Below are 56,866 nucleotides of genomic sequence, written 5' to 3'. Positions count from 1 at the left end.
TGCGCCAATCTCGTAGGGCTCCACCAGGGTAAACGTAGGACTCTTTACCGCACCCGTATGGCCCAACCCGCGAATGATGCCCCGGGACAAGGTGGTTTTCCCGGCGCCGAGATCGCCTTCCAGGAAGACCAGGCCCGAGCCTTTTGTGACTTGGGCAATACGGCTGCCGAACGCGACCATGGCATCTTCATCGGCCAGGAAAAGGATTACTTCAGACACGGCGATTGCTCCTCCAGCAACTGACGAATGGCGGGAATCAAGTCACTGGCGGCCAGCCCGCGACCATAGGTGCCTTGGCGATCACCGGCCGTGGCATGCAACCAGACGGCCAGGCAGGCGGCGTCGAATGTCGGCATGCCTTGGGCCAGTAAAGCACCCACAAGACCGGCCAATACGTCGCCCAGGCCAGCGGTTGCCATGGCCGGATGGCCCTGATCACAGCGGGCAACGCGACCGTCCGGGCTGGCGATCAAACTGCCCGCGCCCTTCAGGATCGTTACCGCGTTGAATTTCTGACTCAGCGCGCGCGCAACGTTAAGGCGATCGGCCTGAACCTCGGCTGTCGAAATCCCCATCAAACGGGCCGCTTCGCCGGGATGCGGCGTGATCACGCAATTGGCCGGCAGGCTGACGCTGCCCGTCGACAGCAAGTTCAAGGCATCGGCGTCCCAGACTTGCGGCTGTTTGGCGTTGGCCGCCACCGACAGCAGGCTTTTACCCCAAGAAGCCTCGCCCAGGCCCGGACCAATGACGATCACGGAAATCTTTTCCAACAGGCCCATCAACTGATTGGCCGAGTGCACGCCCACCGTCATCACTTCCGGCAACCGCGCCAGCGCCGCGCCAACGTGCTCGCTGCGGGTCGCCAGGGAAACCAGCCCGGCACCGCTGCGCAAGGCGCTTTCGGTGCTGAGCAGGGCGGCGCCGCCGAAACCCCGGTCGCCGCCGATCAGCAATACATGGCCGAACTGGCCTTTATGGGCGTCCGGGGAACGCGCAGCGAGTTGCGGCAATTGGCCGGGCAACAGGTGCTGAACGTCGGGTATTTCGTGTTTTGTCTGCGGCATGCGTCTTCAAGCTCCGATGTCTGGCAGAATTATACGCATCTAACCTGCGGTTTCTCTTGTTCATGCCTGCTATTACCTACGACCTGCCCGCCCTCGCCCAATCGATCAAAGACTGGGGCCGTGAGCTGGGTTTTCAACAAGTGGGCATCAGCGGCCTGGACCTCGCCGAGCATGAGCAGCACCTGCAACGCTGGCTCGAGGCCGGCTACCACGGCGAAATGGACTACATGGGCGCCCACGGCAGCAAGCGCTCACACCCTGAAGAACTGGTGCCGGGCACCTTGCGCGTGGTGTCCCTGCGCATGGACTACCTGCCCGGCGACACCCAAATGGCCCAACTGCTGGCCAAGCCCGAAAAAGCCTACATCTCCCGCTACGCCCTGGGCCGCGACTACCACAAGCTGATCCGCAAGCGCGTGCAGCAACTGGCCGACCGCATCCAGGCACAGATCGGCCCGTTCGGCTTTCGCGCCTTTGTCGACAGCGCCCCGGTGCTGGAAAAAGCCATCGCCGAACAGGCCGGGCTCGGCTGGATCGGCAAGAACACCCTGGTGCTCAATCGCAAGGCAGGCAGCTACTTCTTCCTGAGCGAGCTGTTTGTCGACCTGCCGTTGCCGGTCGATCCACCTCACACCACCGAACACTGTGGCCGTTGCACCGCCTGCCTGGACATCTGCCCTACCAACGCCTTCGTCGGGCCTTACGTACTGGACGCCCGACGCTGCATTTCCTACCTGACCATCGAGCTGAAAAGCGCGATCCCGGAGGAGCTGCGCCCCCTGATCGGCAATCGGGTATTCGGCTGCGATGACTGTCAGATCGTTTGCCCGTGGAATCGTTTCGCCCGGCCTACCGGCGAAGGCGATTTCAAGCCACGGCACAACCTGGATAACGCAGGACTGGCCGAGCTGTTCATGTGGGACGAGGAAAAATTCCTCAGCAACACCGAAGGTTCGCCCCTGCGCCGCGCCGGCTATGAGCGCTGGCTGCGCAACCTGGCGGTGGGCCTGGGCAACGCGCCGTCAAGCATTCCGGTGCTGGAAGCATTGAAGGCGCGACGGGAATACCCGTCGGAACTGGTGCGCGAACATGTGGAGTGGGCACTGAACCAGCACGCCGAGCGTCAGTGCACGTCGTCGTTGTAGACGAACTTGGGCATTTCCCAGTGAAAGCGGATCGCCAACAGGCGCAATAGAAAGCCGCTGAACAGCGTCAACAGGATGGATTGCTCGCTGGGCAGCTCAAGGTAGAGGCACAGCATGTAGAACCAGGCGGCGAGGAACGACACGCTGGCGTACAGCTCGCGGCGGAAGATCAGCGGAATGTCGTTGCAGAAGATGTCCCGCAGAATGCCGCCGAACACTCCGGTGATCACACCGCTGACCGATGCCACCAGCATGCCATGGCCCATTTCCAGGGCTGTCATGCAGCCGATCAGGGTGAAGGCCACCAGGCCCACGGCGTCCAGCGCCAGGAACAGCGAGCGCAGATGGCGCATCAGCGGCGCGATAAAGATCGTCACCAAGGCCGCGATGGAGGTCAGCACCAGGTATTCCGGGTGTTTGACCCAGGTCAGCGGGTAGTGGCCGAGCAACACGTCACGCACCGAACCACCGCCCAGCGCCGTCACACAGGCGATCAACACCACACCGAACCAGTCCATGCCGCGCCGCCCGGCGGACAAGGCGCCGGTCATGGCTTCGGCGGTGATGGCGATGAGGTAGAGCATCAGCAGCATGATGGCGATCCTTGCAAAGAGGCGCGCAGTCTAATCATTTGGTGATGGCACCAAAAGGGGGCGAGCGCTTGAGAGCTTAAAGCTCTTGCTGATGTGGCGAGGGAGCTTGCTCCCGTTGGACGGCGCAGCAGGCCCATTTTTCAGGGCCGCTTCGCAGCCCAGCGGGAGCAAGCTCCCTCGCCACAACAGCTCCTCACTACGCCGCGAGTCAGAACTTGATGAAATGCTTGCGGTAATGCTGCAGCTCGGCAATCGACTCGCGAATATCATCCAGCGCCAGGTGAGTGCTGCCCTTGTGGAAGCTGTCTTTGACTTCCGGCGCCCAGCGCGCGGCCAGTTCCTTCAGGGTCGACACGTCCAGGTTGCGGTAGTGGAAGTAGCTTTCGAGCGCCTTCATGTGGGTATAAAGAAAGCGGCGGTCCTGGCAGATGCTGTTGCCGCAGATCGGCGACTTGCCCTTGGGCACCCACTTTTCCAGGAAGGCGATGGTCTCAGCTTCCGCCTCGGCCATGCTCACGCGGCTGTCACGCACACGCTGGGTCAGGCCCGAGTTGCCGTGGGTGCGGGTGTTCCACTCGTCCATGGTGGCCAGCACCGCGTCGCTGTGGTGGATGGCGATCACCGGACCTTCGGCCAAGGTGTTGAGATTGCTGTCGGTGACAATGGTGGCCATCTCGATGATGACGTCGGTGTCAGGGTTCAGACCGGTCATTTCCAGATCGATCCAAATCAGATTCTGTGGGTTTTGCATGTCGTGGTTCCTTGGCACCTTGGCGTAGCTGCGCAGTTTAGCAGGCAGGGCGTGCTAGACTCGCGACCGTTTTACCTAACCTTTGCATTATCGACACGGAACACCAATGGCCAAACGCCAGCTCAACCGTCGCCAAAACTGGCGCATCGAAAAGATTCAGGGTGAACGCGCTGCCCGCGCCGCCAAACGTGAATCCTCCGCCGTGGAAGCGCTTGAGGGCGGCGACCTTGGCCCCGAGCAAACCGGCCTGGTGATCGCGCACTTTGGTGTGCAGGTCGAAGTCGAGGCCACCGAAGGCGATATCGCAGGCCAGGTGTTCCGTTGCCACTTGCGCGCCAACCTGCCTGCGCTGGTGACCGGCGACCAGGTAGTGTGGCGTGCCGGCAACCAGGGCATCGGCGTGATCGTCGCCCAGTTGCCGCGCACCACCGAACTGCGCCGCCCCGACAGCCGTGGCCAGCTCAAGCCAGTGGCGGCCAACGTCGACATGATCGTCATCGTCTTCGCGCCACTGCCCGAGCCCCACGCCAACCTGATCGACCGCTACCTGGTAGCGGCCGAGCACGCCGGCATTCGCCCGCTGTTGCTGCTGAACAAGTTCGACCTGATCGACGAGCAGAATGCCCCTGCGCTCAATGCCCTGCTGGCGGTGTACCGCACCCTCGGCTACCCGGTGCTGGAAGTCTCGGCGCATCACGGCAATGGCATGGAACAGTTGCAGACCGAGTTGGACGGGCGCATCAGCGTGTTCGTCGGCCAGTCGGGCGTGGGCAAGTCGTCCCTGGTCAACAGCCTGTTGCCGGAAGTTGAAACCCGCGTGGGTCCATTGTCGGAGCTGTCCGGCCAGGGCACCCACACCACCACCACCGCGCGGTTGTTCCACTTCCCGGGCGGCGGTGAACTGATCGACTCCCCGGGGATTCGTGAATTCGGCCTGGGCCACGTCAGCCGTGCCGACGTTGAAGCGGGCTTCATCGAGTTCAACGACTTGATCGGCACCTGCCGCTTCCGCGATTGCAAACACGACCGCGAGCCGGGTTGCGCCCTGCTCAAGGCCCTGGAAGACGGCCGTGTGCAGCAGCAGCGGATGAACAGCTATCGCTCGATCATCGCCAGCTTGCCCGAGACCAGCTATTAACGTGTAGGAGCGAACTTGCTCGCGAAAAGCTTGAGGACGCCGCGTACATTCAGATGGCACGCGCCATCGTTAACGTCCTTTGCGAGCAAGCTCGCTCCTACAGGATGGGGCAGATACAAAAAGGCCGCGATCATCGCGGCCTTTTTGTATCCGGCTTACGAGCCAGTGGCTGGCTGAGTCGGATCCTTCACCCCGCCATCATCAAACAGGTTCAGCTTCTGCCGTAGCTCATGAGCCGGCAACGGCTCCTGCCCCGGTGGCAGTGCGTTCGGGTCCACCGGCACTTCGCCCGGCGCCCCCTCACCCTGGGTCGGTGCCGGCGGCGTCGCCGGCTGGTCACCTTCAATCGCACGCTGGGCCTTTTTGGTCAGCACGACGATATCGATGCGCCGGTTGATCGGGTTGAACGGATCCTTGGGATCAAACAGCTGCGAGGAAGCAAACCCCACCACCCGCGCCACTTGCGGGTCCGGATAGCTGCCGGCGACCAGTGCGCGACGCGCGGCATTGGCGCGGTTGGCCGAGAGTTCCCAGTTGCCGAAGTCGCCCTGGCCCGCATACGGTTTGGCGTCGGTGTGGCCGCTGATGCTGATCTTGTTCGGCACCGCCTTGATGGTGTCGGCCATGGCCAGCAGGATGTCTTCAAAGTACGGCTTCAACCGCGCACTGCCAGAGTCGAACATCGGCCGGTTGGCAGCGTCGGTGATCTGGATGCGCAAGCCATCCGGGGTAATCTCGAAGGAAATCTGATCCTTGAACTTCAGCAGTTGCGGGTTTTCCTCAACCTTGGTTTGCAGTTCTTGCAGTAGCAGCTCCAGGCGTTCCTGCTCGACCTGGTCAGCCATGGCCTCGACGGTATCGCGCTCGATCGGAATTTTTTCCTGGGGCGAATCGGTCTTGATTTCCGGGTTGATGGTGCGCTCGGGCGCCAGTTGCGGCGAGCCACCGAGGTCGATCACAAAAGGCGTACCGCTCTCGGAGAAACCGATGGGGTCCTTGAAGTAACCGGCAATGGCGATCTTCTGTTCCGGCGTGGCGGTGGACATCAGCCACAGCACCAGGAAGAACGCCATCATCGCCGTCGCAAAGTCGGCGAAGGCGATTTTCCAGGCGCCGCCATGGTGTCCCGCAGCGAAGCGCTTGACGCGCTTGATGATGATCGGCTGGTTGTTTTCCATGGCTTAGCGACCGCGAACCGCTTGTTCCAGCTCAGCGAAGCTTGGACGGTGCTTCGGATACAGAACCTTGCGCCCGAACTCCACTGCCAGCGATGGCGGCATGCCGGAAGCCGACGCTACCAGGCAGGCCTTGATCGCTTCGTACAAATTCACTTCTTCCTTGGCATCGTGGGCCAGGGAAGTGGCCAGCGGGCCGAAGAAACCATAGGCCGCGAGAATACCGAAGAAAGTACCCACCAGTGCCGCACCTACGTGCATGCCGATGGCCTTCTGGTCGCCTTCACCGAGGGAGGCCATGGTCACCACGATCCCGAGAACCGCGGCAACAATACCAAAGCCGGGCATGCCGTCGGCGATGCCGGTCACGGCGTGGGACGGGTGCTCCAGCTCTTCCTTGAGGCTGAACAGCTCCATGTCGAACAAGCCTTCCAGCTCATGGGGCGCCATGTTGCCGGACGACATGATGCGCAGGTAATCGCAGATGTAGGCGGTCATGCGCTCGTCTTTGAGTACCGCCGGGTACTTGGCGAAAATCGGGCTCGCCGCGGCGTCTTCAATGTCGCCTTCGATGGCCATCATGCCTTCACGGCGGCTCTTGTTGAGGATCTCGTAGATCAGCCCCAACACTTCCAGGTAGAAGGTGTGGGAGAAGCGCGAGCTGAACATGCCCAGCGACTTCTTGATCACGTGCATGGTCATGTAGCCAGGGTTGGCTTGCAGGAATGCGCCGAACGCCGCACCGCCGATAATCAGCACTTCGAAGGGCTGGATCAGCGCCGCAATCTTGCCGTGGGAAAGGACGTATCCGCCGAGCACGCTCGCGATGACGACGATGATGCCGATAATTTTAGCCATAGGGGATGAGTACTTGCGCCGTCGGGTTCAGGGTCATATTCGCAAGAGTTGAAAACTCTTGTTCTACTTATCGGCAAATCTGCGCCAGACTATAGCGCGTTAAGGCGAAAAAACAGTTCGGCCCGTCCCGGGCGTGTTGACCGCAAGTGATGATCGCGCCCCAATCATGGCAAACGAAACGACAGTCCCAACTCAAAAACCCAATTCGCTGGCCGCCTGGATAAAGCGCCTGGACGCCGTGCTATTGCCTGTTCCGCAGGCGAGCCACGACCGCGTGTGCAAGGCCATCGGCGACAACCGCAGTTCGTTGCGGGATATTGCAGAGCTGATGCAGAACAGCCCGGCGCTGGTGCTCAGCGTGATGCGCGAGGCCAACAACCAGGCCCACGGCAGCCTCGCAGAGCCGGCGGAAAATCTTGAAGTGGCGATCAATCGCCTCGGCCTCAAACGCACCGAGGAACTGCTGGCTCGCCTGCCTTCGGTGCCACTTGGTGAAATCCCCTTGGCCCTGCGCCAGTTGCAGATGATCAGCCAGCACGCTTCGCAACAAGCCAGCGGCCTGTTTGCCAGCCGCCTGGCGCGCTTGTGGCAAGACATTCACTGGGGCAGCCTGCTGTTCCTTTCGCCGCTGTGGCCGATGGCGATTGCCTATCCCAAGCTGCTGGAAGAGTGGGAACTGCGGGTGATCCACAAAGGCGAATCGGCACGCACCGTCGAGCAGGAAGTGTTCGGCGTGCGCCTGCTGGACCTGTGCCTGGGATTGACCGAGGCCTGGCGCCTGCCGATCTGGGTGTCCCAGGGTTATACGTTGCTGCTCACGGAGCAACGCCTGCTGGTCAAGGCGCTGCACATTGCCCGTGAAGACGAGCCCTTGCGCCAACAGCAGTTGCTGGATGCCGACCCCAACCTGCGCCGCTGGCTGAACCAGCCGGCCAATACCGTGTTGCTCGCCAACGGCCTGGCGCTGGCGGCGCAGGAGTCGTGGACCTGCCCGCACACCCAGCGGTGGCAATACCTGACTGCGCTTTACCTGCAACAACCGTTGGCCGAGGTGCAACAACAGTCTCACCAACACGCGGCGATCAGTGCCCGCACGACCCTGATGCGCGATCTGTGGCACCCGGCGCTGTCGTTGATCTGGCCATGGGACGTACAACGCGTTCACCACGGTTTGCTGCCGGCACCGCCGCCCACTGCCGAAGCCTTGGCGATCTGGCGCAAGCGCTGTACCGAATTGCTGGTAGAGCCAAACCGCTTTGCCAACGCCATGCACCTGACCACCTGCGCCAAGGAAGCCCTCGTGGCCTGTGGCATGCAGCGGGTGATGCTGCTGATGGCAGACAAAACCCTGAGCACCCTGCGGGTGCATCAAGTCGACGGCCTGCCGAAGGACGCCGACCACATGAGCCTCGACGTGGCGCAAAGCACCCTGCTGCAACGCCTGCTGGCCAAGTCCGCCCAGGTGCGCCTCAACCCCGACAACCACGCCCAGTTCTCGGCATTGCTGCCGCCGGAACTGCGCCGCCTGTTCAAGGGCGAGCACCTGCTGCTGCGCTCCCTGAGTTGCAACGGCCGGGTGGTGATGCTGATGGTGGCCGACCAGGGCGGCGGGCCGCTCTCGGAAACCACCGTGCAGGCTTTCGGCAAAACCGCCCAATGCATCGAAAAAGCCCTGCACAGCTTTACCAACCGCAGCGCCTGATGCTTGCGCTACAATCGCCCTCCTTTAGCGCCCAACTTTTATGCCCAGGAGACCTCACATGCCTGACTTCTCTGGCTTGCCGCTGGTCATCGAGGCCAGTGACCTGCTCGGTCGCCTCGATGCCGAACATCTGATTCTGGTGGACCTCACCAGCGCCGCGCGTTACGCCGAAGGGCATATCCCCGGCGCACGTTTCGTCGACCCCAAGCGCACCCAACTGGGACAGGCACCGGCGCCGGGCCTGCTACCGAACAAAGCCGATCTTGAAAAGCTGTTCGGCGAACTGGGCCATACCCCGGATGCCACCTACGTGGTGTACGACGACGAAGGCGGTGGCTGGGCCGGCCGATTCATCTGGATGCTCGATGTGATCGGCCACAAGAAATACCACTACCTCGACGGCGGCCTGCTGGCGTGGCTGGAAGAACAACACCTCGTATCCACTGAGGTCCCGGCCAGCGCCGGCGGCCCGGTCAGCCTGACACTGCATGAAGAACCCACCGCTACCCGCGAGTACCTGCAAAGCCGCCTCGGCGCTGCCGACCTCGGCATCTGGGACGCCCGCGGCCCGCTGGAATACTCCGGGGAGAAAGTCCTCGCGGCCAAAGGGGGTCACATCCCGGGCGCGGTGAACTTCGAATGGACCGCCGGCATGGACAAGGCACGCCAACTGCGCATTCGCCGCGACATGCCGCAGATCCTCGAAGACCTCGGGCTGACCAAGGGCAAAGAAATCATCACCCACTGCCAGACTCACCACCGTTCTGGCTTCACCTACCTGGTGGCCAAGGCGCTCGGTTATCCGCGAGTCAAAGGTTATGCCGGTTCCTGGGGCGAATGGGGCAACCACCCCGACACCCCCGTCGAGATTTAAGGTTTAAGGACAGTTAATGAAAAAGCAGTTGTTCATCCTCAGCCAGTACTTGCTGCCCCACCACCTGCTGTCGCGGCTGGCCGGCTGCATTGCCGAATGCCGCGTGCGCTGGTTCAAGAATGCGTTCACCGCGTGGTTCGCCAAGCGTTATCAAGTGGACATGTCCCAGGCCCTGGTTGAAGACCTGACGGCTTACGAGCACTTCAACGCCTTCTTCACCCGCGCGCTGAAAGACGGTGCCCGGCCACTGGACCAAACCCCTGGCGCCGTATTGAGCCCGGCCGATGGCGCCGTCAGCCAGTTGGGCCCGATTGAGCACGGCCGGGTGTTCCAGGCCAAGGGCCACAGCTTCAGCGTACTGGAATTGCTCGGCGGTGATTCGGCGGTGGCTGCGCCGTTCATGGGCGGCGATTTCGCCACCATCTACCTGTCGCCAAAGGACTACCACCGGGTGCACATGCCACTGGCCGGCACCCTGCGGGAAATGGTCTACATCCCGGGCCGCATCTTCTCGGTGAACCAGACCACCGCCGAAAACGTGCCGGAGCTGTTTGCACGTAACGAGCGTGTTGCCTGCATTTTCGACACCGAACGCGGCCCGATGGCCGTGGTACTGGTGGGCGCGATGATCGTGGCGTCGATCGAGACCGTATGGGCTGGCCTGGTAACGCCGCCGAAGCGCGAGCTGAAAACCTTCCGCTACGACGAAGCCGCCCGTGGCCCGATCCACCTGGAAAAAGGTGCGGAACTGGGACGCTTCAAGCTGGGTTCGACAGCCATCGTGCTGTTTGGGCCGGACCAGGTGAAATGGTCGGAAGAACTGCTGGCGGGCACGCCGGTGCAGATGGGCCAGGGCATCGCACTGCCGAAAGCCTGACTACGACCTCTGTAGGAGCTGGCTTGCCGGCGATGCGATCTTGAGGACGCCATCGCCGGCAAGCCGGCTCCTACAAAGTGTGTGTGTACTAGAGCTGACCGTCACGGTCGCGGAAGCCCAACAGGTACAACACCCCATCCAGCCCCAGGGTCGAAATCGCCTGCTTGGCCGATTGCTTGACCAGCGGCTTGGCGCGGAACGCCACACCCAACCCGGCAATCGCCAGCATTGGCAAGTCATTCGCCCCGTCGCCGACCGCAATGGTCTGCTCCAGACGCAACCCTTCCTTGTGTGCCAATTCCCGCAGCAGATCCGCTTTACGCTGAGCGTCGACAATCGGCTCTACCGCCACGCCTGTCACCTTGCCGTCCACCACTTCCAGCTCGTTGGCGAACACATAGTCGATGCCCAGCTTGGCCTGCAATTGCTTGGCGAAGTAGGTGAAGCCGCCCGACAGGATCGCCGTCTTGTAGCCCAGGCGCTTGAGTTCGGCGAACAGGGTCTCGGCGCCTTCGGTCAGGCGCAGGGAGGCGCCGATGGAGTCCAGCACGCTCACATCCAGGCCTTTGAGCAAGGCCAGGCGCTCCTTGAAGCTGGCACGGAAATCCAGCTCGCCGGCCATGGCCCGCTCGGTGATTTCCGAAACTTGCTCACCCACACCGGCAGCCTTGGCCAATTCGTCGATGACTTCGGCCTCGATCAGCGTCGAGTCCATGTCGAACACCGCCAGGCGGCGATTGCGACGGAACAGCGAATCCTCCTGGAAGGCGATATCGACATTCAGCTCCTGGGCAACGCTCAGGAATTCAGCACGTAAAGCCTGTGGGTCCGCCGGTTCGCCGCGCACGGAGAACTCGATGCAGCCCTTGCCTTTGTCCGCCGGGGTGTCCAGCGGCATACGACCCGACAGACGGTCAATATGGTCGATATTCAAACCGTACTGGGCGGTAATCGAACTGACACGCTGCAATTGTTCCGCCGTCACCTTGCGGGTCAACAGCGTCACGATATGGCGTTTCTTGCCCTGGCCGGCGACCCAGCTCTGGTAGTCCTCTTCGGACACCGGGGTAAAACGCACCTGCTGATCCAGCTTATACGCCGTAAACAGGATGTCCTTGAGCACGGACGACGCCTGCTCGGTGCTTGGGATTTCCACCAGGATGCCGAACGACAGCGTGTCGTGAATCACCGCCTGGCCGATGTCGAGAATGTTCACACCACCCTGGGCCAGAACACCGGTTATGGCGGCGGTGAGACCCGGACGGTCCTCACCGGTGATGTTAATCAGGACAATTTCGCGCAAAGCGCACCCCCGAGCTGGAAAAAAACCGCATTCTACCCACTTTCAGTGACCATCGGGCACAGCCAGCGCTTTGCCGGTCTTGGGCCTGTCGCTATACTGCGCGTCAACTTCACGGACTAAAGAGCCGAGCTTAAGTGAACCGGCCCACGCCAGTAAAAACCGATAACTTCTTCCTGCTGATCTTCCGGGCACTGCGCCACCGCCGTGTACCGATCGCATTACGCATCGCCAGCCATAACGTGATCCTGGTCGCCCTGGCCCTGGTCATCTACGCCTGCGTGATGGGTTTGCAGTTCAAACAGGCCATGCACGAGCAAGCCGACGCCCTGGGCGAGAGCCTGACCACCCAGACCGCCACCTCGGCGACTGAGTTGTTGGTGTCCAATGACATCCTCAGCCTCAACGTGCTGCTCAACAACCTGACCAAGAACCCGCTGGTGGCCCACGCCGCTATTTATAGCGTGGACAACCGGATCATGGCCGAAGCCGGGCAGCGCCCGAAAAACGGCCTGCTGGGTGAAGCCGAAGGCCTGTACCAGAGCAATATCACGTTTCAGGACGTGAAGGCCGGCCAACTGCGCATCAGCCTGGACATGCAACAGTTCCAGCAGCCGATGACCATCAGCCTGCAAAGCATGGGCATCCTGAGCGCGATCCTGCTGGCACTGTCCCTGGCCTTGAGCCTGCGGCTGGGTCGGCATATCTCCACGCCCCTGATGCAACTGCGCATCTGGCTGCGGGATATCGACGAACATACCCCGGCCACCGACCGCCAGGACGAAATCGGCGACCTCGCCCGCCAATTGCACACCAGCTTCGCGCCGGAGCCTGTGGTGCCGGAGGTTGAACCCGAGCCCGAGTTCGACGATACCGATTACGAAGACGACGAACCCGAGTTTGAAGTACGCAACCTGCGCGACCCGAGCTTCGACGAGTCAGCACCGGTGGCGGGCCTCAAGCCGGCTGCCCGTCATGTGATAAAGGCAGAAGAAGACGAACTGGACGAAGAAGACCCGTTCGCCGACCTTCGCGACAACTCAGCGCCAACCACCGCCGTTGCGCCGCAACCGGCTCCGGTGCGAAATACCCAGCCCCAGCACAGCGCCGTATTGGCTGTGCAACTGGGCGCGCAGGATCAACTGCGCCGCCTGCCACGGGCACGCCTGACCGAGTTGCTGGAACGTTATCGTGATTGCCTCGACCAGGCTGCCTCGCTGTATCAGAGCGAGCTGCACACCCTGAACGACGGCAGCACGCTGATGCTGTTCCACAGCGAAGACAGCGGTGAAGATTACCTGACCAACGCCATCTGCTGCGGTGAACTGCTGCGGGCCCTCGGCCATGCGCTGCAGATCGAAGTGGCTGACAGCGGCATCACCCTGCAGCTGCAATTGGGCCTGACGGTGGGCGACGACCTGTATGGCATGAGCCAGATTGATCTGCTGCTGACCGAGATCGCCCAGGACGCCCTGGCCTTGTCGCAACACAGCCGCAACCTGCTGCTGGTGGAGCGCAAGATCAGTGACGACGTACTGATCCGCCAGCGTGCGCGCATCCGCCCGATTGCCAGCCCTGAAGGTGCGTGCTGTGTGGAGCGGTTGATGGAGCCTTACCCGTCGATGCTTGAGCGCCAACTGGCGCGGATGCATGAGACGCGGGCAAAGAACTAACCTTGAGCCAATAAAAAGCCCGCCAATGATCACTCATTGGCGGGCTTTTTTATGGCTCTCTGTAGGAGCGAGCTTGCTCGCGAAGATCGTCAACGATTACGCAGGCTTACTGAGAAAACGTGTCGCTCTTGTGTTTTTCGCGAGCAAGCTCGCTCCTGCAGTGGGCCTTTTCGTGGGTGTGTCAGGTCAGAACCTGAACACTTCCATGTCGGTACGAATCGGCACGGCCATCGGCATCTTCGGCTTCTCCGGAGCTGCCGGCTTGGCCTGCGCCGGCGCCTGTTTGCGTGGAGCCTCTGCAACCGCCGGCTGATTGGCCAATGGCTTGAGGGCCACGGACAACTGCTGTGCCAGGTTCTGCAACAGGACGCCCTGGGCCTGAACCTGGGACGCCGTGGTGCCGGAGTGTTCTTCCTGCAAATGCACGATGCGGTTATCCCGCACCTGGCCGCGACGGTCGATCAACCGCCACTGTGCATCCAGGATCGCCGGCTGGGACACGCCCGAGTCCAGCCGCGTGATGGTCAGCAAAACCTGCACGTCCGGGGTGAAACCCGTCGGTGCCGGCGCCAATACCACCCGCTGGCTGTCCAGATGGCCAGCCACCTGGCGCAACATCAACTGATTGATGTCGGACGACAGGCTACCGGCCCAGCGACCATCGGTGGAACCTTGCAGGCTGCCGTCGTTCTGACGTTGCAGCAGGGTTTCGCGTTGCAGGTAGTCGGCCACTACCACCGGGCCGAGCAATACGGCCATGCCGGCACTTTGTGCAGGCTGAGCCGGACTTCCACTGTCCAGCTGATACAGCGACACAGGTTGATGTGTGCTGCAACCCGCCAGGCCCAAAAGACCAGCGAGCAACAAAATTAAAGGAAGGCGCGGAGCAGTCATCATCCCATCCAGGTGGCTGCCACAAGGCGAACCACAATGTAATACTCAAAAATAACCTGTACGCGCTCAGCCACGCCGGCGCTGGAAAGGCCATATCATCCGTGAATATGCGCCGTGACTCCAGCGCGAAAGCGTCGATCTACGGGTTAAATCGTAGATCGGGCGCTCTATATCGCGTTAAACGGGCGTTTCCACCAGTAATGCGTCCACTCGCTGGAAGCCGCGCGGCAGTTTGTTGCCGCGACGACCCCGCTCACCCTTGTAGTGCTCGAGGTCGTCAGGGCGCAGCGACAACGTGCGCTTGCCGGCCTGCAGCACCAGGGTCGAGCCTTCCGGGATCACTGCGATGTCGGTCACGTACTCTTCGCGACTGGCCACCCGCTCCCCGGGAATACCAATAATCTTGTTGCCCTTGCCTTTGCCCAACTGCGGCAAGTCACTGATCTTGAACACCAACAGGCGACCTTCAGTGGTCACCGATGCAAGCCAATTGCCTTCACGGTCTTCCACCGTACGCGGCAGGATCACCTTGGCGTTGTTCGGCAGGCTCAGCAACGCCTTGCCCGCCTTGTTCTTGGCCTGCAGGTCTTCACCCTTGACCACGAAGCCGTAGCCGGCATCGGAGGCGATGACATACAGCGAATCATCGTCCGGCAGCAGCACGCATTCAAAATTCGCTCCCGGCGGCGGTGTCAGGCGCCCGGTCAACGGCTCGCCCTGCCCCCGTGCTGACGGCAAGGTGTGCGCCGGTACCGAATAGCTGCGACCGGTGGAGTCGATAAATACCGCAAACTGGTTGGAGCGCCCGGCCGCGGAGGTTTTGAAACCATCGCCGGCCTTGTACGACAAGCCAGTGGCGTCAATATCATGCCCTTTGGCTGAGCGAACCCAACCCTTTTCCGACAGAACGACGGTAATTTTCTCGTTGGGCAGCAGCTCGGTTTCGGTCAGGGCCTTGGCTTCGGCGCGCTCGACGATCGGCGAGCGGCGGTCGTCGCCATAGGTTTCGGCGTCCTTGATCAGCTCGGTGCGTACCAGCTTCTTCAGCTTGGCCTCGCTGCCCAGCAGGGCCTGGAGCTTGGCTTGCTCCTTGAGCAGCGCGTCCTGTTCGTCACGCAGCTTCATTTCTTCCAGGCGTGCCAACTGACGCAGACGGGTGTCGAGGATGTAGTCGGCCTGGATTTCGCTGAGCTCGAAGCGCGCGATCAGCTCGGCCTTCGGGTGCTCGGCGGTCCGGATGATATGGATCACTTCATCCAGGTTGAGGTAGGCAATCAGCAAGCCGTCCAACAGGTGCAGGCGGCGCTCGACCTTGTCCAGGCGGAATTGCAGGCGACGACGCACGGTCTGTACCCGGAACTCCAGCCATTCCACCAGCAATGCCCGCAGGTTCTTCAACTGCGGCTTGCCGTCCAGGCCAATGATATTGATGTTCACCCGATAGCTGGATTCCAGCTCGGTACTGGCGAACAAGTGCTGCATCAGCACTTCATGGTCGACCCGGCTGTTGGTCGGGATGATCACGATGCGGCATGGGTTTTCGTGGTCGGACTCGTCACGCAGGTCGGCAACCTGAGGCAACTTCGACGGCTTGGCCTGCATCAGCGCGGCAATCTGCTCCAGCACCTTGGCGCCGGACACCTGATGCGGCAGCGCGGTGACAATGATGTCGCCGTCTTCGATGTGGTACACGGCGCGCATGCGCACCGAGCCTTTACCGGTCTGGTAGATTTTCAGCAGGTCGGCGCGAGGCGTGATGATTTCCGCTTCGGTCGGGTAATCCGGGCCCTGGATATGCTCGCAGAGCTGCTCCACGGTCGCCTTCGGCTCGTCCAGCAAGCGCACGCACGCGGTGGCCACTTCCCGCAGGTTGTGAGGCGGTACGTCAGTGGCCATGCCCACGGCGATGCCGGTGGTGCCATTGAGCAGGATGTTCGGCAAACGTGCAGGCAACACCAGCGGTTCGTCGAGGGTGCCGTCGAAGTTCGGGCCCCAGTTGGCCGTACCCTGGCCGAGTTCGCTGAGCAGCACTTCCGAATACCGCGACAGGCGTGCTTCGGTGTAACGCATGGCCGCGAAGGACTTGGGATCATCCGGCGCACCCCAGTTACCCTGGCCGTCCACCAGCGTGTAGCGGTAGCTGAACGGCTGGGCCATCAGCACCATGGCTTCGTAGCACGCCGAGTCGCCGTGGGGGTGGAACTTGCCGAGCACGTCACCGACGGTACGCGCCGACTTCTTGTGCTTGGAGTCAGCGTCCAGGCCCAACTCACTCATCGCATAGATAATGCGCCGCTGTACGGGCTTCAGGCCGTCGCCGATATGCGGCAAGGCACGGTCCATGATCACGTACATGGAGTAGTTGAGGTAGGCATTTTCGGTGAAGTCAGCCAGCGACCGGCGTTCAACGCCGTCTAAGCTGTCTGCAAGGATGTCACTCATGCGGGCCTCATCATTGTTTGGTCTGGCGCAGCAGCAAGGTGCCGCTGCGCTGGGTAAATTCAAGTTGTTTCAATGCACTCATGCCCAGCAATACCTGGTCATCGCCCAGCCCCGGCACCACCAGGGCACGCACGTCCTGCAGGACGATATCGCCCAGTTGCAGGCGGCCCAGCTCGGTCCGAAAACCTTGGGTTCGCCCGTTGGCAGTGCTCACGCCAACCGGCATGCCGCGCTTAAGCCCGAGACGGTCGGCCAATTCGGCCGGAACCGCCACGTCGGTGGCTCCGGTGTCGAGCATGAACTCCACCGGCCGGCCGTTGATCTGGCCAGTAGCCACAAAATGCCCTTGGCCGTTGCCCATCAGTTTTACTTCGACATAACCCTCGTGCTGCTCCGAGGTCACCACGGCATTGGGATTTTCCTGATGCTTTTCCCACTGCCCGAAAAACCGTGTTGCCAAAAACAATCCGGCGCCCCACGCCACGAACATCAACACACGTCCGGCGCGCTTGCCGGGCGCCTGCGCACTCATGGCTTGGCGCTCCAGCCACCCGCAGGGGCGGCGAAACGATAGACCACCGGCCGCTTTTCGCCATCGGCGCGTGCGCCGAAGTTGTTATCCAGGCCAATCCAGGCACCCTCGCTGTCCACCACCAACGCTTCGGCCAGGCCGTAGGGCTGATTGTATTGGCGTTGCGGCGCCAGCATTTCATCGGCGTAGGACCAGCATTGCTCGACCTTCGCCGTCACGGTGTCACGACGGCACAACTGGAACTGGCTGCTTTCGAGGGTAAACAGCTTGCCCTCGAACAGCGCAACGTCAGAGAAATTCCGCGAAACTGCCTTGGCCTTGGGCATCTGTGCCGGCTGCATCTCGGTGCCCGCCTCGCTCAACAATACGCAAGGGCCGTCACAATCCCAGAGGGTTTGCGGGCGCTTGATGGAAATCAACCCACGCCGCTCACGCTCGGCGGCCAACCAGATCTGATTGCCCTCGGGGTTCACCGCCAGGCCTTCAAACAACGCATTGAAGTGCAGCAACAAGCCACTGGCCCGCGCTTCACGAACCATGCCCGGGGCGATCTTCAGCCACTCAGGCTCACCGGCCACCGGCACCTGCAGCACCGCCGCGTGGGCTTCACTGACGATGTAGCGGTTACCCGCGGCATCGCAGCTGATGCCTTCAAAATCCAGGTCACCACCCCGAATCAACGAAGCTGCCTTGGTGCGCGAACGCAAACCAAAGGGCAACCCGGACTCCGGCACCGGCGGCACATTGATCTTCACCGTTTCGGCCTGCCAGGTATCGGCACTGATATCCAGCCGGTAGATCTGGTCGTCGTCGCGGTCGGACACCGTCCACAAGTCTTTACCGCACAAGGCCAGGCCCGACAGGTTACCGCCGCGCATGCCTTCCACAGGGTGTTCCGACAACAACTTCAGCTCAGCCGCAGGCGCCGCGACCACCGAGGTGGCCGCCAACCCGCTCAACAACAGAATCGCCAGGGCGAAACCGCTGCGCATCAGCCCAGAACCTCGGCCAGGTTACCCTTGGACTCCAGCCAGTTCTTGCGATCCGGGGCGCGTTTCTTCGCCAGCAACATGTCCATCATTTCCGACGTGGCGGCGAAATCTTCCAGGGTCAATTGCACCAGGCGCCGGGTGTTCGGGTCCATGGTGGTTTCCCGCAGTTGCGGCGGGTTCATCTCACCCAGACCTTTGAATCGGGTGACCTGAGGCTTGCCGCGTTTCTTCTCGGCCACCAGGCGGTCGAGAATGCCATCGCGCTCGGCTTCGTCCAGGGCGTAGAAAATCTCTTTGCCCAAGTCAATGCGGTACAGCGGCGGCATGGCGACGTAGACGTGACCGGCATCCACCAACGGGCGGAAGTGCTGGACGAACAGCGCGCAAAGCAAGGTCGCGATGTGCAAGCCGTCGGAGTCGGCGTCGGCGAGGATGCAGATCTTGCCGTAACGCAGCTGGCTCATGTCCGCCGCGCCCGGGTCGACACCGATGGCCACGGCGATGTTGTGCACTTCCTGGCTGGCCAGCACTTCGCTGCCGTCGACTTCCCAGGTGTTGAGGATCTTGCCGCGCAGCGGCAGGATCGCCTGGAATTCCTTGTCCCGCGCTTGCTTGGCGGAACCGCCGGCGGAATCACCTTCCACCAGGAACAGTTCGGAACGCATCGGGTCTTGCCCGGCGCAGTCCGCCAGCTTGCCCGGGAGTGCCGGGCCCTGGGTGATGCGCTTGCGCTCGACTTTCTTACTGGCCTTCAGGCGGCGGCCGGCGTTGTTGATTGCCAGCTCCGCCAGGGCCAGGCCCAACTCAGGGTGTTCGTTGAGCCACAGGCTGAACGCGTCCTTGACCACACCGGAAACAAACGCGGCGGCCTCGCGGGACGACAGGCGTTCCTTGGTCTGGCCGGAGAATTGCGGCTCCTGCATTTTCATCGACAGGACGAACGCGATCCGCTCCCAGACGTCTTCCGGCGCCAGCTTCACACCACGCGGCAGCAGGCTGCGGTATTCGCAGAATTCGCGCATGGCGTCCAGCAGGCCCTGGCGCAACCCGTTGACGTGGGTGCCGCCCTGGGCGGTCGGGATCAGGTTGACGTAGCTTTCCTGAACGCTGTCGCCGCCTTCCGGCAGCCACAGCAAGGCCCAATCCACGGCTTCTTTATTACCGGCCAGGCTGCCGCAGAACGGCTCGTTGGGCAGGCGTTCGAAGTCGCTGACGGAGTCTTCCAGGTAGGAGCGCAGGCCGTCTTCGTAGTGCCACTCGACCTTTTCGCCGGTGCCTTTGTCTTCAAAGCTGACCAGCAGGCCCGGGCACAAAACGGCCTTGGCCTTGAGCACGTGCTTGAGGCGGCTGATGGAAAATTTGGGTGAGTCGAAGTATTTCGGGTCCGGCGCGAAGTACACGCTGGTGCCGGTGTTGCGCTTGCCGACGGTGCCGATCACTTCCAGGTCGGTGGCTTTGTAGCCATCGGCGAAGGTCATCTGGTACTCGTTGCCGTCGCGCTTGACCTTGACCCGCACGTGGTTCGACAAGGCGTTGACCACGGAAATACCCACACCGTGCAAGCCACCGGAGAACTGGTAGTTCTTGTTGGAGAACTTGCCACCGGCGTGCAGCTTGGTAAGGATCAGCTCGACGCCCGACACACCCTCTTCCGGGTGAATGTCCACCGGCATGCCGCGACCATCGTCGGACACTTCCAGGGAATGGTCGGCGTGAAGGATGACTTGTACCGACTTGGCGTGCCCGGCCAAGGCTTCGTCGACGCTGTTGTCGATGACTTCCTGGGCAAGGTGGTTCGGCCGACTGGTGTCGGTGTACATGCCGGGGCGTTTGCGCACCGGGTCGAGGCCCGAGAGGACTTCGATGGCGTCGGCGTTATAAGAGCTAGCGCTGGGAGTGGCCATGGGGTCTCGTCGTGAGTCGTTCGATTAAAAAGTAACCTGCGGTTTCACAATGCGGTGAAATCGAAGGATTGGTACTGATCTGCGCCAATGCCGGCAAAACTCAACAGCGCCGGTAACTGTTGCGCGAAGCCCTGGTAACCATGATCGCCACCGGCCTGGATGCGCAAGGCACAGGCCCGGTAATACTGCTGGGCGAGCCGATAATCCAGTGTTTCATCGCCGGTCTGCAACCACACCTGATAACGCTGGCCGTCCTGGGGCGCCGGCACTTCCAGCTCGGCCAGGGCCGCGACATGGTCGTGGGTCAATTCCCAGGTCTCATCGGTGTAGAGGTTCTTCTGGGTGCCCAGGTAACCGTCGAACATCCGATGAGGGCTGACCGCCGGGTTGACCAGCAAGGCGTTGAGGCCATGGCGTTCGGCAAGATGGGTTGCATAGTAGCCGCCGAGTGAGCTGCCTACCAGCAGTGGCCTTCCGAGGTCACGGATAGCCGCCTCCAACTGGGGGATCGCCTGGCGGGGGTGGTGATGCAGGGCCGGCACGCGCAGTTGGTCGGCCAGACCGAGGCTGTCCATCACGGTGATCAGTTGGCTGGCCTTGTTGGAGGCCGGCGCGCTGTTGAAACCGTGGATATACAAGATCGATGCGGACATTCCGGGTCCTCTGTGGGTCAGCCAAAGAGGCGCAGTTTACAGGGAAATTTCAGTAGCCGTTGCTACCGTAATCCACCTGGAAAGCAAAGCCTTCGACCCTTTCGACGCCGGTCTCCAACCGTCCGTCGGCATGCAGGCGCAGCCAGCGGTAACCGGGCGCCTGCTCGCTCACCTTGAAGTCCTCGCTGCCCGGAGCGAACTGGATGCAGGTAGACGGCGACGCCAGCAGGCGCACGCCGTTGCGTTCGCGGTCGATTTCCTGATGCACATGGCCCCAGAGCACCGCGCGCACCTGCGGGAACCGATCCAGCACCGCAAACAACGCCTCGGGGTTGCGCAGGCCGATGGGTTCCATCCAGGCGCAACCGATGGACACCGGATGATGGTGGAAACACACCAGATGATGACGAGTCGGCGCTTCGCTCAACGATTGCGCCAGCAATTGCAGTTGCTGGTCCTGCAAGTAACCCGGCACCGAGCCCGGCACCGCCGAGTCCAGCAAGGTAACGCGCCAGTTACCCACGTCCACCACCGGCTCCAGCAAGGCACTGTTGATTGCCGCTTGCTGCATCACCTGCGGTTCATCGTGGTTCCCCGGAATCCAGCGCGCCGGCGCCTCGATCTGCCGGCTCATGTCGCGAAACGCCTGATAGGACGCAAGCGTGCCGTCCTGGGACAAATCCCCGGTGGCCAGCACCAGGTCAATCTGCGGCTGCTGCGCCAGCACCGTTTCGATGACCCGCTGCAGGCTGTCGCGGGTATTCATGCCCAGCAGCCCGCCGTCCGCCTCGGCAAACAGGTGGCTGTCGGACAACTGCACCAGCAACGCCGAAGCGTCAGGATTCAAGGCGGATACGCTCGGCAAGGCGTTCTCCCAGGGCGTGATCACAGGAATGGACATTTGAGGCGATTATGCTGGGGCAGGACACAAAGAGGAAACCCGTGAAGCGGACACAGTTCACATCTATCGAACGACTTCGAACTCGTGGCCCAGGGCCAGGCAGTGGCTCAACCATTCGCCGAGGAACACATTGAGCTGTGCTTTCTCATCGGGCTGGTGCATGAACACGTTGGGGTAAGGATAGATGCTGCGAAAGCGTCGTGCATGTTCGGCGCTGATCACTTCGGCCATGCGCGCGTCGTGGTACACCTGCACTTCCAGCTGCGGCACCGGCAGCCACGGCAGGCTGTGTTCCTGGCGCACCCGCAGGGTGGTGGTGTACGGGCAGTTCACGATCACTTCCAGGGTCAGCACGCCGAGCATCTGGTCCCCGTGGGTGACGGCGATGCGCCGCGCCTCGGGGGTGTGGCGCATGTCTGGCAGCAGCCGCATCAGCCGTGCATAGTTGGCCTCGCAGGCTGCTTGCAGCCCGATCAGGTCAACCCGATATCGCTCCCGTGCCTTTACTGCCATAACCCCCTCACTTCCGCGCGATTAAGCGCAAGCCATTGCAGGGCAATAATGCTCGCTGCGTTGGAAATTTTACCGTCACGTACCGCTTGCAGGGCGTCTTCAAAGGCCCAGACGCTGACGCGGATATCTTCGGCTTCCTCTTCCAGTCCATGGACGCCACCGGCCCCGGCGCTTTCGCAACGCCCCAGGAACAAGTGGACAAATTCGGTGCTGCCACCCGGCGACGGAAAGTACTTGGTGATCGGCCAGAGTGCGGAGAATGTAAGGCCAGCTTCCTCTTCGGCTTCGCGGTGTGCAACCTCCTCGGGTTGCTCATCTTTATCGATCAGGCCGGCGACCATTTCGATCAGCCACGGGTTGTCGGTACGGCCCATGGCGCCTACGCGAAACTGCTCGATCAGCACCACTTCATCGCGCTGCGGGTCGTAGGGCAGCACGCACACGGCGTCATGCCGAACAAAGACTTCGCGATTGAGCTCACGGCTCATGCCGCCATCAAACTTCTCGTGCCGCAATTGCACCCGATCCAGTTTGTAGAAGCCCGTGTAGGCATTGTCGCGCTGAACAATTTCGATCTTGCTCGGCGTCGATTTCGCTGTGTCCGTCATATCAACCCTCGTTTATTGCCTTGCGGTGTCGAGGCGGCCTCGACATCGCGCCATCCTAACGCGCTCGCGCCCCTTGATGCAGCCCCTTTCCGGTTGCCGGGATAGACGGCGGGCGTCAAACTCACTCTAATCAGCTTAGTGGCGAACTGACTGCCCTGTCGGGAGTCGAAGCTCCACATTTTCACCTTTCCTCGATTTATGAAGGACACACATGTCGCTTTTAAAAATCGCCTCCGTGGCCTGTATCGCCTTGACCCTGGGTGCTTGCCAGAGCCTGTTCCAACCGAGCTATCTCAAGCCGCTGGACACCACCGCCGACGCCTCGGAGCAGATCAAGCCCGGCTGCAGCAGCCCGGATTGCCCGCTGGTCAATATCGATACCGTGCACTTCCCGTCCGAGCCGCAATTGGACCAGATCGTCGAAAAGCGTCTGTTGCAGATGGCCCGCACCTCGCCAGGCCAGGCTATGCCCGCCACGCTGAGCGCCTACCGCGACCAGTTCCTGCGTGAGTCGCCTGACCGCAACAGCATGTACTTGCAGGCCAAGGTACGTGAGCAGCATGACGGACTGGTGATCGTCGAAGTCTCCAGCTACCTGGACACCGGCACCGCCCACGGCGAGCCGGGCCGCGGCTTCATCAACTATTCACGCGTGCTGCATAAAGAGCTGAGCCTGACCGACATGCTGCTGCCGGGCCAGGAGGATGCGTTCTGGAAGACCGCAAAAGTCGCCCACAACAACTGGCTGATCAACTCGCAGATGGACCGCGACCCGGAGTTCGTGAAGAACTGGCCGTTCCAGAAAACCCCGAATGTGGCGCTGACCAGCAATGGCGTGGTGCTCAAGTACAACGTCACCACCATCGCCCCGTACGCATTGGGGCTGATCGAAATGACCATCCCCTATGCGCGCCTGACCGGCGTGATCAAGCCTGAGCTGGTGCCCGCACGCCACTGAAGGCCCGGCCCAGGATGAAGTGCAACAGCCCTGCCAGCACCAGCGCCGGCAGGGTCGCACCGACGTCCGGGTACAGATTCGCCAGCAGGTGATAGGTGCTGATCCCGCCGAGCCAGGCCAACAGTGCCGGCCAGCGCAGCTTGGCGGCAACCCCATGGCCACGGCGGCGCAGGATGAAGTGATCCACCAGCACCACGCCGAACAGCGGCGCGAACACCGAGCCGATCAGCAACAGGAAGTTCTGGTACTGCGCCAACGGTGCGAAGCAGGCAATCAGCGTGCAGATAACGCCGATGGCCAACGCCAGGTGCTCGACCTTCAAGCGCAACAGAATCCCGCTGGACACGGCCGCCGAGTGAATATCGGCGAAGGCGTTTTCTGATTCATCCAGCAGGATCAGCAACAGAGGAATCCCCAGGCCAGCCCCGGCCAATGCCAACAGCAATGCGTTCACTTCACCGCTCGGCGCAAACGCCAGGGTGTAGGCCACGCCCAGGCTCATCAGCCAGAAGTTACCGATAAAGAAGCCCAGCGCAGTGCCGCCGAACACGCTTTGGGCGCGTTTGCCGAAGCGAGAGTAGTCGGCAATCAGCGGCAGCCAGGACAACGGCATGGCGATGGCGATATCAAAACCCACCGCAAATGGCATCGAACCGTCACCGGCCTGGGCCCAGAGTGCGGCCAGGTCGGCCTTGGCAAACAGGTTCCAGGTCAGCCACAGGCAGGCGGCCAGCAACAGCCAGATTCCCCACTTGCGCAGGATCTGCCGCACAAAGGTCAGCGGGCCGCTGACGGCGAGCAAGGTCGCGAGGGCGCCGAATACCAGGGTCCAGAACAGCGGGCTGGCCAGCAGGCTGCCTTCGCTGAACGCACGGGCGCCCAACAGGCTGGCGGCGTCGCGCATCACGATGATTTCGAACGAGCCCCAGCCGATCAGCTGCAGCAGGTTCAACAGCGCCGGCACACTGGCGCCCTGGGTGCCGAGGCTGAGTTTCAGGGCAGCCATGGAAGACAGGCCGGTGTCGCTGCCGATCACGCCGACGGCGGCCAGCAACAGCACGCCCACCAGGGTGCCGAGGAAGATCGCCAGCAAGGAGCCGGAGAGGCCCAGGCCCGGCGCCAACAGCGCGCCGGTTTGCAGGACCATCAGGCCGATGCCCAGGGAGAACCACAGGGAAAAGAGATCGCGGGCGCCGAAGACGCGTTTGTCGCTGGGCACCGCGATGTCTGGGGAATAGGTGCTGGGTTGAATGCTCAAGGGTGTTATCTCAGAGGGACACTATTATTTGAATCAGGAACGCCCCCTGTGGCGAGGGAGCTTGCTCCCGCTGGGCGGCGAAGCCGCCCCAAAACCTGCAACTGATGAGTGTCAGTTAAAACACCGATCCAGACTCTGGGAGCGCTGCGCACTCCAGCGGGAGCAAGCTCCCTCGCCACAGGTTCTGATTCAGACCTTTTTGTACAGCTGGCTGCCTTCCTGCTTGAACCGCTCCGCCTGCTCCGCCAGTCCCTTGGCCACGTCCACATCCACCGCTTCAATGCGCTGGTTGGCCGCGTACTCACGTACCTCCTGGGTGATTTTCATCGAGCAGAATTTGGGCCCGCACATCGAACAGAAATGCGCGACCTTGGCCGAATCCTTCGGCAGGGTTTCATCGTGGTACGAACGCGCCGTGTCCGGGTCCAGGCCCAGGTTGAACTGGTCTTCCCAGCGGAATTCGAAGCGCGCCTTGCTCAACGCGTTGTCGCGAATCTGTGCTCCCGGATGCCCCTTGGCCAAGTCCGCCGCATGCGCCGCGATCTTGTAGGTGATGATCCCGGTCTTCACGTCATCCTTGTTCGGCAGGCCCAAGTGCTCCTTCGGCGTGACGTAGCAGAGCATCGCGCAACCGAACCAGCCGATCATTGCCGCGCCAATACCGGAAGTAATGTGGTCGTAGCCCGGCGCAATGTCAGTGGTCAGCGGGCCGAGGGTATAGAACGGCGCCTCGTCACAGCACTCCAGCTGCTTGTCCATGTTCTCCTTGATCAACTGCATCGGCACGTGGCCCGGGCCTTCGATCATGGTCTGCACGTCGTGCTTCCAGGCGATTTTGGTCAGTTCGCCGAGGGTTTCCAGCTCACCGAATTGCGCAGCATCGTTGGCGTCGGCAATCGAACCCGGGCGCAGGCCATCTCCCAGGGAGAAGCTGACGTCGTAGGCCTTCATGATCTCGCAGATTTCGTCGAAATGGGTGTAGGTGAAGTTCTCTTTGTGGTGCGCCAGGCACCACTTGGCCATGATCGAACCGCCACGGGACACGATGCCGGTGACACGCTTGGCGGTCAGCGGCACATAGCGCAGCAGCACGCCGGCGTGGATGGTGAAGTAGTCGACGCCCTGCTCGGCCTGTTCGATCAGGGTGTCGCGGAACAGCTCCCAAGTCAGGTCTTCAGCGGCGCCGCCGACTTTTTCCAGGGCCTGGTAGATCGGCACGGTACCGATCGGCACCGGCGAGTTGCGGATGATCCACTCGCGGGTTTCGTGGATGTGCTTGCCGGTGGACAGGTCCATCACCGTGTCCGAACCCCAGCGAATGCCCCACGTGAGTTTCGCCACTTCTTCTTCGATGGACGAACCCAGGGCGCTGTTGCCGATGTTGCCGTTGATCTTCACCAGGAAGTTACGGCCGATGATCATCGGTTCCAGTTCAGTGTGGTTGATGTTGGCCGGGATGATCGCGCGGCCGCGGGCGATTTCTTCGCGCACGAATTCCGGAGTGATGATTTTCGGCACGCTGGCGCCGAAGCTGTGGCCGGCATGCTGCTGGTCCAGCAGGCCGGCGGCACGGGCCTCTTCCAGCTTCATGTTTTCGCGGATGGCGACGTATTCCATCTCGGCGGTGATGATGCCTTTACGGGCGTAGTGCATTTGGGTGACGTTGGCCCCGGCCTTCGCACGGCGCGGGTTTTTCACGTGGGCGAAACGCAGCGCGGTCAGCTCGGCATCGCTCAGGCGTTGTTGGCCGAAGTGCGAGCTCAAGCCCGACAGGCGCTCGGTGTCGCCACGGGATTCGATCCATGGCGAGCGCACATCGCCCAGGCCTTTGCGCACGTCGATGATCACATTCGGGTCGGTGTACGGGCCGGAGGTGTCGTAGACCACCACGGGCGCGTTGATTTCGCCGCCGAAGTCGGTGGGGGTCACGTCGAGGCTGACTTCACGCATCGGCACACGAATGTCCGGGCGGGTGCCTTGCACATAGATTTTCTGCGAGCGGGTAAACGGCTGCACAGAACCGGAGTCGACCTTGGCCGATTCACTTAAATGCACGGTGTTTTTTAGTTTTGTAGTCATCACGGGCTCTCCAACTATCCAGGCGGTGGATTTTTGTCGGAGCGAACCTGTGACGGATGGACGCACTGAAACCAGTGCTGTGCTTGGCGCACAAGAGCTGTTCGATTGTCGAACAACATCCCGGACGAAGCACAAGAGGACTCGCCGGGGGACGAGAAATCTTGTTCCCTACGCAGGCGTTAACCTGATCAGGTTCAACGGGATCCGGTATTTACCGATCTCAGCCTTCCAACAAGGCACCCCGACAAGAACGCGGCCAGTCTAGACCATGGAGCAGGCAAATTGCCAATGGCGGTGCATTCATCGTGATGAATGGCGTAATTACAGGATTGTTGTGCCGTGATAGCGCCACTACACTCGATGACTGCTCAAGGTCTTGACGCCAGGAATGGGCCGCCTTAGCCTTGGGCTCCAAATTATCGCCGTAATATTTAATCTAGGGATCGCCTCATGCTGCGCAAACTTTCACTGGCTCTTGCCGTGTCTTGTGCGACCAACGGACTGGTCTGGGCAGCTGAAGCGCCCCTGACGACCAAAACCGACCTGGTCAGCGTCTACCAGGAAGCGGTGGACAACAACGCCGACCTGGCTGCCGCCCGCGCCCAATACGGTGCGCAGAAAGAAGTGGTGCCCCAGGCCCGCGCCGGTTTGCTGCCGAACCTGTCGGCCGGTGCCGACATCAACAACGTGCGCACCCAGCTGGACCAGCCCGCCGCCACGGTCGACCGCGACGCCCATTCCTGGCGCGCGACCCTGAGCCAGCCGCTGTTCCGTGCCGATCGCTGGTTCCAGTTGCAAGCCGCCGAAGCGGTCAACGAACAAGCTGCGCTGCAACTCTCGGCCACCGAACAGAACCTGATCCTGCAAAGCGCCGAAAACTACTTCGCCGTGCTGCGGGCCCAGGACAACCTGGCGTCCACCAAGGCCGAAGAAGCCGCGTTCAAACGTCAACTGGACCAGTCCAACGAACGCTTTGACGTCGGCCTGTCGGACAAGACCGACGTGCTGCAATCCCAGGCCAGCTACGACACCGCACGGGCCAACCGGATCCTGGCCCAGCGCCAGGTGGACGACGCCTTCGAAGCGCTGATCACCCTGACGAACCGCCAGTACAACTCGATCCAGGGCATCGTCCACACGTTGCCGGTGCTGCCACCGACGCCGAACGACGCCAAGGCCTGGGTCGAAACCGCCGGCCGCCAGAACCTCAACCTGCTGGCCAGCAACTACGCCGTCACCGCCGCCGAAGAAACCCTCAAGCAACGCAAGGCCGGCCACGCGCCGACCCTGGATGCGGTGGCACAGTACGAAAAAGGTGACAACGACGCCCTGGGTTTCAGCAACCCGAGTGCCTTTGGCCAGCCGTATCACGGTGATGTGTCACAACGCACCATAGGCTTGCAGTTGAGGATCCCGCTGTACAGCGGCGGCCTCACCAGCTCGCAAGTGCGCGAATCCTATTCCCGCCTGGGCCAGACCGAGCAGCAACGCGAAGGCCTGCGTCGCCAGGTAGTGGAAAACACCCGCAACCTGCACCGCGCGGTCAACACCGACGTGGAGCAGGTACAGGCGCGCCGCCAGTCGATCATCTCCAACCAGAGCGCAGTGGAAGCCACGGAAATCGGTTACCAGGTGGGTACGCGCAATATCGTCGATGTGCTGGACGCCCAGCGCCAGCTGTACACCTCGGTGCGTAACTACAACAACAGCCGCTACGACTACATCCTCGACAACCTGCGTTTGAAGCAGGCCGCCGGGACGTTGAACCCGGGGGATCTGCAGGATCTGGCGCGGTACCTGAAGGCCGACTACAACCCGGACAAGGACTTCCTGCCACCTGACCTGGCCAAGGCGGCCGCGGCGCAGTTGAAGGCTAACCCGGGTTACTGAAGACAACACATAAACCATGTGGGAGCTGGCTTGCCTGCGATTGCATCACCTCGGTTTGACTGATGTACCGAGGCGTCTGTATCGCAGGCAAGCCAGCTCCCACATTTGATGTGTGTTGTCAGTGGTTGAGCAGTCTGCCCAACCCATCCAGCAAACGCTTCAACGCGCCCTGATTGGCGCGCATCACCGCCAGCCCCGCCTGCCCCATCTTCTGCGCGTCCTGCGGCAGCTCGAACAAGCGCTGCACCGCCACCGCCAAACCTTCGGCATCGTCCACTTCCTGCAACGCGCCGGCGTCGCGCATCATCGCGCTGATTTCAAGGAAGTTGAACACGTGGGGCCCACAGATAACCGGCTTGGCCAAGGCCGCCGGCTCCAGCGGGTTATGCCCGCCCGTGGCCACCAGGCTTCCGCCGACAAACGCGCTATCGGCCAACGCATACAAAAACAGTAACTCGCCCATGGTGTCCCCCAGCAACACCGAGGTTTGCGCGGTCACTGCCTCGCCGTTGGAGCGGCGCACCGTAGCGAAACCCTGTTGCTGGCACAACTCGAACATCGGGTTGAAGCGCTCCTGATGCCGCGGCACCAGGATCAGCAAGGCATTGGGGTAGCTGGCGAGCAATTGGCGATGGGCGGCGAGTACCACTTCATCTTCGCCTTCGTGGGTACTGGCGGCGATCCACACCGGGCGTTCGCTGGCGTGCCATTGCTCACGCAAGGCGGCAGCGCGCTCCAAAAGTTGCGGGTCGATGGTCAGGTCGAACTTGATCGAGCCGGTGACCTCGACCGTCTCGGGCCGTGCACCCAGGCTGCGAAAACGCTCGGCCTCGGTTTCGGTCTGGACGGCAAACAGGCTCATTTCCGCCAGCATCGGCGCGGTCAGCTTGGCGAAACGCCCGTAGCCCTTGGCCGAACGCGCCGACAGCCGTGCGTTGGCCAATGCCACGGGAATCCCGCGTTTGGCGCACTGATGGATATGGTTGGGCCACAGCTCGGTCTCCATGATCACCGCCAGTTTCGGCTGCACACGATCAAGAAAACGCTTGGCTGCACAGGGCAAATCGTACGGCAGGTAGCAATGCTGGATGCGCGGCTCGTTGGCGAACAGCGCCTGGATGCGCTCGGAACCGGTGGGCGTCATGCAGGTGACCGTGATCGGCAGCTGTGGATAACGTTCCAGCAGCCCGCGAATCATCGGCGCGGCGGCGATGCTTTCGCCCACCGATACCGCATGCACCCAGATTCCGCCGGGTTGCATCACCGGCAAGCCCCAGGAAAAGCGCTCACCCACGCGCTTGGCGTAAGCCGGCGCCTTGCGGGCCCGCAGCCACAGACGTAAAGCCACCAACGGCAGCGCCAGGTAAAACAGACAGCTGTAGAGAGTTCTATTCATGGCGGCGGAGTTTATCGGCTTTTTCAGTCGATCGCCTGCAAGCACTCGGCAAAACGTTCGGCGAGGAAACGCGCGGCCGGGCCGAGGGGCTCATCGCGACGCCACACCAGTTCCACCACCAGAGCCGGCGGGGTCCATTCGCTGTTCAGTTCGACCATCTGGTTCTGATAGGCCGGGTACTGCACCACATGCCGTGGCAACCAGGCCCAACCCAGTCCACGTGCCAGCCATTCGGCCAGCACGTAGAAGCTATCAGCACGCCACACTTGCGGGCTGGCGGCCTCACTCCCGGGATACACGCTGGTCTGGGTCGCCATCAGCAACTGGCGAAACTGTGCCAGGCGCTGGCAATCCACGAACTTTTCCCTGGCCATGGGATGACTGATGCCGCACACGGTCACCATCTCCACACTGCCCAGCACCCGGCGCTCCAAGGCTTCGGGGATTTGATCGTGGTAGAACAGCAGGCCTAGATCGGCCTTGCGCTCCACTAGTTTGCGCGCGACATCGCCTTGGGCGGCGCTGGACAACTGCACCTCCAGGCTGGGAAATTTTCCCGCCAGCGATTCGAGGCTATCGAGCACCGGCTGATAGAGCATGGCCTCATCCTGGGCCAGGCGCAGGCGGGCTTCTTCCCCCCGCATCAACGACAAGGCACGGCCATTCAGGCGCTCGCACTGACGCAAGACTTCCCGCGCCTCTTCAAGCAACGCGGTGCCGGCCTCGGTCAAGCGGGGCTGGCGGCCGCTGCTGCGATCAAACAGGCACACACCCAGGTCCGCCTCCAACAGGGCAATCCCATTGCTGACTGCCGACTGCGCCCGGCGCTGGTCCCGCGCCACCGCCGAAAACGAACGCTGCTCGGCGACGCTGACAAACAGACGCATCTGCTCAAGGCTCCATTGCACGCTCATGGTTCAACCCATCTTAAATTCGGATAGGTAATGACTTTACCGCATCTGGTAAGTCTCTAAAATGCCAACCTTTGTAGGAGCGAGCTTGCTCGCGAAAAACCAGAGAGCGCCGCGTTAAACCAGATGCGCTGCGTTATCGTTGACGATTTTCGCGAGCAAGCTCGCTCCTACAGTTGAACCCCAACTCCGAGGAATACCCCATGAACGCCGCCTACTATTACCTGGCCATTGCCATTTGCTCGGAAGTGATCGCCACCGTTTCCATGAAAGCGATCAAGGGTTTCAGCACGCCGATCCCGCTGTTGCTGGTGATCGTCGGCTATGGCGTGGCCTTCTGGATGCTCACACTGGTGGTGCGCACCGTGCCGGTGGGCGTCGCGTATGCGGTGTGGGCCGGGATGGGCATCGTGATGGTCAGCATCGCCGCGCTGTTTATCTACGGGCAGAAACTGGATGTCCCGGCGATGCTGGGGATGGCCCTGATTGTGCTGGGGGTGGTGGTAATTCAGTTGTTCTCGAAAACCGCCGGGCACTGATCGTTCACGCCAGACTCAAGTGAAGCTGAGATTCGCAGCCTCGTTTCACTCGACAGCGCCTACAGTGTGCATGACATGAGCCTGTATACTCCGCAGCCTGTCTTGAACACTGAGGTCGCTGCATGCCATCCGTTATTTCCACCGACGTTCTGATTGTCGGCGCCGGGGTTGCCGGCCTCTGGCTCAATGCGCGCCTGCGTCGCCAGGGTTTTTCCACGGTGCTGGTGGAAAGCGCCACCCTCGGTGGCGGGCAAAGCGTGAAGTCCCAGGGGATCATCCATGGCGGTGCGAAATACGCGCTGCACGGCGCCCTCACCGGCGCCTCGGAAGCCATCGCCGACATGCCCCGTCGCTGGCGCGAAGCCCTGGCGGGCAACGGTGAGCTGGATCTCTCCGGCGTGCGCCTGCTGTCCGAAGCCCACTACTTGTGGTCGCCGGGAACCCTCGCCGGCAACCTCACCAGTTTCTTCGCCAGCAAGGCCGTGCGTGGCCGCGTCGACCAGGTAAAGGGCGACGACCTGCCGCCGGCCCTGCAAGACCGCCGCTTCAAGGGCAAGGTCTATCGCCTGGCCGAGTTGGTGATCGACGTCCCGAGCCTGATCGAACGCCTGGCGCAACTCGCTGGCGACGGCCTGCTGGCCGGTGAGCATATCGAACCGTTGCTGGAAGACGGCACACTGATCGGCCTGAAGGTCGATGGCCGCGAGATCCGCGCCCAACGCATCGTCCTCAGCGCCGGTGGCGGTACTGCCGACTTGCTCAGCGCCCTGGGCCAGACCCAGCCCGCCATGCAACGCCGGCCGCTGCACATGATCATTGCCAAGGGCCCCGGCCTGAAGCCGCTGTACGCTCATTGCCTGGGTGGCGGCACCAAGCCGCGCATCACTGTGACCACGCACCCGGCGGCCGATGGCAATTGGGTGTGGTACCTGGGCGGCGATATCGCCGAGGCCGAAGGGGTAGCCCGTACTCCGGAGCAACAGATCGCCACCGCCCAAAAAGAACTGGCACAGCTGCTGCCCTGGATCGACATGAGCCAGACCCAGTGGGCCACCCTGCGCGTCGACCGCGCCGAGCCGCTGCAGTCGGGGCTGACACGCCCGGACAACGCCTTCCTTGCCGAACAGGACCGCCTGCTGGTGGGCTGGCCGACCAAGTTGGCACTGGCGCCGGACTTCGCCGACCGGGTGATCCACGCGCTGGAACGTGACGGCATCAAGCCAGGCCCCCACGAAAAACTGCCCGAACTGCCGAAACCCGCTATCGCCCAACCCGCCTGGGAGCAACTGCTGCCATGAGCCTGCCGACCCTGCACGACCTCCACCGCCCGCTGGGCAGCACCGGCCTGCTGGTCTCGCCGCTGGGCCTGGGCACCGTCAAGCTGGGCCGCGACCAAGGGGTGAAATACCCCAGTGGCTTCCAGATTCCTGATGACGATGCGGCGCGGATGCTGCTGCGCCAGGCCCGCCAGTTGGGCATCAACCTGATCGATACCGCGCCCGCCTACGGCCGCAGCGAAGAACGCCTCGGCCCACTGTTGCGCGGCCAGCGCCAGGACTGGGTGATTGTCAGCAAGGTGGGCGAAGAATTTGCCGAAGGCGTGTCCCATCATGATTTCAGCGCGGCCCATACCCGGCTGTCCGTCGAACGCAGCCTGAAACGACTGGAAACGGATTTTATCGACCTGGTGCTGGTGCACTCTGACGGCAACGACCTGCATATCCTCAATGATTGCGAGGTTTACCAGACCCTGGCGGACCTCAAGCGCGAGGGCAAGATTCGCGGTTTCGGTTTCTCCGGAAAAACCGTCGAGGGCGGCGTAAAGGCTCTGGAACAGGGCGATTGCGCCATGGTCACCTACAATCTGAACGAACAGGCCGAAAAAGCCGTCATTGATTATGCGGCCGCCCACGGCAAAGGCATCCTGGTGAAAAAGGCGCTAGCCAGTGGCCATGTCTGCCTGGAATCAGGAGTGGATCCAATTCACGCGAGTTTCACGTTGTTGTTTGCGCAAACTGGCGTCGCCAGTGCTATTGTCGGGACCATTAATCCGCTGCACCTCGCTCACAACGTAGCGACCGCTGCCAAGGTCATTCGCCAACTCTGATGCCGCCGACGCGGCCGACCCCGACGCAAGAAGGAGCCGACATGGCGCGAACGCTCATTAGAAAAAACCCGAGTAACTTTAAAACACTGCCGCTGCATGTCGAAGCCACCCCCGAAGGCTTGAGTTACCAGAGCGTCGGCATGCCGCTCAACTTCGCCCAGACCCTGCAGCGGCGCAAGCCGGTGGAAGTGAAAGACACTGAGCGTTTTGTGCTGGAGTTGGCCAACCTGGGCGTCTCGGTGCGCCTGACCCTGCACTGGCAAAATCGCGATTACTGGGTGCTGGTGCGCCAGCGCCGGCAAGACCGCGGCGATGTGGTGCTCAAGCTGATCTCCGGGTATGTGCCGGCCCACGAACTGAACCTGCCACTGCACACCGCCATCCAGGAAATCGCCGAGGAATGCCTGCTGGAAACCCCGGAAGGCTGGCTGGGCGGGCGCTTCAACGACACCTGGCTACCGGCCCCCTACTCATCCGCCCTGCACTACCGCGAAGCATTGCCGTTCCGTCTTTCGCCGTTGTCTGGAGCGGCCCGCCCGGTACGCTGCGCCACCATGCAATTGATTGAGCGACCCCGGGCCTACGTGCATCTGCCAACGGCTTCGCTGCAACTGATTTATGACTTGCGCCTGGAAGTCCCCAAGGAGGCCAAGTCCCTGAGCCTGTTTCATGTGGATGAGCGCCTCGAGGGTGACCAACTGGTGGCGCGCCTGGACCGTCAGCGTCCGGACCTGTACCTGATGCCGCTGAAAGACGGGCAGCCGTGTGCGGAGCTGTACACCTTGAAAAAGGATCAGCTGTATCCGGCGAGTACGCGAGGGTTGTACCTGGCAGAGAGCTTTGCCCAGCAGGAAGGCTGGATCGTGCGCGACGAGCGGATCCGTTGGAAGGATTGGCTGCGGCAACAGGGGCTGAGTGCGCCCGAGAAAGAGTCGAAACTGAAGCGGTTGACGGGTAAGGCGCGGCAGATCTTGCGCAGGATCGTGCCGAAGAAGAAGCAAAGCCAGTAACCGGAGCCACAAGCACCACCCAACAATGTGGGAGCTGGCTTGCCTGCGATGCAGCCGCCTCGGTGTATCAGTGATACCGAGTTGAGGCTATCGCAGGCAAGCCAGCTCCCACAGTTGGTTTTTGCCTCAGTTGCTGCGGATCTTTTCCACAATCGCCGTGGTCGAGCTGTTTTCCACCAACCCCAACACTTTGACCTTGCCGCCATAGGCACTGACGATATCGGCACCCACCACCTGGTCGACCGAATAATCCCCACCCTTGACCAACACGTCCGGCTTGACCTGGGCCAGCAGGTTTTCCGGGGTCGCCTCGGCAAAGCTGATCACCCAGTCCACCGCGCCCAGCCCCGCCAGCACCGCCATGCGACGGTCGACACTGTTGATCGGACGGCCCGGCCCTTTCAAGCGACTGACCGACGCATCATCGTTGACCGCCACGATCAAACGATCGCCCTGGGCCCGCGCCTGTTCCAGGTAGGTCACGTGGCCGGCGTGGAGAATATCGAAGCAGCCATTGGTGAAGACAATGCTCTCGTTATGGGCGCGGGCATCGTCAATCGCCAGCAGCAATTGTTCGAGACTCAGCACGCCGCGCTCCGAACCTTCGGACCGCTGGATCGCGCGGCGCAGCTCAGGTGCGCTGATGGCGGCCGTACCCAACTTGCCGACCACAATGCCTGCCGCAAGATTGGCCAGGGCCACCGCGTGGGGCAGCTCTTCACCGGCGGCAATGGAGGCCGCCAGGGTGGAAATCACCGTGTCGCCGGCACCGGTCACGTCAAACACTTCACGGGCACGCGCGGGCAGGTGCATGGCCGGCTGATCGGGACGCAACAAGGTCATGCCGTGTTCACCACGGGTCACCAGCAAGGCGCCGAGGTCGAGGTCAGCCATGAGCTTGGCGCCCTTGGTCACCAGTTCGTGCTCATCGACACAGCCGCCGACGATGGCTTCAAATTCGCTGAGGTTCGGCGTGATCAGGCTGGCGCCCCGATAAATCGAGAAGTCCTTGCCCTTGGGATCCGCCAGCACCGGAATGCCACGGGCCTTGGCGGCCTGGATCAGCATCTGGTGATTTCTCAAGGCGCCTTTGCCGTAGTCGGACAGTACCAGCACCTTGATGCCTTCGAGCAACTCATCGACCTGGGCACTGAGGGCCAGGGCATCGGTGGCGAAGGGTTCTTCAAAATCGATACGCAGCAGTTGCTGGTGACGACTCATCACCCGCAGCTTGACGATGGTCGGCTGATGCGGGATGCGCTGAAACAGCGCACGCACACCCGCACCGCGCAGGCTGTTGGCCAGGCTGTCGGCGGCTTCGTCGTCGCCGGTCACACCCACCAGGGAGGCCGGGGCGCCGAGGGCGGCAATATTGAGGGCAACGTTGGCAGCGCCACCTGGACGGTCTTCGATTTGCTCGACCTTGACTACCGGTACCGGTGCCTCAGGGGAAATCCGTGAGGTACCGCCATGCCAGTAACGGTCGAGCATGACATCGCCGACCACCAAGACAGGGGCTTGATCGAATCGCGGCATGGACAACTTCATGGAGCAACCCACATACAAAATGAACAGGGGCGCGATATTACCACAGGGTTGTCAAAGGCTTGTGCAATGTAGGAGCCGGCTTGCCGGCGATGCGGTCACTGCGGTTTTTCAGTGCAACCGCGGTGCGGCCATCGCCGGCAAGCCGGCTCCTACAGATCAGGTGATGTCGGCCGGGACCGGCTCGTCCAGGCCCATGGCATGCAGGCGGGCGTAATAACCGTTTTGCGCCAGCAGTTCGCCGTGGGTACCGCGCTCGACAATCCGGCCATCGTCCATCACCAGGATCAGGTCGGCTTTCTCGATGGTCGACAGGCGGTGGGCAATCACCAGGGTCGTACGGCCTTGCATGACTTTGTCGAGGGCCGCCTGGATATGGCGCTCCGACTCGGTGTCCAGCGCCGAGGTGGCCTCGTCGAGGATCAGCAAAGGCGCGTTCTTGAGCAAGGCACGGGCAATTGCCAGGCGCTGGCGTTGGCCGCCGGAAAGCAGCACACCGTTTTCGCCGACCTGGGTATCGAAGCCTTTGGGCAGTTGGTCGATGAAGTCCTTGGCATAGGCATCGGCCGCCGCCGCCTCGACATCGGCCCGCGGTGCGCCGGCCAGGTCACCGTAGGCGATGTTGTTGGTCACGGTGTCGCTGAACAGGGTCACGTGCTGGGTCACCTGGGCGATATGTCGGCGCAGGTTGAGCAGGCGATAGTCTTCGATCTCTACGCCATCGAGCAGAATCTCGCCGCTCTCGTGGTGGTAGAAACGCGGGATCAGGCTGGCCAGGGTGGACTTGCCGCTGCCCGAACGCCCCACCAGGGCAACCATCTGCCCAGGCTCTGCGGTAAAGGTAATGTCCTTGAGCACGTGGCGCTCGGTACCCGGGTAGGTGAAGTTCAGATTGCGCACTTCCAGGCGGCCACTGACCTTGTCGCGCTCGATGGTGCCGCGATCGATTTCAACGTCTTCGTCCAGTTGCTCGAAAATGCTTTCGGCACCGGCCACGCCTTTCTGGATGGTCGAGCTGACTTCAGAGAGCTGGCGAATCGGCTTGGGCAGCAGGCCGGCCAGGGTGATGTAGGCCACCATGTCACCCGCCGAGGCATCACCACGCAGGTACAGCACCAGGAACATCAGCACCGCCATGGCGCTGTAGATCACCAGTTGCAGCGCCGGCGTGTAGATCGCGCCGGTGCGGGTCATGCGCAGTTGCTTGTTGGTGTTGCTCAGGCTGGCCTTGAGGAAGCGCTTCTGCTCATACACCTCGCCGCCGAAGCTGCGCACCACGCGGTAGCCCTGGATGGTTTCCGAGGCAACGTGGGTGACATCACCCATGGCGACCTGGATCTTCTTGCTCTGCTTGCGGAATTTCTTGCTCGCGGTGCGGACCATCACGGCAATCAACGGCAGGATGGCGATCATCACCAGGGTCAGCCGCCAGTTCATGAACAGCAGCGAGGCGAACAGGAAGATCACCGTCATGCCTTCGCGAATCACTACCTTGATGGCATCGGTCGCCGCACCGGTGACCATGGTCACGTTGAAGGTGATACGGGAAATCAGGTGCCCGGAGTTGTGATTGTCGAAGTAGCGGTTCGGCAGGGTCAGCAGGTTGTTGAACAACTGCACCCGCAGGTCGTGGACCAGGCCCAGGGAAACCTTGGCCAGCAAGTAGTTGCCCAGGAACGAGCCCAGGCCCTGCCAGGCGGCGATCAGGATGATCAGCAGCGGCACGGCCTGCAGCAGTTGCAGGTCACGCAGGAAAGGTACCGTAGGGAACAGCACCGCTTCAGGGTTGGACAGGCCGTCGACAAAGTACTTGAGGATGTACCCCAGCATCGGCTGGGTCGAGGCGAAAATCAGAAAGCCGACGATACTCAGCGCGAACAAGCCGGCATAGGGCTTAACGTAGCTGAGCAGGCGGAAGTATATTTTCAAGCTCGAAGGGCTTGCGCTCGGACTGGAGTCGGTCATATCACGCGGCGGTTTTGAAAAAGGAGGCTGACTTTAGCACAGCTTCTCTGTTGTACTTGCACGCGGCACAACCGCGCGGCCGTTGGATCCAACGGGCGACATTATATAGCCACTACTTTAGTATGCTCGGCTTTCTTTATTCTGGAACGGCTTTTCTGTATGCACTCCAAGCGCCTTACATATGGCTCAAATCGCGTTTTCGACTTCCTCTGTTTGTGGATTCTGCCCATAGGCTTGCTGTTGCTCCTGAGTTCGCTGTTTTTTGTCACCAATCGAAATGTCCTGCACAAGTTCTACTACGTGCTGTTCAGCGCGCCGACCCTGTTGTTGCTGTGCCTGCGCCCGGCGGAATTCAAGCAGGTGCTGCGCGAGCCCCTGGCGATCGCATTCCTGGTATTTTCAGGCTGGGCACTGACCAGCATGCTGTGGAGCCCGGAACACAGCATCGACGCCGACTTGTATCGACGACCACTGCATACCTTCATGTTGTTTGCAGGCTGCGGGCTGCTGCTGCATTACCGCAATGAGCTGTTCAAACCGATCTTCTTCTGCGCCGCACTGATTGCGCTGGTTTCCAGTGCCTGCAGCCTGGTGGCTTTTGCTCCCTTCTTCTCGCAGGGAGCGCGAATGATCGGCGGGCGCGGAGCCCTCGATAACCCGCTACTCAGTTCTCACGTATTCGGATTCTTCTGCGTTTACTGGCTGTACGTATGCATGACCACCAAGCGTCCCCACGTGCTCTGGTTCAGCGTTCCAGCGCTGGCAATCATGGCCGCCGCGGTGCTGGCCACCGGTTCGAGAACACCAATGGTTGCACTGGTCCTCGCCGTGCTCTGGATGAGTTTCACCAGCCGCAATCGTCGCTCGGCCCTGCTGATCGGCTGTATGGTGCTGGGAGCTGCGGCACTGTTGCTGTTCTATCCCGAACTGATCACCAATCGTGGCAGCTCCTTCCGTTTCGAACTCTGGGGCATGTCACTTGAGCGTATCGCCCAGCACCCCTGGATCGGCCACAGCTACGACTCAGAGTTGTACCTGACGCTTGCCGACGGCAATCAACTTCGCGAACCCCACAGTTTTGCCTTGGGTGTGATCTATTACGTTGGCATCATCGGCTTCATCCCGTGGATCTTCATGCTCGGCTGGGGCCTGTACAAAAGCCTCAAGGAACGGGCACAGCCGTTGTTTATCCTGGCCTCTTCCCTGCTGGCCTATGGCATCGGTGCCGGCCTGACCGAAGGCGGTGGAATTCTCTCGCGGCCAAAAGAGCACTGGTTTCTGCTATGGATCCCGCTGGCACTGATCGCCGGACTGAGCATCGCCCAGCGTCGCCGCAGCCTGCTGCGCATGCCCGTTCAAAGCCTGAAGCGTCAAGATTTCGAGCAGTTGTGCACCAATGCTTACGTGATTGAAGCCGATGGCCTGGGCCCAAAGGTCCTGCGCCTGGAAGACGGGAGCTTCCTCAAGCTGTTCCGCCCACGTCGCTGGTATACCTCAGGCAGCTTCAACCCCTATTCGGAGCGTTTCGCCAGCAACAGCGAGCAACTGCGAGCCTTGGGCGTTCCATCGCCAATCATCCTCAATCTCTACCAGTTACAGGATGCGAGCAGCGCCGTACGTTATCAGCCACTGCCCGGCCTGACCCTGCGCCAAGCCCTGCAAAGCCTGGACAGTAGCCTGCGGGAATCGCTGATTGAGCGGTTCGGCGGGTTCATGGCCCAACTCCATGATCGCGGCGTGTACTTTCGCTCACTGCACCTGGGCAACGTACTGTTAATGGATGATGGCGAGTTCGGCTTGATTGACGTGGCAGACATGCGCATCTACCCATCGCCCCTGCGCAACGCCCTGCGCCAGCGCAACCTGCGGCACATGCAACGTTATCCACAAGACCGTAATTGGCTGTTCGAAACCCATTTCGAGCAATTGGCCAAGGGCTATGCCTCGGTGGCCTCGCCAAGCGCCACGGCGAAGATCCGTGAGCAGGTGCTCAAGCTCAATCGTCCGGCGGCGCCGGTAGCAAGCCCGGCAAAGTGATAGCTTGAGCCGCCTGGCCATTGCGGTTTACGCAATGGCCAGGCCGAAGCCTTACGAACTGCGCTGCGGCGCCAGGTACAGGCGCACCAACCCACGCAAGGTCTTGCGACCCCAGAACTTCAAGGGAATCTGCTTGAGAATCTCCCGCGCCAGCGGGCGGTCACGGTCGGCGGTCTTGAGGAACATCGAGTTCAGGAAGTTATAGCGAACCTGATCGTAGGCAGGATGATCGCTGAACAACCCGTAGGTCTTGAGGATGTTCTGGATCATGTAGCGATGATTCTTGTAGGTGTTGGTCGCGTGTTGGCGATAGCGCGCCATCACCACATTCAACACGTCGATGGTGTAACCGGCGTGGGTGATCTTCAATTCGATGAGCAAGTCTTCCAGCGGAATCAGCGGATCGAAACCCCCGACCTCTTCCAGCGCCTGCCGGCGGATCATAAGGGTCGGCGCCGGAGGAAAGGGCTTGCGATCCAGGAACAGATCATCGAAATCCAGGCTGCGAAACGGCAAGTCGCGGCGTTGTTTCTTCTCCGGATACGGTTTGCCGTCACCATCAATCAATTCGATATTGCCGGCACAGATTCCCACCTTCGGCTTGCCTTCCATGTAGGCAACCTGCGTAGCGATACGCTCGGGCAGCATGATGTCATCGGAGCCAAATGGCGCGATCAGGCTGCCTTTGGCGCGGGCGATGGCACCGTTGAGGGTATTGGTCAGGCCCTGGTTCTGCTGGACCTGGAAATCAAACCCGTGTTCAGCCTGCAAGCGCTGGATGCGCTCCACACTGTCATCCTTGGAGCCGTCGTCCACCACCAGCAACTCAATGTTGGGGTAGGTCTGGCCGAGCACACTGAGGATGCTCTGCTCGATGTACGGGCCGTGGTTGTAAGACGCAATGATCACAGTGACCAGGGGTTGCTGCAGACTCATGCTCTACCTACTTCACGCAGACCGGTTTCGATCAGATTCAAATATTTGCGCCGGAACTCGTCCAGGGTGTGGTTTTCTTCCAGGTAGCGGAACACTTGTTCGCCCTTGGCACGCAACTGTTCGTCGCTCAGTGCCAGGTAAGTATCCAGCGCCGCCGCCAGTTGCTCGACATTGCCCGGGTCATGGGACAGGCCGCCCGCCCCTTGCACCAACGGCAACATCGCCGGGCCATTGGAGGCAATGACCGGCAGATGGCCGCTCATGCCTTCCAGCAGCGCCAGGCCCAGGCCTTCGAAAAGCGATGGCATGGTCCAGATGTCAAAAGCGCGCACGTACTGCATGCCATCTTCACGAAAGCCCAGCAGGTGCGCGCGACCGGTCAGACCCAGGCGCTCGATATCGGCACGCAGGTCCGCTTCGGCGCGGCCGGAACCGATGATCCCCACCTGGGCCTGCGGGTATTTGTCCTTGAGGGTGGCGAAAGCCTGCAGCAAATGGGTGTGACCCTTGATCGGCACCAGTCGGCCCAGGGCACCGATCATCCGTGCATCCAGCGGCAAGCCGAGCACCTGCCGCGCTTCATCGCGAGGCAACTGCAAGGCTTCGGCCTGTGGAATGTCGATGGCGTTGGTGACGAAGGTGGTGTTTTCACGGGTAAAACCGCAGTTGAGGTCCACCAGGTAATCCTTGACCGCCTCCGAGACCCCGACAAACCGCCACGCCGGGCTGACCCACTTCTGCGTCTGGCGCCGGCGGTAGCCACGGGCGTACTCGCCAAAACCGTGGGAAATGCCGATGCACAGGGGGATCTTCAGCCAACGGTTGAGGGACAGCATCATGTTCACCGACTTGAAGCGGTTACAGATGACCACGTCGAATTTCTGCTCGCGGCAAAACTTGTAGATCTGCCACATGGCGCCGAAACGAATGCCCTTGAGGGATTTTTCCGGCAACTCGAAGTAATGGGAGTGTTCAGCCACGCTCAGGGGCTGGCCGGGCAGCGGACGGCCGCTGAGAAACCCGGATGTGACCTCGAAACGTTCAGCCGGCAAGGCCTTGACGATCTGCTCGCCGAGGTCGGCGAAGTCGTGGGTCTTGACGTTGTAGTCCGGCTGTAACTGTAAAACCTTGAAACGAGGCTTCATAACTCTCCATGCTGCAATCTGGCTGCGGGCACGCAGCCCGGCGAAAAAGGGGCGGCAGGCGCTGCACACCTGCCTTCAATAAGGTCTCAATCCTGCTTCAACACCCAGAGCAACTCATGACGGCGTACCGCCTTGCGGAAGAATTCATTCTCTCCGTAAGGCGATGGACTGCGGCCCGCCAGTAATTGCTGCAACCACCTGCGCACGCGGCGCTTGAACGGCGCCCTCGGCTGCAAGTCGTGCATCATGCCCAGGGCCATGGCCTTGTCCTGCTGCTGGCCCAGCGTCAACCGCAGGCTGCAAGGCACAAGCTGCGGCGTGGCATCAAAACGCGGCGGCAAGGCCACGCCCGCGCCCGAATCGCCCATGGGCCAACGATCATTATCATGCAGGTGGTTGGCATAGCCGAGCAATGTGCCCGGCTGCCATTCCAGGCCTTGCAGGGCTTCGATGATCGCAGCGTGCGCGCAGATGTGATCCGGGTGCGGGTCCAGCAGCGGCGTCGGCAACACGATCACCTGCGGGCGCGCCTTGAGCAGCAACGCCCGCAGGTCTGCAATCAGGTTGCTCCAGGTCGGGGCGCCGTCTACATCCCCGGGTAAGGCCAGGGCGTTGAACTGGCGAAACAGCCGCGTATCGTCCAGTTGTGCTTCCCGGGACGCCTGGGGCTGGTCCGGCGCGGCCTGCATGGCCGGCAGCTGCATGCAGAAGTAACCCAACTGCACGCACTGCGCCTCGGGAACGCCCGCCCAACGAGGCACGGTAACGCTGTCCCAGGCACGCAAGCGGCCTTTTAGCCGTGCGGCATCGGCCTTGGGCAGGCCCATCTGTTGATAGTGATCGGCTTCGATTTCGCCCGCCGTGAGGGTGACGATCCAGCTCTCATCGGCCTGGCTGTAAAGGCTGAAGGCGGCCAGTTCGGCATCGTCGGCATGGGGGGCGATCACCATCACCCGCTGGCGACGGTAATCCGGCTGGCGGAACCGCCACAGTGTCGGCTGCCCCTTGATCCGGCAGAAACGCCCGCGCAAACGCAGCTTGCCGCCGGCCAGTGCTTCGCCCGCACCGGTCAGGTTGAGGTAACGCCGACCTGCGACGCCACGCTCGAAGACTTGCCGGTCCGGCGCATCCAGACCCAACACGTCCACCGCCGGATCGAGAAAACGTCCGAACCAGGTGCTTTTCAGTTCAACCCCGACGATCAGGGTTTCATCGTCAGCCAAGGGCGTATCCATCACCAGCCGCCCCGATTCGAGACGCAGGCCCGCGCACGAGCTCCCCTCGGGAAACGCGTATTGATAGTCGTCTTTGGGCGAGTAGAACAAATGGTCGGCAAACCAGGCTTCATGGGCGGCCCACATCACCACCGCCAGCAGCAGCGGCAACCACCAGGCCACCAGCACACCGACAGCCACCAGCAGCAACAGGCCAACCAACAGCGCGATACGCTTGTTGCGTCGATGCTGCTTGAGCAATTGCTGCTTGCGGCTCATACGCTGAACACCGGCACCGGGTTGCACCAGCGCTCTTTGTATTCACGGTCGGAACGCCCGAAAGAGAAACGCAGGGGCTTGTCGCTGGCCCGCGCTTGCTCCCAGGCACTTTGGGTATTCAGGAAACTCAGCACGCTACCGGGGCTGAATGCCTTGGTTTCAGGGTCGACACCACCGTTGACGTACTCGGCACTGACCCACTCCGGCGCCTGCACCTGATACACCAGTTGCACGGCAATCGCGGCGTCATTGAGAAAAAGCACCGAGCCGAACAGGAACTCCTTGAGCAGCTCCAACACTTCGGCCAGACGCTCGGCGCCCGCCGCCGGAAAACCCCAGCGCCGCAGGAACAGGTCGCAGTAAATCGCCGCCAGTTCATGGCTGGAAAACTCGCTGACCGCCCGCACCACGCCGCCCGCCTCTTCCAGCAAGCGCAATTCACGACGCTGGTTGTAGCGAAACTTCTTCGACAGTTCTTCCGGAGTGCGCGCCATGGCCAACTGCTCGGCCTGGGGCTTGAGGGTGCTTACGCGCCCCTCATTCAACGCCGACAGGTACCGCGCGCGGTGGCGCAACGGCAACTGTGCATCGGCGGCAATCGGCAGGATGATTTCGGCGTTACCCAAATCGAACAGGCCTTTTTTGCCTTTGCGCTTGAGCACGTCCTTGGACAGGGCCAGGTCGCGCCCCCAGGTGGCAATCGCGCCTTTGAGCTCGCCATCCTGCTCCCAGCCCAGGTAACGCACGGGAATCTGCGCCAGGTGCGCCAGCCGCTCGACGATCTGCGGATGAGTCGCCACGCTGCCGCCAAAACGCTGCCAGGCCTGGGCGTAAACCTCGGCCTCGACAGGCGTCCAGCCACGTTCACGCCAGCCCTGGAAGCGGTTCAGCATTTAAACCACAGCGTCATAAGGGTCCACGCCGTCCTTGACCACGAGGATGTCTTCCATGATCAGGTACTGCAGGTCGGAACCGAAGAACATGTCCAGCGCGTCTTTCGGCGAGCAGATCATCGCTTCGCCACGGCGGTTGAGCGAGGTGTTCAGCGACACGCCGTTGCCGGTCAGCACTTCCAGCTCTTTCATCATGTCGTAGTAGCGCGGGTTGTACTCGCGCTTGAGCACCTGGGCACGTGAGGTGCCGTCTTCATGCACCACTTCCGGCACGCGGGTTTTCCACTCTTCCGACACTTCAAAGGTGAAGGTCATGAACGGCGCCGGGTGGTCGACCTTGATCATCTGTGGCGCAACGGTGTCGAGCATCGACGGGCAGAAAGGCCTCCAGCGCTCGCGGAACTTGATCTGGTGGTTGATCCGGTCAGCCACGCCGGTGGCGCTCGGGCAACCGATGATCGAACGACCGCCCAAGGCACGTGGGCCAAACTCCATGCGGCCCTGGAACCAGGCCACCGGGTTGCCGTCGACCATGATCTTGGCGATGCGCTTCGGGGTGTTTTCGATCTGGCGCCACACCGGCTTGCTCGGGTGCTTGGCGCACGCGGCAATCACGTCTTCGTTGCTGTAGGACGGGCCGAGATAGACGTGTTCCATCTTCTCTACCGGTACACCACGGGCGTGGGACACGTAGGCTGCCGCACCGACCGCGGTGCCAGCATCGCCGGACGCCGGCTGCACGAACAGCTCCTTGACGTCGTCACGGGCAATGATCTTCTGGTTCAGCTTGACGTTCAGCGCACAGCCGCCGGCGAAGGCCAGCTTGCCGGTGTCTTTGAGGATGTCGCCCAGGTAGTGGTCGATCATCTGCAACGCCAGCTTCTCGAACAGCGCCTGCATGCTGGCCGCGTAGTGGATGTACGGCTCGTCGGCGATGTCGCCTTCGCGCTTGGGCCCCAGCCACTCGATCAGTTTCGGCGAGAAGTAGAAGCCCTTGCCCTTCTCTTTGTAGCGGCGCAGGCCGATGACGTTGGCGTAGTCGGTGTTGATCACCAGCTCGCCGTTCTCAAAGGAGGCCAGGCGCGAGAAATCGTACTTGCTGGCATCGCCATACGGCGCCATGCCCATGACCTTGAACTCACCGTCGAGCATCTCGAAACCGAGGAACTCGGTGATCGCGCCATACAGGCCGCCCAGGGAGTCCGGATCGTAGAATTCCTTGATCTTGTGGATCTTGCCGTTTTCGCCGTAGCCGAAGAAGGTGGTGGCGTACTCGCCCTTGCCGTCGATCCCGAGGATCGCGGTCTTCTCCTGGAAGCCCGAGCAGTGATAGGCACTGGAGGCGTGGGCCAAGTGGTGTTCAACCGGTTCGATCTTGATTTTCTTCGGATCGAAGCCCAGTTGCTCCAGGCACCAGACGATCTTGTTGCGATAGCGCTTGTAGCGACGGTTGCCCATCAGGATCGCGTCGAGGGCGCGGTCCGGGGCGTACCAGTAACGCTTGGCATAGTGCCAGCGGGCTTCGCCGAACAGGCTGATAGGGGCGAACGGGATCGCCACCACATCAACGTCGGAAGGCTTGATACCGGCTTGCTCCAGGCAGAACTTCGCCGATTCGTAGGGCATGCGGTTCTTTGCATGTTTGTCGCGTACGAAGCGCTCTTCTTCGGCGGCCGCAATCAGCTTGCCGTCGATATACAAGGCTGCGGAAGGATCATGGCTAAGGGCGCCGGACAGGCCAAGAATCGTCAATGCCACAGGGGTCTAGCCTCTTTTAGTCTGCATGCAGGCGCGTCACGCCTGAAAAAAGTGTGCTCCCCGCCTGGGCGAGAAACAGCTAAAGGGCGGGATTATAGCGTAAACACGGCGCGGGATGATCTAGGGATTGTGGCGACCGGTTGTCACTGCAGGCCTAGCGGAAAATCTCGATGCTGCCGTCCTTGTTCTGGCGGTAGACGGTGTAGGGCAGCACGAGGGTGTCCAGCAAGCCGGAGGCCACGAGCTCGGCGGCGAAGATCGGCAAGGAGCCGGACGCATCGCGCGTGTGCTCTTTGGTGGTGTCGGGGGCGCCGTTCAATGTGCAAAAACCGTAGATCACCCCGCTGTAGATACGCGGCACATTTTCACAGTAACTGCGCGATTCCTTGAGGTTCTGGCTGGCGACAGCGTCCGGGCGAAACACCGTGTTGATGGTGCCGCACGCGGTGATCGAAAGGACCATAGCGGCGAGCAGAAGATTCTTTGTAGGATTCATGAGCAATTCCTTTTGGCAGCAGCCAGACAGCTTAACCCAGGGTTGCGTATGACGTGGCAGCGGCAGACGGCAGGAAGAGTATTCGGCAAAGAGCGGCTGAATCGTTAAACTCGCGCGCTTTTGCGTGCTATATGGATGTTGGTTTACTCATGAAAGCTGTTGCTCCTACTCGTTTCGCGCTGCTGCTTCCCGGTCTTTTGGGGCTGTGTCACAGCGCCCAGGCCGACGAAGCACCGCTGGTCCTCGACCCGAGCGTGGTCACCGGCTCGCGCAGCGCCAGCCCGTCGTTTGACCTGCCTTACTCGGTGGACAACATCAGCCGTGAGCAGATCAGCGACGGCCAGCTGGGCATCAACGCCTCGGAAGCCCTGTCTCGCGTTCCTGGCCTGGTGGTGCAAAATCGCCAGAACTACGCCCAGGACTTGCAGATTTCATCCCGCGGCTTCGGCGCCCGCTCGGCGTTTGGGGTACGCGGCATCAAGCTGATCGCCGACGGCATCCCCGCCAGCACCCCGGACGGCCAGGGCCAGGCCGCCACGTTCAACCTCGACACCGCCGAGCGCATCGAAGTCCTGCGCGGCCCGGCCGCCACGCTGTATGGCAGCAATGCGGGCGGCGTGATCCAGATGTTTTCCCGCAACGGCGAAGGCCCGCCGCGCATCGGTGCCGAGACGCTGGTGGGCAGTGACGGCCTGAGCAAAAACCACCTGACCGCCGAAGGTGCGGCAAACGGCGCAGGCTTCGTGCTCGACGCCTCGCGCATGGACACCGACGGCTATCGCGACCATAGCAGTGCGCGCCGCGACCAGACCTTCGCCAAGCTGAATTTCGAGCCGGATGACGACAGCAAGCTCGCGCTGATCTACAGCAGCCTGGAGCAGAACGGCACGCAGGATCCGCTCGGGCAGGCGTGGGATGCATACAAGGCGGATCCGCGCTCGGTCAGCAGCGCCGCCGAGCTGTACAACACCCGCAAAAGCATCGACCACCAGCAACTGGGGATGAACTACGAGCGGTATTTTGGTGATGCGACGCTGCAGGTGAATGCCTATACCGGGCGGCGGAGTGTGATTCAGTATCTGTCGATTCCCAAAGGCACACCCGCCAACGAACGCGGCGGCGGCGTGGTGCAGTTCGACCGCAAGTTCTACGGCGGCTCCGTGCGCTGGATGCAACCGATTGACAGCGTGCCGGGCGAACTGATGATCATCTCCGGCGTGGATTTCGACCAGAGCGAAGACAGCCGCCACGGCTATCAGAACTACAGTGGCAACACCCTGGGCGTAAAAGGCCAGCTACGCCGGGATGAAATCGATACAGCCCGCAGCCTCGATCCGTACATCCAGGCCAACTGGGCCATCGACCGCTGGACCCTGCAAGCCGGGGTGCGCCACAGCACCATGGAACTGGACGTCGACGACCAGTTCCTGAGCAACGGCGACTCCAGCGGCAACAAGACTTACCAGAAAAACACCCCGTCAGTCAGCGTGATGTACGCCTTCACCCCCGAGTTGCACGGTTACGTCAGCGCCGGCAAGGGTTTCGAAACACCGACCCAGGCGGAACTGGCGTATGCGCCGGGCAATATCGAAGGGTTCAACTTCGGCCTGAAGCCCTCCGAAAGTACCCAATATGAGGTGGGACTGAAGGCGCAGTTGAATGACACACGGGTCAACGCCGCCGTCTTCCAGATCACCACCGAGGATGAGTTGGTGGTAGACCAATCCATTGGCGGCCGCACCAGCTACCAGAACGCCGGCCGCACCCTGCGCCGTGGCTTCGAGTTGGGCATCGAAAGCCAGCTCAGCGAACAGTGGAGCACCAACATCGCCTACACCCGCCTGCAAGCCACCTACGACAGCGACTTTATTGGCGGCGGCAAACCCGTGGACAAAGGCAACTACCTCCCCGGCGTCCCGCAAACCACGCTGTTTGCCGAACTCAACTGGAAACCCCGGGACTGGGTCAGCACCGCCGTGGAAGGCATGTATCGCAGCAAGGTCTACGTCGAAGACACCAACCAGCAACACGCGGCGCCGGGCTACAGCGTCTTCAACTGGCGCGCACGGTTTGAACAGAAGGTGGAGCACTGGACGTTCCACCAAACCCTGCGCCTGGACAACCTGCTGGATCGCCAGTACGTAGGGTCGGTGATTGTTGGGGACGGCAACGGCCGCTATTACGAAGCGGCGCCAGGACGCTCGTGGTACGCAGGCGCAGGCGCCGAGTACACCTTTTAGCAACCGACACCGGACTTGTGGCGAGGGAGCTTGCTCCCGCTGGGCCGCGCAGCGGCCCTAAAACCTCTAACCCACTTCTTTCGGCAACCGCTGATCAATCACCCGATGCAACGCGCTGCTCTCGGGCCAGTTACGCATGAACCGCGCCCGATCCCTGGCATAGGCCGGGGCGAAGCTGCCCAGGGAGCCATGCTGACACATCGAATCCAGGTCAATCAGCGCCCAGCGATCCTCATGCCAGAACAGGTTATGCCCCTTGAAATCCCCATGACTGATGCGCTCGCGGATCAGCTCGGCGAACAGGTAATCAAGGGCAACCAACTCAGCCTCAGACGCCTCGCCACTTTCAACATACGGCGCAAACCGCTCAATGATGTCCGGCCCCGGCAGGTACTCGGTCACCAGGTAAGCCCGGCTGCGCAGCCACAGGAAACGCTTTTCCAGCAACGCCAGCGGCTTGGGCGTGGCGATACCGAGGAACGCCAGGCGATTGCCTTCGCGCCAGGAATGCCAGGCCCGGCTCGGCCGCCAGAAGCGCTTGAGCCAATGGGCGAAACCCTTGATGTTGTAGCGTTTGATCACCAGCGGCCGACCGTCAATGTCGACCTTGGCAACGCTGGCCGCCCCGCCGGTCTTATACAGGTGGCCCTGGTCGAGCAGCGCATCGGCCCGGTCCAGCACCGGCAGCATCGCCGCTTCTTCCTCGCGGCGAATCGCGCGCAGGGCAAACGGCCCGCGCACCACGCTGAACAGCGTGCACTCGCGGCCAACCTTGTTCAGGTAGTCTTTCAAGCGCCAGGTGCTGACTTTGCGCACCTGCTTCTGCAACGCTTCCAGCGGCAGCGCGTGTTCGCCATTGCTCAGCAGGTAATACACCAGCAACTCTTCGGTAAACGGCTCGATATTTTTCGGCAACTGCGCGAAAAACACCCCGAGGTTTTCCAGCACCCGGTTGCGGGACAGTGGCTTGCCCGCCTCTTCGACGCAGATCCCGGCACCGTCGATCAAATACAGCTTTCCATCCTGGCGCAGCAGGTTGTCCAGGTGCAGGTCTTCCTGCCACAGGCCCTTGGCGTGCATTTGCGCAATCGCACCCAGCGCCTCGGCGAGCACCGCCTGTTGCTCGTCGGCCAACGGCGGCAAGCCTTCAACGGCGTGCCAGGCATCGGCCAGGCTGTCGGCGCCCTCCAGAAACTCGAACAGCAGCCAACCGCCCTCGCCTTCCTGCAGACCATCGGCCAGCAATAGCGGTGTGGTCAGGCCTTGCTCGGCCAACAACCGCACGCCCTTGAGTTCACGCTGAAAATGCCGCGCTGCCTTGCTGCCCACCAGCAGTTTGGCCAGCACCGGGCGGCCGCGCCATACGGCTGCGCCGACATAGCGCTGGCCCGGCAATACCCGCAGCAGGTTGAGCAGTTGCAACTGCCCAGGCCCGGCGGCGTCCGCCAGTTCGATGCTCAAGGGCAGGCTGGGTGTGCGGCCGGCTTTTTTCAGCTCGGACAAACGCATCAGCGGTTCTCCTTGTGACTGCGCCGTGCCGCCAGCCGTTGGTGCCACGTTGCGACCAGCGCACTGTCCTCAGGCTGAGCCAGATACGCCGCCAATAACTGGCGAACCTGATCGTGCGACCACTGCGGCGCACGGCGCAACAGCGGCTCCAGGTCCTTGACCCGGTCACGCCAGCCGAACAACAGCGGGCGGGTTTTCTCCAGGTCGATCAACTGCGCCGCATAACCATCGCCGCTGGCCTGCAGGAAAATATGCTTGGGGTAAAAACAGCCATGCACCTGGCCCACGCTGTGCAGACGGCGCGCCAATTGACCGCAGGCCAGCAGGATCGCCCGCTGCTGCGCCTCGCTCAATTCAGGCCATTGCTCCAGCAACGAATCCAGATCATTCCAGCCATCCAGCGCCCGGGTCAGCAACATCGCCCGATGCTCGCCCGCCACTTTGCGCTCGCCGAAAAACGCCGCCTGCAACGCCGGGATTCCCAGCTGCCGATAGCGACTGATGTTACGAAACTCCCGGGCAAAACTCGGCTCGCCGAACGGCCGGTGCAGGGTGCGCGTCAGGTAGTTGCTCTGACGCTTGAGGTAGTAACCCTGGCCTTCGAGTTCGAGGCGAAACACGCTGCTCCAGCCGCCGCGACTGGTGTTGGGCTCGTCCACTGCATCCAGTTGCTTGGCCCACAGCGCGTCAAACGTGTCGAGGCCGTTGCGCTCGAGCAGTGCCCGATCTTCGGCCGCCAGGAAATCACTCATTCTCGCCCCTCGAAAAACTTCACCACGTGGCGAATTCGCTGTTTGTCCGACGCGCCCAGGTGTTTGCGCTGACGGTACTGCATGTAGAAACGCAGGCGCTGGGTGGCCGACAGGTGATACTTGGCCACCTTGTCCAGGCAGGCCAGGTCCTTGGTGATGCGGTATTTGAGCCAGAACCCGCGCCAGAAATCGCCATTGGGGCAATCGATCAGGTACAGGGTTTGCTGGTCGTCCACCAACAAGTTGCGCCACTTCAAATCGTTGTGGGTAAACCGGTGGTCGTGCATGGTCCGCGTGTATTCCGCGAGCTGGCGACTGATGTTGTTGACCCACACCGGGTCAGAGAGTCGCGGGTCTTTGCGCTCGGCCAATGCCGACAGGTCTTCGGTCTTCGGCAGTTCGCGGGTGATCATCGCGCCACGGTGATAAGCCAGGCCTTTACGCTCCAGGCCCCAGGCAATCACGTCGGCGGTGGGAATGCCCCACTTGGCGAAACGCTTGAGGTTCTGCCATTCGGACTTGACCCGTGGCTTGCCCAGGTAGCGGCGCAAGCCCTTGCCCGCCCCGACGTAACGCTTGACGTAATAATTGACCCCGCCGCGCTCCACGCGAATCACTTCGGACAACGGATCACGGGTCAGCCGCTCGCCTTGCAAGGCGAACACCGCCTCCAGGCTACCAAAGTCATCCGCCAGGGCGGCGTAGGCAGGTTCCAGGTTCCAACCCGCCATCAGAGCGCATCCCCGTATCGTTGCTTGCGTGCGTAAAGCTTGGCAGCCATGCGTTCCAGCGCCGCCAGCAGCGCGCTTTGCTCGCCCAGGATCTGGCGCAAAGGCTGCTGGAAGTAGGCCTTGAGAAACCGCAGTTTGTCGCGCCGGGTCAAACCAATCTCCAGGGCGGAGTAGTAAAGCCCCGCCAGGTCCTTGTCACGCCAGCGCCGTGGAATCTTCGAACGCACCTGGGCACGGTGCAGGTCGATCACCGAAAGCTTGATGTTGTGCACGGTGACCGGTTGGTCGGTGTGCAACAGGAAGTGGCACAGGTAGCAATCACGATGGTTCACGCCACCCCGATGCATCGTGCCCAGGGTGCGCGCAAGTTCAACGGTAAGGGCGTGCCGAATCGCCGGCACGGGCGGCTGCTTGACCCAGTCCATGGTCAGGTCTTCAAGGCTGACAATGGGCGCCAACTCTTGCGTGACGATGAACGAGTGCTGATCGGCCGGGTTGCTGCCTTTTTCACCGAAGGCCACGCCGGTCATGGTGGGCACGCCGAGCTCCTGCAGACGCTGGATCGCATCCCACTCCTGGCCCGCGCCCAATACGGGCAACTTGGCCGTGATCAGGTTCTTGAGGATTTCACCCCAGCCGATTCCCCGGTGGATCTTCACAAAATAATGGCGGCCGTCCACTTCCGTACGCAGGGTACGGCGCGCGGCCAGCTCACGAAACACCTGGCCGTCCAGCTTCTCGACTTCGGCGAACGCATCGCGTCCGGCCCACAGGGTCTTGAACGGTTCGGCAAGAATCAACTTCATCGGTTTGGCTCCGCCAGAATCAGGTCCGCAGCGTACTGCGGCATGCTATAGAGGTCGGCCGTCTCAGCGAAGGCCAGACCATTGCGGCTCCAGGCCGCGCGCGCTTGTGGATCGTCGAGCATCTCCACCAGGTACTGGTTGAGCTGGGCCTGCTCGAACGGTTCGTCCAACACCCGACCACTTTGGGCCTCATCGATGTAAAACGCGTAGCCGCAGACCTTGCTCACCAGCACCGGGAGGCCGGCGACCACCGATTCGATCAGCACCATGCCGGCCGCCTCATTGTATGCGGGGTGGATCAACAGGTCGGCGCCCAGCAGAAAACGCGGGATATCGCTGCGGCCCTTGAAGAACTGCACCTGGTCGCCCAGGCCCAACGCAGCACTCTGCAACTGGAATACTTTGGGGTCGTCCTGCCCGATTACAAATAGCCGGGCGCGTTTCTTCAGATTCGACGGCAGCGCGGCCACGGCCTTGAGGCTGCGATCGACGCCCTTGGTCTTAAAGCCCGAGCCGATCTGAACCAGCAGCAAATCTTCGTCGGCCAGGCCGAATTCGCGACGAAACTCGGCACGGATCTCGGCAGCGTTGGGCGGCGCGCGGCGGTCGCGGGCGATACCTGGCGGCAGCAAATGAAAACGCTCGGCCTGGGTGCCGTAATACTGGGTGAACAGCCGCTGCTGGTGCTCGGAAAGCACCATGATTTGCGTCCTGGCGTCTTTGTCGAACACTGCACGCTCGTATTCGGCGAAGTGCTTGTACCGGCCGAACCAGCGATACATCGGGTTGCGCAGGGTCTGTGCCTTGTCTTCGAACACACCGTCGGCGGCGAAGTACACGTCCAGCCCCGGCATCTTGTTGAAACCCACCACGCGGTCAACCGGCCGCTTGGCCAGGTCGGCCTGGATCCAGGCGTAGAGCTTTTCATTGCGCCGATGGTTGACCAGCGCCTTGACCGGCGCCACCAGCACTTCAAAGCCCGGCGGAACATCGCCTTCCCAGATCAGCGTGTAGACGCGAATCTGGTGGCCGCGCTGCTGACACTCCAGGGCAATGCGCATGAAGTCGCGCTGCAGGCCGCCAAAGGGGAAGTATTTGTAGAGGACAAAAGCCAGTTGCATCAGTGTTCCTCAGCCAATAACAACGTGCTTAATCGCGTTGCGACACGCTCAGGGTTCAGGCGAGTGAAGCACAGTGGCCACTCGCGCTTGAGATCAAACCGGCGCTGGTCTTCGGCGGTCGGTTGATAGGTGCATTTCTTTTGCAGGCACGGCGCACACGGGAAGTCGCTGGCCAGGTGGATCTGCGCCTTGCCGTAGGCGCCGGTCAGGCCGGGATTGGTGGGGCCGAACAGGGAAATCGTCGGCACATCCAGCGCGGCGGCGAGGTGACCGAGACCGGTATCCACCGCAACACACGCCTTGGCGCCCGCCAGCACACGGGCAACGCCCGCCAGGTTCAGCTTGGGCAGCACTTCGGCGTTTTTCAGGCCTTGGGCCAGGCGTTCGGCACGGGCTTTTTCGGCGGCGTTGCCCCACGGCAATTTCACGTCCACGCCAAAGCGGTCCATGCGCTCGGCCAGGTCGCGCCAGTAGGCTTCCGGCCAGTGCTTGGTGTCCCAGGTGGTGCCGTGCAGCAGCAGTACAAACGGTTTTTTCGGCGGCAGGCCCAGCAGTTTTTCGACGCTGAGGCCGTAATCACCCAGGCCTTTTGGCAAGTCGTAACCGAGGGCGACGGCAAACAGTTGGCGCAAGCGCTCCACCGCATGCTGCCCGCGGGCCACGGCCAATCGCCGGGAATAGAAATGCGCCGCCAATGGCTCACGAGCCGACTGTTTGTCGAAGCCGGCCACCGGCGCGCGCACGTAGCGGGTCAGCCAGGCACTTTTCAGCAAGCCCTGGGCGTCGATCACCAAGTCGTATTTGGTCGACTGCACGCTCTTTTTGAAGCGCCGCCATTCGCCACTCTTGAAGGTCTGCCAGAGGTTCTTGCGCCAGCGGCGGATCGCCACCGGGATCACCTTGTCCACCGCCGGATGCCAGGTGGGAATCTCGGCGAAGCCTTCTTCCACCACCCAGTCAAACCGGATGCCCGGGATCGCCCGCGCCGCGTCGGTCAACGCCGGCAAGGCATGAATCACGTCGCCCAGGGATGAGGTCTTGATTACCAGTACCCGCAACTTAACGGACCTCGACCACAGTGCCCTGCAACCGCTGCAACGCATCGCTGACGGGTTGCGGCAGCAACTGGCGCAGGCAGTTGTAGTGGCCGAAACGGCAGGTGCGGTCGAAACACGGGCTGCAATCCAGGCCCAGGCGCACCACTTCCACCTGGTCGGCCAACGGCGGGGTAAACCTTGGCGACGTCGAGCCGTACACCGCCACCAGCGGGCGGTTCAGCGCCGCGGCCACGTGCATCAGGCCGGAGTCGTTGGACACCACCGAATCGGCGCAGGACAGCAGGTCGATGGCCTCGGCCAGGGATGTGTCACCGCTCAGGTTGACCGCTTCTTCGCGCAGGCCCGGGATCAGGCGCTGGCGAATATCCTCGCCCACCGAATGATCGTTTTTCGAGCCGAACAGCCAGACTTGCCAGCCCTCGCGGATCTTCATCTCCGCGACTTTGGCGTAATGCTCCGACGGCCAGCGCTTGGACTCGCCAAACTCGGCGCCAGGGCACAGCGCCAACACCGGACGGTCCAGCTCCAGCCCGAACTTGGCCAGGGCAGCGTCGCGGGTAACCGGGTCGATTTGCAGGCTCGGGCGCGGATAAGGCGTCGGCAACTCGGCACCCGGCGCGTAGGCCAGGGCCATGAAGCGCTCGATCATCAGCGGGTAGCGGGCCTTGTCGAGCTTGCGCACGTCGTTGAGCAGGCCATAGCGAAACTCGCCACGCCAGCCGGTGCGCTTGGGGATACCGGCGAAAAACGGCACCAGTGCCGACTTCATCGAGTTAGGCAGCAGGATCGCCTGATCGTACTGGCCGGCCAGGGACTTGCCGATGCGTCGACGGGTCGCCAGCTCCAGTGCGCCGTGGCCGAGCGGGAAGCTCAAGGCCTGGCGCACTTGGGGCATGCGCTCAAGAATCGGCCGGCTCCACTCGGGGGCGAGCACGTCGATTTGGCAGTCGGGATGGCGTTGTTTGAGGCACTGGAACAGTGTCTGCGCCATCACCATGTCACCGACCCAGCTGGGCCCAACGATCAGAATATTCATGTAGTTTCCACAAACGATACGGGGAGGCTCATGCCTCCCCGCCTTATATATAGTGTTTCAGCTTAACCCCAGTTCATGCCAGATTCGCTGCACCTGACGCCGCTCGTCAGCGAACTGGTCCCCGGCCACCGTACCGGCCTCGTTCTGCAAGGCCTGGCGGTGAGCGGCGGAACGGTAGGCTTTATACACCTCGCGCAACAAATGGGCATCGGCGGCGGGCATCAACCCGACCTGCTCCAGGCCTTCCAGAATGCGGATATTGTCGGTGTAGCGCAGCAACGATGGATGTTGCGCAGACCACGCCAAAGCCGCGTATTGCACCATAAATTCAATATCGACGATACCTCCGGCGTCCTGCTTGAGGTCGAACGCCACCGTGGGTTCGAAGGCATTCGCCGCCGTTCCCGCCGCGGTGGACTTGGTGCCGAGGTTGTCGCGCATCTTCGCGCGCATCTCGCTGACCTCCTGGCGCAGCTTGTCCAGGTCCTGTGGACGGCCCAGTACTTGGGCCCGCACTTGCTCAAATGCACGACCGACATCCTGGCTGCCCACCAGCACCCGCGCACGGACCAGCGCCTGGTGTTCCCAGGTCCAGGCTTCGTTTT

Annotated in this window: 50 protein-coding genes and 1 riboswitch (2 of these 51 running past the window's edge); of the genes, 14 read left to right on the top strand and 36 right to left on the bottom strand. The window is 61.9% G+C overall.

The features are described 5' to 3' along the window. On the bottom strand, nt 1–219 hold the 5' portion of the coding sequence (gene tsaE / locus V3W39_RS07355) for a tRNA (adenosine(37)-N6)-threonylcarbamoyltransferase complex ATPase subunit type 1 TsaE (RefSeq protein ID WP_177114209.1). The gene continues 252 nt to the left of window position 1, outside the view; the window shows 219 of its 471 coding nt (coding positions 1–219); the start codon lies at nt 217–219; its stop codon lies off the left edge, out of view. Continuing rightward, entirely contained in the window at nt 207–1,067 is an 861-nt protein-coding gene (locus tag V3W39_RS07350) for an NAD(P)H-hydrate dehydratase (RefSeq protein WP_177041278.1), read from the bottom strand. Before V3W39_RS07350 ends, tsaE begins: the two co-directional genes overlap by 13 nt. Before the next feature lie 62 nt (nt 1,068–1,129). Here V3W39_RS07350 and queG point away from each other — a divergent pair, with 62 nt between their 5' ends. Then, nucleotides 1,130–2,212, top strand: coding sequence for a tRNA epoxyqueuosine(34) reductase QueG (gene queG / locus V3W39_RS07345; RefSeq protein WP_330212433.1), 1,083 nt, complete (start codon nt 1,130–1,132; stop codon nt 2,210–2,212). On the opposite strand, the gene V3W39_RS07340 is transcribed toward queG, so the two are convergent. After that, nucleotides 2,191–2,808, bottom strand: a complete 618-nt coding sequence (locus V3W39_RS07340) for a trimeric intracellular cation channel family protein (RefSeq protein WP_176159752.1) — start codon at nt 2,806–2,808, stop codon at nt 2,191–2,193. The two genes, queG and V3W39_RS07340, sit on opposite strands and share 22 nt — an antisense overlap. A gap of 205 nt (nt 2,809–3,013) precedes the next feature. Next, nucleotides 3,014–3,556, bottom strand: coding sequence for an oligoribonuclease (gene orn / locus V3W39_RS07335; RefSeq protein ID WP_003217529.1), 543 nt, complete (start codon nt 3,554–3,556; stop codon nt 3,014–3,016). A 106-nt stretch (nt 3,557–3,662) separates the two neighbouring features. On the opposite strand from orn, the gene rsgA reads away from it, so the two are divergent. Continuing rightward, nucleotides 3,663–4,694 (top strand): small ribosomal subunit biogenesis GTPase RsgA, encoded by a 1,032-nt coding sequence (gene rsgA, locus V3W39_RS07330; protein ID WP_177041275.1) that lies wholly within the window; start codon nt 3,663–3,665, stop codon nt 4,692–4,694. Nucleotides 4,695–4,849: 155 nt separating this feature from the next. On the opposite strand, the gene motB is transcribed toward rsgA, so the two are convergent. Both motB and motA read right to left on the bottom strand, forming a co-directional pair. Next, on the bottom strand, nt 4,850–5,872 hold the full coding sequence (motB, locus tag V3W39_RS07320) for a flagellar motor protein MotB (protein ID WP_177076148.1): 1,023 nt from the start codon (nt 5,870–5,872) through the stop codon (nt 4,850–4,852). A gap of 3 nt (nt 5,873–5,875) precedes the next feature. Then, nucleotides 5,876–6,727: a flagellar motor stator protein MotA gene (gene motA / locus V3W39_RS07315; protein ID WP_003217532.1), complete on the bottom strand. Its 852-nt coding sequence runs from the start codon at nt 6,725–6,727 to the stop codon at nt 5,876–5,878. A 166-nt stretch (nt 6,728–6,893) separates the two neighbouring features. Here motA and V3W39_RS07310 point away from each other — a divergent pair, with 166 nt between their 5' ends. The 3 genes from V3W39_RS07310 to asd are packed head-to-tail and all read left to right on the top strand — an operon-like array spanning nt 6,894 to nt 10,180. Then, the gene (locus V3W39_RS07310) at nt 6,894–8,429 is read left to right on the top strand and encodes an HDOD domain-containing protein (RefSeq protein ID WP_177041271.1); all 1,536 of its coding nucleotides are present in this window, start codon (nt 6,894–6,896) and stop codon (nt 8,427–8,429) included. 58 nt (nt 8,430–8,487) lie between these two features. Then, nucleotides 8,488–9,303 carry a rhodanese-like domain-containing protein gene (locus V3W39_RS07305; protein ID WP_177114213.1) on the top strand — a complete coding sequence of 272 codons (816 nt, stop codon included), beginning with the start codon at nt 8,488–8,490 and terminating at the stop codon, nt 9,301–9,303. A 16-nt stretch (nt 9,304–9,319) separates the two neighbouring features. Next, nucleotides 9,320–10,180 (top strand): archaetidylserine decarboxylase, encoded by an 861-nt coding sequence (gene asd / locus V3W39_RS07300; RefSeq protein WP_177076142.1) that lies wholly within the window; start codon nt 9,320–9,322, stop codon nt 10,178–10,180. 88 nt (nt 10,181–10,268) lie between these two features. On the opposite strand, the gene serB is transcribed toward asd, so the two are convergent. Beyond that, complete coding sequence (gene serB / locus V3W39_RS07295) at nt 10,269–11,483, bottom strand: phosphoserine phosphatase SerB (RefSeq protein ID WP_003217536.1); 1,215 nt, start codon at nt 11,481–11,483, stop codon at nt 10,269–10,271. Nucleotides 11,484–11,617: 134 nt separating this feature from the next. On the opposite strand from serB, the gene V3W39_RS07290 reads away from it, so the two are divergent. After that, nucleotides 11,618–13,153, top strand: a complete 1,536-nt coding sequence (locus tag V3W39_RS07290) for an AhpA/YtjB family protein (protein WP_177076140.1) — start codon at nt 11,618–11,620, stop codon at nt 13,151–13,153. A gap of 186 nt (nt 13,154–13,339) precedes the next feature. On the opposite strand, the gene V3W39_RS07285 is transcribed toward V3W39_RS07290, so the two are convergent. From V3W39_RS07285 to V3W39_RS07245, 9 genes are all read right to left on the bottom strand, one after another. After that, nucleotides 13,340–14,047: a PqiC family protein gene (locus tag V3W39_RS07285; RefSeq protein ID WP_177041260.1), complete on the bottom strand. Its 708-nt coding sequence runs from the start codon at nt 14,045–14,047 to the stop codon at nt 13,340–13,342. A 177-nt stretch (nt 14,048–14,224) separates the two neighbouring features. Next, nucleotides 14,225–16,489: a DNA topoisomerase IV subunit A gene (parC, locus tag V3W39_RS07280; RefSeq protein WP_169386512.1), complete on the bottom strand. Its 2,265-nt coding sequence runs from the start codon at nt 16,487–16,489 to the stop codon at nt 14,225–14,227. A gap of 10 nt (nt 16,490–16,499) precedes the next feature. Beyond that, complete coding sequence (locus tag V3W39_RS07275; protein ID WP_177076138.1) at nt 16,500–17,021, bottom strand: retropepsin-like aspartic protease family protein; 522 nt, start codon at nt 17,019–17,021, stop codon at nt 16,500–16,502. Continuing rightward, entirely contained in the window at nt 17,018–18,013 is a 996-nt protein-coding gene (locus V3W39_RS07270) for an esterase-like activity of phytase family protein (RefSeq protein WP_330212432.1), read from the bottom strand. The genes V3W39_RS07275 and V3W39_RS07270 overlap by 4 nt, the downstream gene beginning before the upstream one ends. Continuing rightward, entirely contained in the window at nt 18,013–19,917 is a 1,905-nt protein-coding gene (gene parE, locus V3W39_RS07265; RefSeq protein WP_177041254.1) for a DNA topoisomerase IV subunit B, read from the bottom strand. The genes V3W39_RS07270 and parE overlap by 1 nt, the downstream gene beginning before the upstream one ends. A 44-nt stretch (nt 19,918–19,961) precedes the next feature. Then, a complete protein-coding gene (locus tag V3W39_RS07260) occupies nt 19,962–20,570 on the bottom strand; it encodes a YqiA/YcfP family alpha/beta fold hydrolase (protein ID WP_177076136.1) in 609 nt (202 codons plus the stop codon). 49 nt (nt 20,571–20,619) lie between these two features. Then, nucleotides 20,620–21,435, bottom strand: a complete 816-nt coding sequence (gene cpdA / locus V3W39_RS07255; RefSeq protein ID WP_177041526.1) for a 3',5'-cyclic-AMP phosphodiesterase — start codon at nt 21,433–21,435, stop codon at nt 20,620–20,622. A gap of 99 nt (nt 21,436–21,534) precedes the next feature. Beyond that, nucleotides 21,535–21,984 (bottom strand): DUF1249 domain-containing protein, encoded by a 450-nt coding sequence (locus tag V3W39_RS07250; RefSeq protein ID WP_003209507.1) that lies wholly within the window; start codon nt 21,982–21,984, stop codon nt 21,535–21,537. Further along, entirely contained in the window at nt 21,975–22,592 is a 618-nt protein-coding gene (locus V3W39_RS07245; protein WP_177120447.1) for an NUDIX domain-containing protein, read from the bottom strand. The genes V3W39_RS07250 and V3W39_RS07245 overlap by 10 nt, the downstream gene beginning before the upstream one ends. 211 nt (nt 22,593–22,803) lie before the next feature. Between V3W39_RS07245 and V3W39_RS07240 the strand changes: the two genes are divergently transcribed. Continuing rightward, on the top strand, nt 22,804–23,550 hold the full coding sequence (locus tag V3W39_RS07240; protein WP_177041247.1) for an RsiV family protein: 747 nt from the start codon (nt 22,804–22,806) through the stop codon (nt 23,548–23,550). Here V3W39_RS07240 and cytX read toward each other — a convergent pair. Both cytX and thiC read right to left on the bottom strand, forming a co-directional pair. Continuing rightward, the gene (gene cytX, locus V3W39_RS07235; RefSeq protein ID WP_330212431.1) at nt 23,519–24,808 is read right to left on the bottom strand and encodes a putative hydroxymethylpyrimidine transporter CytX; all 1,290 of its coding nucleotides are present in this window, start codon (nt 24,806–24,808) and stop codon (nt 23,519–23,521) included. The genes V3W39_RS07240 and cytX overlap by 32 nt on opposite strands. Nucleotides 24,809–24,997: 189 nt before the next feature. After that, nucleotides 24,998–26,887, bottom strand: a complete 1,890-nt coding sequence (gene thiC, locus V3W39_RS07230; protein WP_177041244.1) for a phosphomethylpyrimidine synthase ThiC — start codon at nt 26,885–26,887, stop codon at nt 24,998–25,000. Nucleotides 26,888–27,035: 148 nt separating this feature from the next. Next, a riboswitch (TPP riboswitch) is annotated at nt 27,036–27,141 on the bottom strand. 196 nt (nt 27,142–27,337) lie between these two features. On the opposite strand from thiC, the gene V3W39_RS07225 reads away from it, so the two are divergent. Continuing rightward, nucleotides 27,338–28,777 carry a TolC family outer membrane protein gene (locus V3W39_RS07225; protein WP_177041242.1) on the top strand — a complete coding sequence of 480 codons (1,440 nt, stop codon included), beginning with the start codon at nt 27,338–27,340 and terminating at the stop codon, nt 28,775–28,777. A gap of 118 nt (nt 28,778–28,895) precedes the next feature. Here V3W39_RS07225 and waaA read toward each other — a convergent pair whose 3' ends face one another. Together waaA and V3W39_RS07215 are read right to left on the bottom strand one after the other, a co-directional pair. Continuing rightward, nucleotides 28,896–30,173: a lipid IV(A) 3-deoxy-D-manno-octulosonic acid transferase gene (gene waaA, locus V3W39_RS07220; protein ID WP_177041240.1), complete on the bottom strand. Its 1,278-nt coding sequence runs from the start codon at nt 30,171–30,173 to the stop codon at nt 28,896–28,898. Nucleotides 30,174–30,196: 23 nt separating this feature from the next. After that, a complete protein-coding gene (locus V3W39_RS07215) occupies nt 30,197–31,087 on the bottom strand; it encodes a LysR family transcriptional regulator (RefSeq protein ID WP_010169325.1) in 891 nt (296 codons plus the stop codon). 200 nt (nt 31,088–31,287) lie between these two features. On the opposite strand from V3W39_RS07215, the gene V3W39_RS07210 reads away from it, so the two are divergent. The 4 genes from V3W39_RS07210 (at nt 31,288) to V3W39_RS07195 (ending at nt 34,740) form a co-directional block, all read left to right on the top strand. Further along, nucleotides 31,288–31,623, top strand: a complete 336-nt coding sequence (locus V3W39_RS07210) for a DMT family transporter (RefSeq protein WP_177114223.1) — start codon at nt 31,288–31,290, stop codon at nt 31,621–31,623. Between the two features lie 122 nt (nt 31,624–31,745). Beyond that, nucleotides 31,746–32,921: an NAD(P)/FAD-dependent oxidoreductase gene (locus V3W39_RS07205; protein ID WP_330212430.1), complete on the top strand. Its 1,176-nt coding sequence runs from the start codon at nt 31,746–31,748 to the stop codon at nt 32,919–32,921. Further along, on the top strand, nt 32,918–33,730 hold the full coding sequence (locus V3W39_RS07200; RefSeq protein ID WP_177076123.1) for an aldo/keto reductase: 813 nt from the start codon (nt 32,918–32,920) through the stop codon (nt 33,728–33,730). The genes V3W39_RS07205 and V3W39_RS07200 overlap by 4 nt, the downstream gene beginning before the upstream one ends. A gap of 41 nt (nt 33,731–33,771) precedes the next feature. Then, entirely contained in the window at nt 33,772–34,740 is a 969-nt protein-coding gene (locus tag V3W39_RS07195) for a metal ABC transporter ATPase (protein WP_259195279.1), read from the top strand. Between the two features lie 126 nt (nt 34,741–34,866). Here the strand turns inward: V3W39_RS07195 and hldE are convergent, their stop codons facing one another. Beyond that, nucleotides 34,867–36,288, bottom strand: a complete 1,422-nt coding sequence (gene hldE, locus V3W39_RS07190) for a bifunctional D-glycero-beta-D-manno-heptose-7-phosphate kinase/D-glycero-beta-D-manno-heptose 1-phosphate adenylyltransferase HldE (RefSeq protein ID WP_177041227.1) — start codon at nt 36,286–36,288, stop codon at nt 34,867–34,869. Between the two features lie 156 nt (nt 36,289–36,444). Further along, nucleotides 36,445–38,250: a lipid A export permease/ATP-binding protein MsbA gene (gene msbA, locus V3W39_RS07185; RefSeq protein ID WP_177041225.1), complete on the bottom strand. Its 1,806-nt coding sequence runs from the start codon at nt 38,248–38,250 to the stop codon at nt 36,445–36,447. Between the two features lie 159 nt (nt 38,251–38,409). Here msbA and V3W39_RS07180 point away from each other — a divergent pair, with 159 nt between their 5' ends. Continuing rightward, nucleotides 38,410–40,287, top strand: coding sequence for a bifunctional O-antigen ligase/aminoglycoside phosphotransferase family protein (locus V3W39_RS07180; protein ID WP_259195277.1), 1,878 nt, complete (start codon nt 38,410–38,412; stop codon nt 40,285–40,287). 51 nt (nt 40,288–40,338) lie between these two features. Here V3W39_RS07180 and V3W39_RS07175 read toward each other — a convergent pair whose 3' ends face one another. The 6 genes from V3W39_RS07175 to V3W39_RS07150 form a co-directional block, all read right to left on the bottom strand. Further along, complete coding sequence (locus V3W39_RS07175) at nt 40,339–41,223, bottom strand: glycosyltransferase (RefSeq protein ID WP_177076117.1); 885 nt, start codon at nt 41,221–41,223, stop codon at nt 40,339–40,341. Next, nucleotides 41,220–42,368 carry a glycosyltransferase family 4 protein gene (locus V3W39_RS07170; RefSeq protein WP_177076115.1) on the bottom strand — a complete coding sequence of 383 codons (1,149 nt, stop codon included), beginning with the start codon at nt 42,366–42,368 and terminating at the stop codon, nt 41,220–41,222. Before V3W39_RS07170 ends, V3W39_RS07175 begins: the two co-directional genes overlap by 4 nt. An 86-nt stretch (nt 42,369–42,454) precedes the next feature. After that, nucleotides 42,455–43,861, bottom strand: coding sequence for a PIG-L deacetylase family protein (locus tag V3W39_RS07165; RefSeq protein WP_259195276.1), 1,407 nt, complete (start codon nt 43,859–43,861; stop codon nt 42,455–42,457). After that, nucleotides 43,858–44,754: a GNAT family N-acetyltransferase gene (locus V3W39_RS07160; protein WP_330212429.1), complete on the bottom strand. Its 897-nt coding sequence runs from the start codon at nt 44,752–44,754 to the stop codon at nt 43,858–43,860. Before V3W39_RS07160 ends, V3W39_RS07165 begins: the two co-directional genes overlap by 4 nt. Next, complete coding sequence (locus V3W39_RS07155; RefSeq protein WP_259195275.1) at nt 44,755–46,512, bottom strand: carbamoyltransferase family protein; 1,758 nt, start codon at nt 46,510–46,512, stop codon at nt 44,755–44,757. 154 nt (nt 46,513–46,666) lie between these two features. After that, entirely contained in the window at nt 46,667–47,008 is a 342-nt protein-coding gene (locus V3W39_RS07150; RefSeq protein ID WP_294735561.1) for a YceK/YidQ family lipoprotein, read from the bottom strand. A 149-nt stretch (nt 47,009–47,157) separates the two neighbouring features. On the opposite strand from V3W39_RS07150, the gene V3W39_RS07145 reads away from it, so the two are divergent. Next, on the top strand, nt 47,158–49,248 hold the full coding sequence (locus V3W39_RS07145; protein ID WP_330212428.1) for a TonB-dependent receptor family protein: 2,091 nt from the start codon (nt 47,158–47,160) through the stop codon (nt 49,246–49,248). Nucleotides 49,249–49,314: 66 nt separating this feature from the next. Here V3W39_RS07145 and V3W39_RS07140 read toward each other — a convergent pair whose 3' ends face one another. The 8 genes in view from V3W39_RS07140 to glnE are tightly spaced (at most 57 nt apart) and all read right to left on the bottom strand, a layout consistent with a single transcriptional unit that may run on beyond the window. Then, nucleotides 49,315–50,757: a lipopolysaccharide kinase InaA family protein gene (locus V3W39_RS07140; RefSeq protein ID WP_330212427.1), complete on the bottom strand. Its 1,443-nt coding sequence runs from the start codon at nt 50,755–50,757 to the stop codon at nt 49,315–49,317. After that, the gene (locus V3W39_RS07135; RefSeq protein WP_177041206.1) at nt 50,757–51,509 is read right to left on the bottom strand and encodes a lipopolysaccharide kinase InaA family protein; all 753 of its coding nucleotides are present in this window, start codon (nt 51,507–51,509) and stop codon (nt 50,757–50,759) included. The genes V3W39_RS07140 and V3W39_RS07135 overlap by 1 nt, the downstream gene beginning before the upstream one ends. Beyond that, nucleotides 51,506–52,240 (bottom strand): lipopolysaccharide kinase InaA family protein, encoded by a 735-nt coding sequence (locus V3W39_RS07130; protein WP_177041204.1) that lies wholly within the window; start codon nt 52,238–52,240, stop codon nt 51,506–51,508. The genes V3W39_RS07135 and V3W39_RS07130 overlap by 4 nt, the downstream gene beginning before the upstream one ends. Then, nucleotides 52,240–53,046: a lipopolysaccharide core heptose(I) kinase RfaP gene (rfaP, locus tag V3W39_RS07125; RefSeq protein ID WP_177041203.1), complete on the bottom strand. Its 807-nt coding sequence runs from the start codon at nt 53,044–53,046 to the stop codon at nt 52,240–52,242. Before rfaP ends, V3W39_RS07130 begins: the two co-directional genes overlap by 1 nt. Further along, entirely contained in the window at nt 53,043–54,167 is a 1,125-nt protein-coding gene (locus V3W39_RS07120; RefSeq protein WP_330212426.1) for a glycosyltransferase family 4 protein, read from the bottom strand. Before V3W39_RS07120 ends, rfaP begins: the two co-directional genes overlap by 4 nt. Continuing rightward, a complete protein-coding gene (gene waaC / locus V3W39_RS07115) occupies nt 54,167–55,225 on the bottom strand; it encodes a lipopolysaccharide heptosyltransferase I (protein ID WP_177076099.1) in 1,059 nt (352 codons plus the stop codon). The genes V3W39_RS07120 and waaC overlap by 1 nt, the downstream gene beginning before the upstream one ends. Nucleotide 55,226: 1 nt before the next feature. Next, nucleotides 55,227–56,261 (bottom strand): lipopolysaccharide heptosyltransferase II, encoded by a 1,035-nt coding sequence (gene waaF, locus V3W39_RS07110; protein WP_330212425.1) that lies wholly within the window; start codon nt 56,259–56,261, stop codon nt 55,227–55,229. A gap of 57 nt (nt 56,262–56,318) precedes the next feature. After that, nucleotides 56,319–56,866: the 3' portion of a bifunctional [glutamate--ammonia ligase]-adenylyl-L-tyrosine phosphorylase/[glutamate--ammonia-ligase] adenylyltransferase gene (gene glnE / locus V3W39_RS07105; RefSeq protein ID WP_330212424.1), read on the bottom strand. Its footprint extends 2,392 nt past the window's final position; only the last 548 of its 2,940 coding nucleotides appear in the window; the start codon falls outside the window, past its right edge; the stop codon is at nt 56,319–56,321.

The organism is Pseudomonas sp. Z18(2022) (assembly GCF_036346535.1).
Taxonomy (GTDB): domain Bacteria; phylum Pseudomonadota; class Gammaproteobacteria; order Pseudomonadales; family Pseudomonadaceae; genus Aquipseudomonas; species Aquipseudomonas yamanorum_A.
The sequence above is the reverse complement of the archived record's forward strand: the minus strand, read 5'-3'. Positions and strand labels throughout refer to the sequence as shown.

What these genes read in the sequence shown, in the direction of transcription:
- V3W39_RS07195 (WP_259195279.1), top strand. Translation starts at nt 33,772, where the DNA reads ATGGCGCGAACGCTCATTAGAAAAAACCCGAGTAACTTTAAAACACTG.
- V3W39_RS07165 (WP_259195276.1), bottom strand. Translation starts at nt 43,861, where the DNA reads ATGAGCCGCAAGCAGCAATTGCTCAAGCAGCATCGACGCAACAAGCGT.
- V3W39_RS07240 (WP_177041247.1), top strand. Translation starts at nt 22,804, where the DNA reads ATGTCGCTTTTAAAAATCGCCTCCGTGGCCTGTATCGCCTTGACCCTG.
- V3W39_RS07145 (WP_330212428.1), top strand. Translation starts at nt 47,158, where the DNA reads ATGAAAGCTGTTGCTCCTACTCGTTTCGCGCTGCTGCTTCCCGGTCTT.
- V3W39_RS07130 (WP_177041204.1), bottom strand. Translation starts at nt 52,240, where the DNA reads ATGGCGGGTTGGAACCTGGAACCTGCCTACGCCGCCCTGGCGGATGAC.
- V3W39_RS07275 (WP_177076138.1), bottom strand. Translation starts at nt 17,021, where the DNA reads ATGAGTGCGCAGGCGCCCGGCAAGCGCGCCGGACGTGTGTTGATGTTC.
- V3W39_RS07270 (WP_330212432.1), bottom strand. Translation starts at nt 18,013, where the DNA reads ATGCGCAGCGGTTTCGCCCTGGCGATTCTGTTGTTGAGCGGGTTGGCG.
- V3W39_RS07225 (WP_177041242.1), top strand. Translation starts at nt 27,338, where the DNA reads ATGCTGCGCAAACTTTCACTGGCTCTTGCCGTGTCTTGTGCGACCAAC.
- asd (WP_177076142.1), top strand. Translation starts at nt 9,320, where the DNA reads ATGAAAAAGCAGTTGTTCATCCTCAGCCAGTACTTGCTGCCCCACCAC.
- V3W39_RS07245 (WP_177120447.1), bottom strand. Translation starts at nt 22,592, where the DNA reads ATGACGGACACAGCGAAATCGACGCCGAGCAAGATCGAAATTGTTCAG.
- V3W39_RS07200 (WP_177076123.1), top strand. Translation starts at nt 32,918, where the DNA reads ATGAGCCTGCCGACCCTGCACGACCTCCACCGCCCGCTGGGCAGCACC.
- V3W39_RS07140 (WP_330212427.1), bottom strand. Translation starts at nt 50,757, where the DNA reads ATGCGTTTGTCCGAGCTGAAAAAAGCCGGCCGCACACCCAGCCTGCCC.
- V3W39_RS07305 (WP_177114213.1), top strand. Translation starts at nt 8,488, where the DNA reads ATGCCTGACTTCTCTGGCTTGCCGCTGGTCATCGAGGCCAGTGACCTG.
- V3W39_RS07120 (WP_330212426.1), bottom strand. Translation starts at nt 54,167, where the DNA reads ATGCAACTGGCTTTTGTCCTCTACAAATACTTCCCCTTTGGCGGCCTG.
- V3W39_RS07205 (WP_330212430.1), top strand. Translation starts at nt 31,746, where the DNA reads ATGCCATCCGTTATTTCCACCGACGTTCTGATTGTCGGCGCCGGGGTT.
- motB (WP_177076148.1), bottom strand. Translation starts at nt 5,872, where the DNA reads ATGGAAAACAACCAGCCGATCATCATCAAGCGCGTCAAGCGCTTCGCT.
- V3W39_RS07260 (WP_177076136.1), bottom strand. Translation starts at nt 20,570, where the DNA reads ATGTCCGCATCGATCTTGTATATCCACGGTTTCAACAGCGCGCCGGCC.
- waaF (WP_330212425.1), bottom strand. Translation starts at nt 56,261, where the DNA reads ATGAATATTCTGATCGTTGGGCCCAGCTGGGTCGGTGACATGGTGATG.
- V3W39_RS07250 (WP_003209507.1), bottom strand. Translation starts at nt 21,984, where the DNA reads ATGGCAGTAAAGGCACGGGAGCGATATCGGGTTGACCTGATCGGGCTG.
- V3W39_RS07175 (WP_177076117.1), bottom strand. Translation starts at nt 41,223, where the DNA reads ATGAGTCTGCAGCAACCCCTGGTCACTGTGATCATTGCGTCTTACAAC.
- orn (WP_003217529.1), bottom strand. Translation starts at nt 3,556, where the DNA reads ATGCAAAACCCACAGAATCTGATTTGGATCGATCTGGAAATGACCGGT.
- V3W39_RS07210 (WP_177114223.1), top strand. Translation starts at nt 31,288, where the DNA reads ATGAACGCCGCCTACTATTACCTGGCCATTGCCATTTGCTCGGAAGTG.
- V3W39_RS07285 (WP_177041260.1), bottom strand. Translation starts at nt 14,047, where the DNA reads ATGACTGCTCCGCGCCTTCCTTTAATTTTGTTGCTCGCTGGTCTTTTG.
- V3W39_RS07350 (WP_177041278.1), bottom strand. Translation starts at nt 1,067, where the DNA reads ATGCCGCAGACAAAACACGAAATACCCGACGTTCAGCACCTGTTGCCC.
- V3W39_RS07310 (WP_177041271.1), top strand. Translation starts at nt 6,894, where the DNA reads ATGGCAAACGAAACGACAGTCCCAACTCAAAAACCCAATTCGCTGGCC.
- msbA (WP_177041225.1), bottom strand. Translation starts at nt 38,250, where the DNA reads ATGACCGACTCCAGTCCGAGCGCAAGCCCTTCGAGCTTGAAAATATAC.
- rsgA (WP_177041275.1), top strand. Translation starts at nt 3,663, where the DNA reads ATGGCCAAACGCCAGCTCAACCGTCGCCAAAACTGGCGCATCGAAAAG.
- parC (WP_169386512.1), bottom strand. Translation starts at nt 16,489, where the DNA reads ATGAGTGACATCCTTGCAGACAGCTTAGACGGCGTTGAACGCCGGTCG.
- thiC (WP_177041244.1), bottom strand. Translation starts at nt 26,887, where the DNA reads ATGACTACAAAACTAAAAAACACCGTGCATTTAAGTGAATCGGCCAAG.
- V3W39_RS07160 (WP_330212429.1), bottom strand. Translation starts at nt 44,754, where the DNA reads ATGCTGAACCGCTTCCAGGGCTGGCGTGAACGTGGCTGGACGCCTGTC.
- V3W39_RS07180 (WP_259195277.1), top strand. Translation starts at nt 38,410, where the DNA reads ATGCACTCCAAGCGCCTTACATATGGCTCAAATCGCGTTTTCGACTTC.
- V3W39_RS07135 (WP_177041206.1), bottom strand. Translation starts at nt 51,509, where the DNA reads ATGAGTGATTTCCTGGCGGCCGAAGATCGGGCACTGCTCGAGCGCAAC.
- hldE (WP_177041227.1), bottom strand. Translation starts at nt 36,288, where the DNA reads ATGAAGTTGTCCATGCCGCGATTCGATCAAGCCCCTGTCTTGGTGGTC.
- V3W39_RS07170 (WP_177076115.1), bottom strand. Translation starts at nt 42,368, where the DNA reads ATGAAGCCTCGTTTCAAGGTTTTACAGTTACAGCCGGACTACAACGTC.
- rfaP (WP_177041203.1), bottom strand. Translation starts at nt 53,046, where the DNA reads ATGAAGTTGATTCTTGCCGAACCGTTCAAGACCCTGTGGGCCGGACGC.
- V3W39_RS07150 (WP_294735561.1), bottom strand. Translation starts at nt 47,008, where the DNA reads ATGAATCCTACAAAGAATCTTCTGCTCGCCGCTATGGTCCTTTCGATC.
- parE (WP_177041254.1), bottom strand. Translation starts at nt 19,917, where the DNA reads ATGGCCACTCCCAGCGCTAGCTCTTATAACGCCGACGCCATCGAAGTC.
- motA (WP_003217532.1), bottom strand. Translation starts at nt 6,727, where the DNA reads ATGGCTAAAATTATCGGCATCATCGTCGTCATCGCGAGCGTGCTCGGC.
- V3W39_RS07215 (WP_010169325.1), bottom strand. Translation starts at nt 31,087, where the DNA reads ATGAGCGTGCAATGGAGCCTTGAGCAGATGCGTCTGTTTGTCAGCGTC.
- waaA (WP_177041240.1), bottom strand. Translation starts at nt 30,173, where the DNA reads ATGAATAGAACTCTCTACAGCTGTCTGTTTTACCTGGCGCTGCCGTTG.
- queG (WP_330212433.1), top strand. Translation starts at nt 1,130, where the DNA reads ATGCCTGCTATTACCTACGACCTGCCCGCCCTCGCCCAATCGATCAAA.